Source organism: Peptococcaceae bacterium 1198_IL3148 (assembly GCA_036763105.1).
GTDB lineage: Bacteria > Bacillota > Desulfotomaculia > Desulfotomaculales > Desulfohalotomaculaceae > JBAIYS01.
The window spans coordinates 1-54,950 of the sequence record JBAIYS010000017.1 but is presented as its reverse complement, the minus strand read 5'-3'; the positions used below and the strand labels follow the sequence as shown (position 1 = coordinate 54,950).

61 protein-coding genes are annotated in these 54,950 nt (G+C 46.5%); 4 read left to right on the top strand and 57 right to left on the bottom strand.

Features of this window, described 5'->3' with window-relative positions; genetic code table 11:
- Window positions 1–731: 731 nt before the first annotated feature.
- From rpiB to V6C27_13635, 4 genes are all read right to left on the bottom strand, one after another.
- On the bottom strand, window positions 732–1,187 hold the full coding sequence (gene rpiB, locus V6C27_13650) for a ribose 5-phosphate isomerase B (protein MEG6617452.1): 456 nt from the start codon (window positions 1,185–1,187) through the stop codon (window positions 732–734).
- Window positions 1,188–1,252: 65 nt separating this feature from the next.
- A complete protein-coding gene (locus V6C27_13645; GenBank protein MEG6617451.1) occupies window positions 1,253–1,717 on the bottom strand; it encodes a low molecular weight protein arginine phosphatase in 465 nt (154 codons plus the stop codon).
- Between the two features lie 31 nt (window positions 1,718–1,748).
- Window positions 1,749–2,291: a manganese efflux pump MntP family protein gene (locus tag V6C27_13640; GenBank protein MEG6617450.1), complete on the bottom strand. Its 543-nt coding sequence runs from the start codon at window positions 2,289–2,291 to the stop codon at window positions 1,749–1,751.
- Window positions 2,292–2,325: 34 nt separating this feature from the next.
- On the bottom strand, window positions 2,326–3,384 hold the full coding sequence (locus V6C27_13635) for an L-threonylcarbamoyladenylate synthase (GenBank protein MEG6617449.1): 1,059 nt from the start codon (window positions 3,382–3,384) through the stop codon (window positions 2,326–2,328).
- 116 nt (window positions 3,385–3,500) lie between these two features.
- Here V6C27_13635 and V6C27_13630 point away from each other — a divergent pair, with 116 nt between their 5' ends.
- Window positions 3,501–4,199 (top strand): sulfite exporter TauE/SafE family protein, encoded by a 699-nt coding sequence (locus V6C27_13630; GenBank protein ID MEG6617448.1) that lies wholly within the window; start codon window positions 3,501–3,503, stop codon window positions 4,197–4,199.
- Window positions 4,200–4,403: 204 nt separating this feature from the next.
- On the opposite strand, the gene prmC is transcribed toward V6C27_13630, so the two are convergent.
- From prmC to V6C27_13465, 33 genes are all read right to left on the bottom strand, one after another.
- The gene (prmC, locus tag V6C27_13625; protein MEG6617447.1) at window positions 4,404–5,267 is read right to left on the bottom strand and encodes a peptide chain release factor N(5)-glutamine methyltransferase; all 864 of its coding nucleotides are present in this window, start codon (window positions 5,265–5,267) and stop codon (window positions 4,404–4,406) included.
- 21 nt (window positions 5,268–5,288) lie between these two features.
- On the bottom strand, window positions 5,289–6,359 hold the full coding sequence (gene prfA, locus V6C27_13620) for a peptide chain release factor 1 (GenBank protein MEG6617446.1): 1,071 nt from the start codon (window positions 6,357–6,359) through the stop codon (window positions 5,289–5,291).
- A 120-nt stretch (window positions 6,360–6,479) separates the two neighbouring features.
- Window positions 6,480–6,680 (bottom strand): 50S ribosomal protein L31, encoded by a 201-nt coding sequence (rpmE, locus tag V6C27_13615; protein ID MEG6617445.1) that lies wholly within the window; start codon window positions 6,678–6,680, stop codon window positions 6,480–6,482.
- Between the two features lie 113 nt (window positions 6,681–6,793).
- A complete protein-coding gene (locus V6C27_13610) occupies window positions 6,794–8,047 on the bottom strand; it encodes a radical SAM protein (protein MEG6617444.1) in 1,254 nt (417 codons plus the stop codon).
- 114 nt (window positions 8,048–8,161) lie between these two features.
- Window positions 8,162–9,094: a M23 family metallopeptidase gene (locus V6C27_13605; GenBank protein MEG6617443.1), complete on the bottom strand. Its 933-nt coding sequence runs from the start codon at window positions 9,092–9,094 to the stop codon at window positions 8,162–8,164.
- A 61-nt stretch (window positions 9,095–9,155) separates the two neighbouring features.
- A complete protein-coding gene (rho, locus tag V6C27_13600; GenBank protein MEG6617442.1) occupies window positions 9,156–10,472 on the bottom strand; it encodes a transcription termination factor Rho in 1,317 nt (438 codons plus the stop codon).
- A gap of 117 nt (window positions 10,473–10,589) precedes the next feature.
- On the bottom strand, window positions 10,590–11,240 hold the full coding sequence (fsa, locus tag V6C27_13595) for a fructose-6-phosphate aldolase (protein ID MEG6617441.1): 651 nt from the start codon (window positions 11,238–11,240) through the stop codon (window positions 10,590–10,592).
- Window positions 11,241–11,300: 60 nt separating this feature from the next.
- Complete coding sequence (locus V6C27_13590) at window positions 11,301–12,155, bottom strand: class II fructose-1,6-bisphosphate aldolase (protein ID MEG6617440.1); 855 nt, start codon at window positions 12,153–12,155, stop codon at window positions 11,301–11,303.
- 309 nt (window positions 12,156–12,464) lie between these two features.
- A complete protein-coding gene (locus tag V6C27_13585; protein ID MEG6617439.1) occupies window positions 12,465–13,160 on the bottom strand; it encodes a hypothetical protein in 696 nt (231 codons plus the stop codon).
- Between the two features lie 81 nt (window positions 13,161–13,241).
- A complete protein-coding gene (locus tag V6C27_13580; protein MEG6617438.1) occupies window positions 13,242–13,985 on the bottom strand; it encodes a Yip1 family protein in 744 nt (247 codons plus the stop codon).
- Between the two features lie 18 nt (window positions 13,986–14,003).
- Window positions 14,004–14,924 carry a signal peptide peptidase SppA gene (gene sppA / locus V6C27_13575; GenBank protein ID MEG6617437.1) on the bottom strand — a complete coding sequence of 307 codons (921 nt, stop codon included), beginning with the start codon at window positions 14,922–14,924 and terminating at the stop codon, window positions 14,004–14,006.
- Window positions 14,925–15,184: 260 nt separating this feature from the next.
- The gene (locus V6C27_13570; protein MEG6617436.1) at window positions 15,185–16,801 is read right to left on the bottom strand and encodes a CTP synthase; all 1,617 of its coding nucleotides are present in this window, start codon (window positions 16,799–16,801) and stop codon (window positions 15,185–15,187) included.
- Window positions 16,802–16,885: 84 nt separating this feature from the next.
- Complete coding sequence (locus V6C27_13565) at window positions 16,886–17,065, bottom strand: DUF1427 family protein (protein MEG6617435.1); 180 nt, start codon at window positions 17,063–17,065, stop codon at window positions 16,886–16,888.
- A gap of 13 nt (window positions 17,066–17,078) precedes the next feature.
- Window positions 17,079–18,764, bottom strand: coding sequence for an arginine--tRNA ligase (argS, locus tag V6C27_13560; GenBank protein ID MEG6617434.1), 1,686 nt, complete (start codon window positions 18,762–18,764; stop codon window positions 17,079–17,081).
- Between the two features lie 9 nt (window positions 18,765–18,773).
- Window positions 18,774–19,211, bottom strand: coding sequence for a DUF1934 domain-containing protein (locus V6C27_13555; protein MEG6617433.1), 438 nt, complete (start codon window positions 19,209–19,211; stop codon window positions 18,774–18,776).
- Window positions 19,212–19,426: 215 nt separating this feature from the next.
- On the bottom strand, window positions 19,427–19,636 hold the full coding sequence (locus V6C27_13550) for a hypothetical protein (GenBank protein ID MEG6617432.1): 210 nt from the start codon (window positions 19,634–19,636) through the stop codon (window positions 19,427–19,429).
- Window positions 19,637–19,715: 79 nt separating this feature from the next.
- Window positions 19,716–20,735 (bottom strand): dissimilatory-type sulfite reductase subunit beta, encoded by a 1,020-nt coding sequence (gene dsrB / locus V6C27_13545; protein ID MEG6617431.1) that lies wholly within the window; start codon window positions 20,733–20,735, stop codon window positions 19,716–19,718.
- A gap of 123 nt (window positions 20,736–20,858) precedes the next feature.
- Window positions 20,859–22,043, bottom strand: a complete 1,185-nt coding sequence (gene dsrA, locus V6C27_13540; protein ID MEG6617430.1) for a dissimilatory-type sulfite reductase subunit alpha — start codon at window positions 22,041–22,043, stop codon at window positions 20,859–20,861.
- Window positions 22,044–22,376: 333 nt separating this feature from the next.
- Window positions 22,377–22,952, bottom strand: coding sequence for an indolepyruvate oxidoreductase subunit beta (locus V6C27_13535; GenBank protein MEG6617429.1), 576 nt, complete (start codon window positions 22,950–22,952; stop codon window positions 22,377–22,379).
- Window positions 22,945–24,717 carry an indolepyruvate ferredoxin oxidoreductase subunit alpha gene (gene iorA, locus V6C27_13530; GenBank protein MEG6617428.1) on the bottom strand — a complete coding sequence of 591 codons (1,773 nt, stop codon included), beginning with the start codon at window positions 24,715–24,717 and terminating at the stop codon, window positions 22,945–22,947. The genes V6C27_13535 and iorA overlap by 8 nt, the downstream gene beginning before the upstream one ends.
- Window positions 24,718–24,772: 55 nt before the next feature.
- Window positions 24,773–26,071, bottom strand: coding sequence for a phenylacetate--CoA ligase (locus tag V6C27_13525; GenBank protein MEG6617427.1), 1,299 nt, complete (start codon window positions 26,069–26,071; stop codon window positions 24,773–24,775).
- Window positions 26,068–27,564 carry a sodium/solute symporter gene (locus V6C27_13520; GenBank protein ID MEG6617426.1) on the bottom strand — a complete coding sequence of 499 codons (1,497 nt, stop codon included), beginning with the start codon at window positions 27,562–27,564 and terminating at the stop codon, window positions 26,068–26,070. The genes V6C27_13525 and V6C27_13520 overlap by 4 nt, the downstream gene beginning before the upstream one ends.
- Window positions 27,565–27,742: 178 nt before the next feature.
- Window positions 27,743–28,912, bottom strand: a complete 1,170-nt coding sequence (locus V6C27_13515) for an aminotransferase class I/II-fold pyridoxal phosphate-dependent enzyme (GenBank protein ID MEG6617425.1) — start codon at window positions 28,910–28,912, stop codon at window positions 27,743–27,745.
- The gene (locus V6C27_13510) at window positions 28,909–29,397 is read right to left on the bottom strand and encodes an Lrp/AsnC family transcriptional regulator (protein MEG6617424.1); all 489 of its coding nucleotides are present in this window, start codon (window positions 29,395–29,397) and stop codon (window positions 28,909–28,911) included. The genes V6C27_13515 and V6C27_13510 overlap by 4 nt, the downstream gene beginning before the upstream one ends.
- A gap of 337 nt (window positions 29,398–29,734) precedes the next feature.
- The gene (locus V6C27_13505; protein ID MEG6617423.1) at window positions 29,735–29,944 is read right to left on the bottom strand and encodes a hypothetical protein; all 210 of its coding nucleotides are present in this window, start codon (window positions 29,942–29,944) and stop codon (window positions 29,735–29,737) included.
- A gap of 6 nt (window positions 29,945–29,950) precedes the next feature.
- Window positions 29,951–31,306, bottom strand: coding sequence for a germination protein YpeB (ypeB, locus tag V6C27_13500; GenBank protein MEG6617422.1), 1,356 nt, complete (start codon window positions 31,304–31,306; stop codon window positions 29,951–29,953).
- A 15-nt stretch (window positions 31,307–31,321) separates the two neighbouring features.
- Window positions 31,322–32,059 (bottom strand): spore cortex-lytic enzyme, encoded by a 738-nt coding sequence (gene sleB / locus V6C27_13495; GenBank protein MEG6617421.1) that lies wholly within the window; start codon window positions 32,057–32,059, stop codon window positions 31,322–31,324.
- 84 nt (window positions 32,060–32,143) lie between these two features.
- Window positions 32,144–32,311 carry a hypothetical protein gene (locus tag V6C27_13490; GenBank protein MEG6617420.1) on the bottom strand — a complete coding sequence of 56 codons (168 nt, stop codon included), beginning with the start codon at window positions 32,309–32,311 and terminating at the stop codon, window positions 32,144–32,146.
- 150 nt (window positions 32,312–32,461) lie between these two features.
- A complete protein-coding gene (locus V6C27_13485) occupies window positions 32,462–33,895 on the bottom strand; it encodes a cobyrinate a,c-diamide synthase (GenBank protein ID MEG6617419.1) in 1,434 nt (477 codons plus the stop codon).
- A gap of 106 nt (window positions 33,896–34,001) precedes the next feature.
- Window positions 34,002–34,319: a TusE/DsrC/DsvC family sulfur relay protein gene (locus tag V6C27_13480; GenBank protein MEG6617418.1), complete on the bottom strand. Its 318-nt coding sequence runs from the start codon at window positions 34,317–34,319 to the stop codon at window positions 34,002–34,004.
- Between the two features lie 139 nt (window positions 34,320–34,458).
- On the bottom strand, window positions 34,459–35,847 hold the full coding sequence (locus V6C27_13475) for a (Fe-S)-binding protein (protein MEG6617417.1): 1,389 nt from the start codon (window positions 35,845–35,847) through the stop codon (window positions 34,459–34,461).
- A gap of 3 nt (window positions 35,848–35,850) precedes the next feature.
- Window positions 35,851–36,663 (bottom strand): respiratory nitrate reductase subunit gamma, encoded by an 813-nt coding sequence (locus V6C27_13470; protein MEG6617416.1) that lies wholly within the window; start codon window positions 36,661–36,663, stop codon window positions 35,851–35,853.
- Window positions 36,664–36,769: 106 nt separating this feature from the next.
- Window positions 36,770–36,958, bottom strand: a complete 189-nt coding sequence (locus tag V6C27_13465; protein MEG6617415.1) for a 4Fe-4S binding protein — start codon at window positions 36,956–36,958, stop codon at window positions 36,770–36,772.
- 327 nt (window positions 36,959–37,285) lie between these two features.
- On the opposite strand from V6C27_13465, the gene V6C27_13460 reads away from it, so the two are divergent.
- Window positions 37,286–37,630 (top strand): YlbF family regulator, encoded by a 345-nt coding sequence (locus tag V6C27_13460; GenBank protein ID MEG6617414.1) that lies wholly within the window; start codon window positions 37,286–37,288, stop codon window positions 37,628–37,630.
- A 35-nt stretch (window positions 37,631–37,665) separates the two neighbouring features.
- On the opposite strand, the gene V6C27_13455 is transcribed toward V6C27_13460, so the two are convergent.
- Window positions 37,666–38,301 carry a redox-sensing transcriptional repressor Rex gene (locus V6C27_13455; protein ID MEG6617413.1) on the bottom strand — a complete coding sequence of 212 codons (636 nt, stop codon included), beginning with the start codon at window positions 38,299–38,301 and terminating at the stop codon, window positions 37,666–37,668.
- A gap of 171 nt (window positions 38,302–38,472) precedes the next feature.
- Window positions 38,473–38,670 carry a cold-shock protein gene (locus tag V6C27_13450; GenBank protein ID MEG6617412.1) on the bottom strand — a complete coding sequence of 66 codons (198 nt, stop codon included), beginning with the start codon at window positions 38,668–38,670 and terminating at the stop codon, window positions 38,473–38,475.
- 263 nt (window positions 38,671–38,933) lie between these two features.
- Between V6C27_13450 and V6C27_13445 the strand changes: the two genes are divergently transcribed.
- Complete coding sequence (locus tag V6C27_13445) at window positions 38,934–39,302, top strand: hypothetical protein (GenBank protein MEG6617411.1); 369 nt, start codon at window positions 38,934–38,936, stop codon at window positions 39,300–39,302.
- A gap of 39 nt (window positions 39,303–39,341) precedes the next feature.
- Here V6C27_13445 and V6C27_13440 read toward each other — a convergent pair whose 3' ends face one another.
- From V6C27_13440 to V6C27_13430, 3 genes are read right to left on the bottom strand one after another with little or no spacing between them, the layout of a single operon-like run.
- Window positions 39,342–41,258, bottom strand: coding sequence for a TRAP transporter permease (locus V6C27_13440; GenBank protein MEG6617410.1), 1,917 nt, complete (start codon window positions 41,256–41,258; stop codon window positions 39,342–39,344).
- A 50-nt stretch (window positions 41,259–41,308) separates the two neighbouring features.
- The gene (locus V6C27_13435) at window positions 41,309–41,824 is read right to left on the bottom strand and encodes a DUF1850 domain-containing protein (GenBank protein ID MEG6617409.1); all 516 of its coding nucleotides are present in this window, start codon (window positions 41,822–41,824) and stop codon (window positions 41,309–41,311) included.
- 11 nt (window positions 41,825–41,835) lie between these two features.
- Window positions 41,836–42,810 carry a TAXI family TRAP transporter solute-binding subunit gene (locus V6C27_13430; protein ID MEG6617408.1) on the bottom strand — a complete coding sequence of 325 codons (975 nt, stop codon included), beginning with the start codon at window positions 42,808–42,810 and terminating at the stop codon, window positions 41,836–41,838.
- Between the two features lie 447 nt (window positions 42,811–43,257).
- Between V6C27_13430 and V6C27_13425 the strand changes: the two genes are divergently transcribed.
- A complete protein-coding gene (locus V6C27_13425) occupies window positions 43,258–44,037 on the top strand; it encodes a pseudouridine synthase (GenBank protein MEG6617407.1) in 780 nt (259 codons plus the stop codon).
- A 212-nt stretch (window positions 44,038–44,249) separates the two neighbouring features.
- Here the strand turns inward: V6C27_13425 and V6C27_13420 are convergent, their stop codons facing one another.
- From V6C27_13420 to cutD, 15 genes are all read right to left on the bottom strand, one after another.
- Window positions 44,250–45,239, bottom strand: coding sequence for a diaminopimelate dehydrogenase (locus V6C27_13420; GenBank protein MEG6617406.1), 990 nt, complete (start codon window positions 45,237–45,239; stop codon window positions 44,250–44,252).
- 154 nt (window positions 45,240–45,393) lie between these two features.
- A complete protein-coding gene (gene eutM, locus V6C27_13415; GenBank protein MEG6617405.1) occupies window positions 45,394–45,681 on the bottom strand; it encodes an ethanolamine utilization microcompartment protein EutM in 288 nt (95 codons plus the stop codon).
- 20 nt (window positions 45,682–45,701) lie between these two features.
- Window positions 45,702–46,343 (bottom strand): phosphate propanoyltransferase, encoded by a 642-nt coding sequence (locus V6C27_13410; GenBank protein MEG6617404.1) that lies wholly within the window; start codon window positions 46,341–46,343, stop codon window positions 45,702–45,704.
- 1 nt (window position 46,344) lies between these two features.
- Window positions 46,345–47,838: an acetaldehyde dehydrogenase (acetylating) gene (locus tag V6C27_13405; GenBank protein ID MEG6617403.1), complete on the bottom strand. Its 1,494-nt coding sequence runs from the start codon at window positions 47,836–47,838 to the stop codon at window positions 46,345–46,347.
- Window positions 47,839–47,884: 46 nt separating this feature from the next.
- Window positions 47,885–48,502, bottom strand: coding sequence for a BMC domain-containing protein (locus tag V6C27_13400; protein MEG6617402.1), 618 nt, complete (start codon window positions 48,500–48,502; stop codon window positions 47,885–47,887).
- A 14-nt stretch (window positions 48,503–48,516) separates the two neighbouring features.
- The gene (locus tag V6C27_13395; protein MEG6617401.1) at window positions 48,517–49,173 is read right to left on the bottom strand and encodes a cupin domain-containing protein; all 657 of its coding nucleotides are present in this window, start codon (window positions 49,171–49,173) and stop codon (window positions 48,517–48,519) included.
- 42 nt (window positions 49,174–49,215) lie between these two features.
- Window positions 49,216–49,764: a BMC domain-containing protein gene (locus V6C27_13390; protein ID MEG6617400.1), complete on the bottom strand. Its 549-nt coding sequence runs from the start codon at window positions 49,762–49,764 to the stop codon at window positions 49,216–49,218.
- A 1-nt stretch (window position 49,765) separates the two neighbouring features.
- Window positions 49,766–51,094, bottom strand: coding sequence for a 4Fe-4S dicluster domain-containing protein (locus V6C27_13385; protein MEG6617399.1), 1,329 nt, complete (start codon window positions 51,092–51,094; stop codon window positions 49,766–49,768).
- 21 nt (window positions 51,095–51,115) lie between these two features.
- A complete protein-coding gene (locus V6C27_13380) occupies window positions 51,116–51,376 on the bottom strand; it encodes a EutN/CcmL family microcompartment protein (protein MEG6617398.1) in 261 nt (86 codons plus the stop codon).
- Window positions 51,376–51,684 carry a BMC domain-containing protein gene (locus V6C27_13375; protein MEG6617397.1) on the bottom strand — a complete coding sequence of 103 codons (309 nt, stop codon included), beginning with the start codon at window positions 51,682–51,684 and terminating at the stop codon, window positions 51,376–51,378. Before V6C27_13375 ends, V6C27_13380 begins: the two co-directional genes overlap by 1 nt.
- A gap of 18 nt (window positions 51,685–51,702) precedes the next feature.
- Entirely contained in the window at window positions 51,703–52,539 is an 837-nt protein-coding gene (eutJ, locus tag V6C27_13370) for an ethanolamine utilization protein EutJ (GenBank protein MEG6617396.1), read from the bottom strand.
- Window position 52,540: 1 nt separating this feature from the next.
- Window positions 52,541–53,203 (bottom strand): cobalamin adenosyltransferase, encoded by a 663-nt coding sequence (locus tag V6C27_13365; protein MEG6617395.1) that lies wholly within the window; start codon window positions 53,201–53,203, stop codon window positions 52,541–52,543.
- A gap of 89 nt (window positions 53,204–53,292) precedes the next feature.
- Entirely contained in the window at window positions 53,293–53,727 is a 435-nt protein-coding gene (locus V6C27_13360) for a EutP/PduV family microcompartment system protein (protein MEG6617394.1), read from the bottom strand.
- Window positions 53,724–54,077 carry a BMC domain-containing protein gene (locus V6C27_13355; protein ID MEG6617393.1) on the bottom strand — a complete coding sequence of 118 codons (354 nt, stop codon included), beginning with the start codon at window positions 54,075–54,077 and terminating at the stop codon, window positions 53,724–53,726. The genes V6C27_13360 and V6C27_13355 overlap by 4 nt, the downstream gene beginning before the upstream one ends.
- 26 nt (window positions 54,078–54,103) lie before the next feature.
- The coding region (gene cutD / locus V6C27_13350; GenBank protein ID MEG6617392.1) for a choline TMA-lyase-activating enzyme at window positions 54,104–54,950 on the bottom strand (847 nt) is incomplete at its 5' end.

The window sequence follows — 54,950 nt, the reverse complement described above, 5'->3', positions numbered from 1 at the left end:
TAACCACGAAATACATCCATCACTGCATGCAATGCCTTTTGTAGGGGCTCAATTCATTGAGCCCGCATAAATCGTAACCTTTGCCAATGGCAAAACATTTTGGTACCTTAAACAAACGCTACTTTGGGTGGCTTGATGAATCAAGCCCCTACAGCACGGGTGTTTCTTAAAGATATACCTTATTTACATAGCAAAAGAATATACATTAACCATGAAATACATCCATCACTGCATGCAATGCCTTTTGTAGGGGCTCAATTCATTGAGCCCGCATAAATTGTAACCTTTGCCAATGGCAAAACATTTTGATCCTTAAATAAACGCTACTTTGGTGGGCTTGATGAATCAAGCCCCTACAGCACGGGCGTTTCTTAAAGATATACCTTTTTAAATAGCAAAAGAATATACATTAACCACGAAATACATCCATCACTGCATGCAATGCCTTTTGTAGGGGCTCAATTCATTGAGCCCGCATAAATCGTAACCTTTGCCAATGGCAAAACATTTTGGTACCTTAAACAAACGCTACTTTGGGTGGCTTGATGAATCAAGCCCCTACAGCACGGGTGTTTCTTAAAGATATACCTTATTTACATAGCAAAAGAATATACATTAACCATGAAATACATCCATCACTGCATGCAATGCCTTTTGTAGGGGCTCAATTCATTGAGCCCGCATAAATTGTAACCTTTGCCAAAATGCTTTTTGCAATAGCCCCTTGCAATTTAACGGCAATACTTCTGCTCGATTTCTGTAATTTTCTCCACCCGACAGGCGTGTCTGCCCCCGGCGTAATCGGTTTCCAGGTAGGTTTTAACCATCTCCATGGCGGTTTCCTTGGATATTACTCTGGAACCAAAGGCCATAATGTTAGCATCGTTGTGTTGGCGACACATTTGGGCGGTGTATTTGTCGTGGCAGTTTGCCGCCCGAATGCCGGGCACTTTGTTGGCGGCAATGCTAATGCCAATGCCGGTGCCACAAATCAGTATACCCTTTTCCGCCTCACCGTTGGCCACCGCTTCGGCCACTGCCAACCCCAAATCTGGGTAATCCACCGAATCGTTGGAGTAGGTACCTTTATCCATCACTTCAATGGCAGGATATTCTTTGTTTAGATATTCAATTACCGCTGCCTTTAGTTCAAATCCTGCATGATCACTGCCAATAGCCAATTTCAATTTAGAAAAGACCCCCTCAGAACAATTTTGAATTTTGAATTAAAACCTACTTATTTCTACGCTATCTATTTTTTTCCTGCATTATTTATTATTTTATCCAATGCTTTGGTAATTAATTGTTCTAACCTGGCGGCACAGGCTTGATATACTGGTAGCGGTTGTCCGTAGGGGTCCGGTATATCTCCCTCCTCCTCGGCGTACTGACAAAGGGTATATACCTTTTTCTCCGTTTCCGGTGCCTTTTGTAATACCTGTTGGCGGTGGCCTGCCGTCATGGTAAGAATGAGGTCGGCGGTGGTAATTAACTCATCGGTCAACATCGAGGCCTGGTGATCGTTAATGTCGATATTTTTCTCCGCCAATGCTTGCACCGCCTGCGCAGTGGCCGGACTGCCGGGCCAAGCCATGGTGCCCGCCGAAATAATTTCTATTGTTTGCTCTAGGTTGCGTTTTTTAACTATGTCTTTGGCCAAACCAGCCGCCATACTGCTGCGGCAGGTATTGCCGGTACAGACAAACAAAATCTTCATGGGTAAAACCTCGCCCCCCCATCAATCGTCATTATAAAAACAGCTTAATGCCGATACCAATTAAAATGATTCCGCCAATGATTTGGGCCTTTTCGCCCAACTTACTGCCCACATAGCGGCCAAAATTGAGGCCAATATAGGTCATGGCACCGGCCACAACGCCCATTACCAGCGCCGCTTGAATTAGGTTAACATCTTGGGTGCCCAAGGTAAAGCCGACACTCAAAGCGTCCATGCTGACGCTGCCGGATAGCACCATTACCCCGCCGGCATTGGTCAGCAATTGCTTTTGATCATCCTCCCCTTTACCGGTGAGGCCGTTTTTGATCATGCGGGCGCCTAAGTAAAGGAGAATCAGCGCCCCCACAATGGCGGCGGCCCGGTCCACATATGAGCCCACCAGTTCTCCGATGTAATAACCAATAATTGGCATTAAAATGTGAAAAATGGTGATGCTTATGGTCAGCAACCAAATTTGGCGCCTTTTTACTCCTGACATCCCTAAACCAATACAGAGCGACATGGCATCTGTACCTAAAGCCACAGCCAGGAGGAATAACGTGATTAAGCTCAATTAAAGCTCCTCCAAACAATATTAGTTGTGTATTCTATAGGTGCTGGATGTTGCCACCAGCCGCTCTTCTTAATCTGTCCATTACTGCCCGGCCCAAACCGGTGTCCGGAATGCCTTCGGCCAAAATAACATCTACCCCCAACTGATCAAACTGGCGCAATGATGCGTACAGAGCCGCCGCCGCTGCCGCTGGGTCTCGACCTTTGCCGTAGGACAACACTGTGGCTCCGGGAAATTTATCGGCGTTTTCAGCACCGGTGAGAATGCCCACCTGTTTACCCTGGGCTCGGTATTGTTTGAACAGTTCCAGCAACCGCTGCAAGATCAAATCCTGCCGACCCTCCAGTAGCACTGTTGGGGCCTGCGGTGAATAGTGTTTATATTTAACCCCCGGCGAGCGCGGGGTGATATTTTGATTGGGTTGCTGATCCAAAGCCGGATCATAGCAAACAGCGCCGCATACCGCTTTGATTTGTTCGGCGGTGACGCCGCCGGGCCGCAAAATGGTGGGCACCTGGGTGGTGACGTCCAAAACCGTCGATTCCACTCCCAGGTTGGCCGGGCCGCCATCCAACACGCCGGCAATGCGCCCCGTTAAGTCATCCAGCACATGCTGGGCGGTGGTGGGGCTGGGACTGCCGGACAGGTTGGCGCTGGGGGCGGCAATGGGTACGCCGGCGGCCTCAATTAGCGCCAGCGCCACCGGGTGGTTGGGCATCCGCACACCAACAGTGTCTAAACCGGCGGTTACTTCATCCGGCAACACATTAGTTTTAGGCAACACCAGCGTCAATGGGCCGGGCCAAAAGGCTTGCATCAGTTTTTCTGCCTGGGGATTATTGACGTTGGCCACCTGGGCCACCGCGGTGGTGGTGGCTATGTGTACTATCAACGGGTTATCTGCCGGGCGGCCTTTGGCTTTAAATATCCCTTCTACCGCCGGGCCATTCAGGGCATTGGCCCCTAAGCCGTATACCGTTTCGGTGGGAAAGGCCACCAAGCCCCCCTGCCGCAGTACTTGGCCCGCTTCTTTAATTGCCGGGTTATCATGCTCTATGTTATTAATTTGCCAGTATTTAGTATGTTGATTCATTTGCTGCCACTCCTATCTACGGCAGTAGTATATCACAAAATCTCTATTAAAATATAAGTCATAAAATTATTCCCATGTAAATATGGATAAGCATACCATTCTGCGGGAGGTTGTTTATGAATTTTCTGATCATGCTGATATCAGCCTTTGGCATCGGTGCGTTACATGCGTTGGAGCCAGGACACGGTAAAAGCATTATGGGTGCCTATTTAATCCTATCCCGGGGCCGAGCCATTCATGCGGTGGTGCTGGGCCTAACCTCTGCCATCACCCATACCACTGTAATTGTGGTGATGTCTTTGGCTGCCCACGGTGTTATTGGCGCCGCCGCCAACCAAACGGGGTTGGCGGATAATCAAACGGTGGAACTATGGTTAAAGGCCGTTTCCGGCCTGCTGATTACGTTAATTGGTTTAAGGATGGCGTTGCGTCGGACTTCCGGTTGCAGTTGTGGCTGCAATGGCCGTCATGTTCACCACCGGCCAGCGGTGGGTAATACCGGGGAGTGGTTGTCGCTAATTGGCTTAGGGGTCACCAGCGGCATGTTGATTTGCCCCAGCGCTTTGGCCATCATGTTGATGAGCATCAGCACCAACGCCATCGCCAGTGGCATTGTTTTGGTGATCGCCTTTGGCATCGGCGGTGCCGTTTCTTTAATCGCAGTGGGGTTGATATTGTTAAAATTATCCAAAGGGGCCAGCAACATCATCAGCCACAGCGGTTGGTCCAGATTGGCCAACCTAAGCGGCGTCCTCATCACCGCCATTGGCTTCTTCACCTGCTACGGAGCAGTTAAGTCCCTATGGGGGGCGTGAGTTACGAATCTGCCTTTTGTAGGGGCTCAATTCATTGAGCCCGCATAAACCCAACCTTTGCCCATGGCAAAACCTTTTGGTACCTTAAACAAACGTTGCTTTAACGGGCTTGATGAATCAAGCCCCTACATCATTTACGTTTATTTAAAATTATTGGCGTGTCCATATTTCATCAATATGTTTTTGTAAAAACAACTTTACTGTTTATAGCAGAATCTTCTGCGCCACCACCAACCGTTCTCTATCTGCTAAATCATGATACAACTTCGAATCCCATTCCGGCCCGCTAAAGATGCTTAAAGCTGTGTCTCCTTGGCCGGGGCCAATCTCTATTAGTAGGTGGCCGCCGGGTTTAAGCAGTTGTAGGGCTTGGGGTTTTAGCATTCGGTATAGGTCTAAACCGTCGGGGCCGCCGTCCAGGGCTAGAATGGGCTCTTGCCGCACCTCTTGGGATAGGCCAGCAATGTCCTGGCTGGGCACATAGGGTAAATTGGCAGTGATGATGTCCACCGAGCTGGTTAGCAGCTTTTGCAAAGCCGGAGCCAGTAGGTTGCCCTGCACAAATTCTATTCGCCTGGCCACCTGATGCCGGGTGGCATTTTTTTGGGCCACCGCCAGGGCGGCAGCGGATATATCCACCGCCACCACCTTTAGTTGGAGTAAAAAGTGGGCTGTGCTGACGGCAATGGCGCCGCTGCCGGTGCCCACATCCACCAGTATCGGAGTGGGGTTTTTCGCCTGGTTTATTAACTGGATGGCGGTTTCCACCAGCAATTCGGTATCCGGCCTGGGGATCAGCACGTCAGGGGTGACGGCAAAATCCAGCCCCATGAATTCTTTGCTGCCCACCAGGTAGGCCACCGGTTGGCCCGCCACCCGCCGGTCCAACAAATGCCGGTAGTTTTGCACCTCAGCCTCCGTTAGCTGTTGATCGGCATGGGCATATAAATAGGCCCGCTGGCAGTTTAACAGATGGCAAAGCAATACTTCGGCATCTAAGCGCGGTTGTTCAATGTCATTTTTTTGCAACAAAGCCCCGGCTTGCGCCAGGGCTGTTTTGATGTCCATTAATCTATTTCACTCCGTTAGTTATTCTACATTTTTTAATTGTTCTGCTTGATCGGCCAGCGTTAGCGCCTCGATAAATTCGTCCAAGTTACCTTCCAGCACTTCGCCCAAACGGTGGGTGGTTAAGTTAATGCGATGGTCAGTTACCCGGTTTTGGGGGAAGTTGTAAGTGCGAATGCGCTCGCTGCGGTCACCGCTGCCCACCAGCGCTTTGCGGTTACCGGCAATTTCTTCATGCTGTTCTTGCTGAGCCTTTTCCAGCAATCTGGCCCGCAACACCTTCATCGCTTTATCTTTGTTTTTGTGCTGGGATTTTTCATCCTGGCAAGAAACCACCAAACCGGTGGGGATGTGGGTCAGTCGCACCGCCGACTGGGTGGTGTTTACACACTGTCCCCCGGGGCCACTGGCACAGAACAGGTCTACTCTGACGTCGTTGGGGTTAATTTCAATGTCAACCTCTTCGGCCTCGGGCATCACTGCCACGGTGGCAGCGGAGGTGTGGATACGGCCGCCACTTTCGGTGGCCGGCACCCGTTGTACCCGATGACCACCACTTTCAAATTTCAGGGCGCTGTAAGCCCCTTTACCCTCTAACAGAAAGACAATTTCCTTGATGCCATCCATGCCGGTATAGTTGGTGTTCATGATGTCTATCTTCCAGCCCCGCTTTTCGGCGTAACGGCTGTACATGCGGAATAATTCTGCCGCAAACAACGCTGCCTCTTCGCCACCGGTACCGGCCCGGATTTCCATAATTACGTTTTTATCGTCATTGGGGTCTTTGGGTAATAGCAAAATCTTTAACTGTTCTTGCAGTGTGGCCTCTTTTTCGGTCAGTTCTTCCAGTTCCATTTCGGCCATTTCTTTGAGTTCTGGATCAATGCTCTTGTCTTTAAGCATTTCTTTGGTGTCATCAATGCCTGTCAGCACTTTTTGGTACTCCCGATAGGCTGCCACCACGTCTTGCAAATCGGCGTGGCTTTTCATGTATTTCTGCCAACGTTGGTTGTCGGCAATTATCTCCGGATCTGAAATCAGCTTGCTCAATTCTTCGTATTTTTGTTCAATTTGTCTAAGCTTATCTAGCATTTGTTTGTTCACCTTCCTCCCAAACGGCATCTGTTAGCAAACCTGTAGTAACTGCCCTTTGGCATAGCTTGTTGTCTATATCAAAATAGCAGAGCATATCGCTCTGCTATCTGCTCAAAACTACTTTAAGCCGTATTTTTTACGGAACTTGTCTGCACGACCACCGGTATCAATCATCCGCTGTGAACCAGTGTAGAAAGGATGGCAGTTGGAACAAATGTCCACTTTCAGTTCCTTTTTGGTTGAACCAGTGGTAAAGGTATTGCCGCATACGCAAGTCACTTTAGCCTCAGCGTACTGAGGATGGATATCTTTTTTCACCAAACTCACCCCTATAGTTTATCAGTTTTACGCGTTAGTTTACACACTAGAGTATTATAGCATAGTTTACCTACAACTGCAAAGATTCTTTTGCAGATAAGCATATATTTGTCTTATCTCCTTATCGGTTTGCTGTAGTTGCCGATTTGCACGTTGGGCAACTCCTCTTTCAGCGTCTCGATAAATGCCGGGATGCCTAGAAATTCTTCGTTTGTTTTGGGCAGTTTGTTCATCAGGTAATCTGGGTCGATGTTTAGGTTTCTGATTTGCACCATGTCTACTCCAGTTTCTTTGATGAACGCTATTAACCTTTCCGTTTCACTGACCCGGTCGTTTAGGCCCGGCAGCGTCAGTAGGTTTAATGACACAAAGACATCTTTTGCTTTGGCATATTTTATACTGTCTTTGACGTTAGCTAGGCTATAGTTTTTCGGTTGATAGTAGGCGTTGTAAATTTGTTCACTGGCACTGATGGTGCTTACTCTGATGGAATCTAAGCCGGCATCGATAATTTTCTTCAGGCCCTCAGTGTAGCCGGCGTTAGAATTGATGTTAATGGTGCCTTTGGTTGTTTGGGCCCGCACCGCTTTAATGCCAGGGGCAATTATGTCCACCGCCAAAGACGGTTCCCCTTCGCAGCCTTGGCCAAAGCTGATAATGGCTTCCGGCGCCTGCTCCAAGTGGTAGGCTGCCACCTGCACCAGTTCCTCCAGCGTGGGCTGAAATTCTATCCGACCCTGGGGAGAGGGACAACATTCTGCCGGCTGTTTAGAGATACAGCCTAAACAGCCGGCATTGCAGGTGGGCGAGGTGGGCAAGCCCCCTTCCCAGCGGCGATAAAATATATTCTGGGCGGTAAAGCATTGGTATGACAGCGCGCAGTGGGCCAAGTGAGTTAACAGTCTGTTTTGGGGGTGCACTGCTTGTCTCTTTTCAACTAACTGGGGGAGGTCCGCTGTGTTGTAATGTTCCGGGTCCCATTTAGTGAGTTCATCGGTTTTTTGGGCCGCCACATACAGTTGCTCCCCTTTGGCCACCACCGCAGCGTAGCCCAACAGAGGCAATGGTTGATCTTGCTGGCGTTGGTAGGCTGGCAGCAACGTTCTGGTGTAGCCCTGGGGCAATGTGGCCCCCACCGCATAGGCCGGCCCTTGTTGGTAGGGATCTTGCCGCAACAGTTTAAATTCTCCCCCCTTGGTCATACCAATGGGATGACCGCCGGGCACCAACACTAGGCCGGCGCCCGCGGGCAACGGAATGACATCTTCGTCGATAATTTCTACAAAACGATCCCCAGCCCGCCCGACGGCGTGCAGTTGATAATCATAAAACTGTCCATGCTGGTCCGCAAACAACAACTTATACATTATATTTTACCTCCAAAACAAAACAGAGGATAAGACAAGGGGACGGGTCCCTTGTCTTCCGGAGAAGAAGACAGGGGACCTGTCCCCCTGTCTTGCGTTGCCTCTGTTGTTAGGTTAGATTGGTAGATTGGTGGCATTGATGCAAAACATTGGGTCGAAGGGCACTCCTTTATAGGTTACTTCCCAATGCAGGTGGGGGCCACTGGAACGTCCGGTGTTGCCCACCCGGGCTATGGGGTTCCCGGCCTGCACCCATTGGCCATTTTTCACCAACAGTGTGGAGCAGTGGGCATAGAGGGTGCGCATGTTGTCACCATGATCAATAATTACTGTGTTACCGTAGGTGCCATAGTAGCCGGAAAATACCACTTCACCACTACAGGGAGCGCTAATTAACGCCCCTTGGTTAGCGGCAATATCTAGCCCTTGGTGGGGACGACCTTCTTCTCCCCGAATACCAAATTCAGAGGATATCCGCCCCTGCACCGGCCAACTCATGGCCAACACCGGCAAATTAGTTTTGGTGCCGGCAGACATCGTTGGTACCGCCGCATTTTGTCCAGGAATGGTTAAGGTTTTTCCCACTTGCACCAAGTCTGGGTTGGTAATGTTGTTGGCCTTTAGCAACTGGGACATGGAAATTTGGTACTGCTTGCAGATGCCAATTAGCGTATCGCCACTTTTGACAGTGTGCTTAACGCTGGTACCGGGCAAGTCAATAACTTGTCCCATAAACAGTTGGCTTCCTTCATCCAAACCGTTCAGTGCCGCCAGTTGGGCCACCGAGATGCCAAATTTATTGGCCAACCCCCAAAGGGTATCGCCCGAAACCACTCGGTAATGCTCCACAGCGTTTGGTTTTACTGTGGTGGCCTTGGTTTCCACCACCGGTTCCGGTGCAATTTGGTAATCCACCCGGTCAACACCATAGGGCTGCCCCTGGTCAATCATTTCGGTTAATTGACCATAGGTGGGCGCTGCCAACACTATAATTGTCAGCAATATGGTAACAACATATATCAAATTTTTAATTAATTTGCTTGGCATTTCTTTCACCTCAAAATGGCAATAGTCATTACTATTTTTACCATTATGAGGTGATTTTATACTATTCTTGGTTGGTGGTGGTTACCCGGGTGGGGGGACGTTTGGGCACCAATGCTTTGGCCCGCCGCCGTTGTTCCATCACGGTGGTAACCATTTCTTTGTTGGTTTTGGTGTTTTTTAGCCGCTCCATTATACTTTCCAACGCTTCCCAAGAAGCGGCATTGCTGAAGGCCCGTCTAAAGCCCCATACCCATTCCAGTTCGTCCTTGGTGAGCAAAGCTTCTTCCCGTCGGGTGCCGGAACGCTGTACATCTATGGCCGGGAACAGTCTGCGCTCGGATAAACGCCGATCCAATACCAGTTCCATATTGCCAGTGCCTTTAAACTCTTCAAAAATCACTTCGTCCATGCGGCTGCCGGTCTCCACCAGTGCGGTGGCCAAAATGGTCAAGCTGCCGCCCTCTTCCACATTGCGGGCTGCACCAAAGAATCTTTTGGGCCGATGTAGTGATGCCGGGTCGACACCACCAGACAGCGTTCTGCCACTGGGCGGCACCACCAGGTTGTGGGCCCGGGCCAAGCGGGTGATACTGTCCATCAAAATCACCACATCCCGCTTGTGTTCAACCAACCGTTTAGCCCGCTCCAGCACCATATCGGCCACTTTAACATGGTTTTCCGGTGGCTCATCGAAGGTGGAACTGACCACTTCCCCTTTTACGGAGCGCTCAATATCTGTCACTTCTTCCGGCCGTTCGTCAATTAACAACACGATTAATTCCACTTCCGGGTGGTTTTGGGTAATGCTGTTGGCAATTTCCTTTAGCAAAAAGGTTTTACCAGCCTTAGGGGGAGCCACAATTAAGCCCCGCTGTCCTTTGCCTAAGGGAGATATTAAGTCGATAATTCGGGTGCCAATTTTATGGGGTTGGGTCTCTAGGGTAAATCTCTTTTCTGGGTAAAGAGGAGTTAAGCCATCAAAGTGTAGTCTTTCTGGTGAAGTTTCTGGGGGATCACCGTTAACCTTTTCCACTCGCAATAAGGCAAAATATCTTTCGTTGTCTTTGGGCCGCCGCACCTGGCCAGTCACCCGGTCTCCGGTGCGTAGATCGAATTTTCGAATTTGGGATGCCGAAACGTAGATATCGTCGTTACTGGGGTGGTATTTGAAGGGTCTTAAAAAACCGTAGCCATCGGGCATTCTTTCTAGCACCCCTTGGGCTTCAATGATGCCCTCTTGCTCTGTTTTAGCTTTGAGAATTTCAAAAACCAGTTCTTTTTTGCGGAATTTGTAATAAGAGGGAATTTCCAAGGCCTTGGCTATTTTATACAGCTCCACCATGGTCTTGTTTTCTAAATTATTAATATTTACATCCATAAATTTAAACCATCCTAACTTATCATTTGTCCATGTAAACCTATGTCTTGTTATGTGATATTTTTTATATCGAAGATGCAGGGGTTAGATTTTTCGGGCAATCTAACCCCCACTTGGTTACTTAGCCGGGGGTACCTTGGCCCAATCGGCTAAAAACTTGTCGATGCCAATACCGGTTAAGGGGTGATTGATCATTTGTTTTAGCACCTGGGGTGGGATGGTGGCGATGTCGGCGCCAATCTTGGCTGCTTGCAGCACATGCAGGGGATGACGGATGCTGGCGGCAATAACTTCGGTTTCAATGCTGTAGTTTTCAAATATCTTCATGATGTCAGCAATTAGTTCCATGCCATCGTGGCCGGTATCATCTACCCGCCCCACAAAGGGGCTGACGTAGGTGGCCCCGGCTAACGCCGCCAACAGCGCCTGGTTGGCAGAAAAAACCAGCGTAACATTGGTTTTAATTCCTTCTCGGTGGCAGGCTTTGGTTACCTTTAGTCCATTGGCTGTCATTGGTAGTTTAACCACGATATTGGTATGAATCTGTGCCAGTTCTCTGGCCTCGGCCAGCATCTGATCGGCCTCTAGGCTGACCGCTTCGGCACTGATGGGGCCATCCACAATATCGGTAATTTCTTTAACCACCTGGGTAAAATCCCGACCTTCCTTGGCAATTAATGAGGGGTTGGTGGTCACCCCCGAAATTACCCCCAACTGATAAGCTTCTCGAATTTCATCAATATTGGCAGTATCCAAAAACAGCTTCATGTGATTTAAAAGCCCCCTTTGTATAATGGGGCGCGATGACAGATCGCGCCCGGGTGTAGCTTACGCCTTGCCGTTGGAACCAAAAACTCTTATTTTTTCCCGAATCACTTCGATGGCCTTATCTCTACCGGGCCCAATTACCTTTCTGGGGTCAATTTCATTTGGTTTATCAGCCAACACCTGTCTAATGGTGTAGGTGATGGCCTCTCTAATGTTGGTATCAATGTTTACTTTTCTTACCCCCAGAGAAATGGCCTTTTTAATGGCCTCATCCGGTACCCCGGAGGAACCGTGCAACACGATGGGCACATCCACCATACTCTTGATTTTTTTCAACCGCTCAAAATCCAGCTTGGGTTCGCCCTTGTACTGACCATGGGCGGTGCCAATGGCCACCGCCAGGGCATCTACGCCGGTGCGATCAACAAATATCTTGGCTTCCTCTGGGCTGGTGAACATGGCATCCTTTTCATCCACAGTGATATCGTCCTCGGTACCACCTATTTTACCCAATTCTGCTTCCACTGAAACGCCCACCGCTCTGGCCACTTCTAAAACTTTGTTGGTTAGGGCAATGTTTTCTTCCAAGGGATGTTTAGAACCATCAATCATTACCGAGCTAAAGCCTGCTCTAATGCATTGCACACATTGTTCAAAACTGGTGCCGTGATCCAGGTGCAAAGCAACGGGTACAGTGGTTTGCTCGGCGGCCAACTTGGCCATGCCCACTATCCACTCCAGACCGGCATACTTAATTGCCCCTTGGCTGGCTTGAATAATTACCGGAGACTGTTCTGCTTCGGCAGCAGCGATAATTGCTTGTACAATCTCCATATTATTGCAGTTAAAAGCGCCCACAGCGTACTTGCCTTCTTCCGCCCTTTGCAGTAATTCGGCAACGGTAACCAGTGCCATTTTAAAATTCCCCCAGTCTTTTTTTAATTCAAATATTCATAGTTGTTGCAGGGATGTAGGGGCTCAATTCATTGAGCCCGCCAAAGCAACGTTTGTCCTTGAATTACATTTGTTACCATCCACAACTGCTTCTTCTGTGGGATTGATGAATCGAACCCCTACAAAAAGCGTTGCCTGTAATTAATGTTATGTAATGGTAATATTTTGATTATATTTAACTATACGCTAAACCTAATTAGTATATTCATCCCATGTGGGGCTGAACAGTTAAAATGCTCGGACCACTTGTCCGAGCATAGTATTTACGGTTTAGTGGTGTTTGTTGCGTTTGCGTCTACTTTTTTTGGGTTTGTGCTTGCCATTGCCATTGGCTAAGCTATCCAAAAAGTTGAAGCCATGTTGGGTTAATTCAATGAAATCGGTCCTTTGAATTACCTCTAAGTCATCTTCGGTTTCGGCATAAATAATATTTACGCTATTACATTCTTTGCACTGCAACTCCACTCGATCGGGGAAGATCTCCAATTCTATTTGGTCATTACCGCATTGACAGTATAAACCGCTTTTTTCGGCGATATCATGTAACCGATTAATAACTTGGTACATAATGTGGGAGTTGTTAAAGTAATCTTCTCCGGCAAATTGATCAATCAGTGTTTCCAAATCGTAGTCATAACTCATTATCGCTTCCCGAACCTTTTCTTCCGGCCCCAAATGACCCAGCTCAATACCGGTTTCTTGACAATATAAATTAATTACCTCCGGTGACCAAAGCCTAGCCCCGGAAATTATGCGCTGATGTTTAATCTCACAAATGACGCAAGGCAACTGCAACCGGTAACTGCCGTTTTTACTTTTGGAGATTTCCAATAGTGTTGATCCACAGCTACATTTTATCTCCAGCATCCGGCGACCTGAAAAGGAGAACAGCGATAACTTATTAAATTGTAGTTTGCCGCACTCAGGACATCTCATGGCCAACACGGTGCTGGTGGCTATCAGCATTATACACCCTCCCACATAATTTTTCTTCGGTGATTTATTCGCCACCTTTGTATAAAAACCCTGCAACGGTCAACAACAAGTTTATATTGTACCAAATTGTTCTAAATGTGGCAAAGCAGATGACATTAATCCCACCATGGCGATAATAATTATTACTGCCAGCACCACACCAATTATCCACGGTGTCACCACCACCAACACCGCCCTGCCGGTGGTAAATTGATGTACTTCCCTAAGTGCTATTACCAGCAGTACAATGCCCCAGATGGTAACGCCGAAGGTGCCAATGTTTGCTAAAACCTTAACAAAACCGCTGTTGGCAAATATTATTGCCAACCCCTGTAAAGGCAACAGCAACAGCGCCGGCAACCCCGCTAAACCATAGGCGGTAAAGGTGGTAATGGCTTTGCCGCCGCCGCCGTAAAACTCGGCAATTAAATGGAGCAGGCTGCTGTAGCCCAACCAAACCAGAACGTTAATTATAAAACCCAGCATGGCCATCAGCGGCGCCATACTCTGCATGGCGTTTAATAGCTGTTGATTGGCATAACCCATCACATTGCCAGCAAAAGGATCGGTGGTGATCATACCCATCAACGCTAATATCAGGTTCATTCCCAGCACTAAGGTCACCGTTAACACCACCGGGGGATTAATGGCCACCCGCCGGAAGGTGTTGGCCGGATCAAACAGCACTCCGTACACCAAATCGTAGACCGACAGGTTTGATTCTAGCTGGGTGGGCACAGGTGTTACACCTTCATCCTTTAATTGATCCTCCGTTACTTCTTCTACTAAGTGTTTTTCTTGGTTTTCGTTATCCAACAAAATTCATATGCCCCCTTACAGCTTTGGCATGGCCAGCTGTTCTGCTACAACTGCAGGTAGTAATTGGGGTCCGTATTGCAAACCCATTAACTTGACCCCCAACAATTGATCCCAAAAATTCTTTGGCCCAAAGTTAACCACTTGGGGTTCGCCCTTGATGCCCACCATTTTAGCGGTGGTTTCAATGGCCTGCTGCAAATCCCCCACCTGATCCACCAAACCCACCTTTAGCGCCTGGCGCCCGGAGTACACTCTACCATCAGCCAGAGCCCTTACCTTTTCCATCTCCATGTTGCGGCCGTTGGCCACCACCTCTAAAAACTGCTCATAGCTATCATCTATTAGGCCTTGAAAAATGGCGGCTTCTTCGGGGGTAATATCTCTGGCCTCAGAGCCCATATCCTTATGGGGGCCACTTTTAAACACCTTTTGTTCTACCCCCACTTTATCATAGAGTCCTTGCAAATCCACCGTTTGCATAATTACCCCAATGCTGCCAGTCATGGTGGTGGGGTTAGCCACTATGCGGTCGGTTTCGCAGGATATCCAGTAGGCCCCAGAGGCAGCGGTTTCAGCCATGTAGGCCACCACCTTTTTGCCGGATTGCCGCAGTCTTTTAATTTCATTGCCAATCTCCAGTGAACCGGCCGGGGTACCGCCGGGGCTGTTGATCCGCAGCACCACCCCTTTGATGTTGGGATCATCCTTAGCCTGGCGCAGTTGCTCAATCACCGTTTGGGAACCGGTCATCACGTCACCGGTAAAACTGCCGCCGCTGGTGCCGCTGACAATCATGCCGCTAATGTCAATCAGTGCAATGCTGTCTTCCGCCGCCCCCGTCGTTTTGGCTCCGTTATTTTGCCCCAGAGCTGCGGCAATTAAAGAAATAACTACCACCCCCAAGATGGCTATGGTTACAATTTTTCTTTTAGACAAAATTTTCTTCCCCCTAACCGTGTTTTGATTACAGTCATTATTTTATTGCTAATGCTTTTTGTAGAGCTTCGATTCATCGCTCCCACTTAGTGTAACATTTGTGCATGGTGAAACAGGTTGGTTTAAGGACAAAGGTTGCTTAGTGGGCTCAATGAATTGGGCCCCTACTTAGGATGTTAAAATCCCAGGATTTATATTCTGCGATAAAGATGAATAACAAAAGAGCTTTGGTTCATTTACCAAAGCTGCTTTGTGTTGTGTTATTTATTCTCTTTTGTTTTACTATATCTGATGGCCGCACCAATAAAATCGCGGAACAGTGGTTGTGGCCTATATGGTCTTGATTTAAATTCCGGATGGAACTGGGTAGCCAGGAACCAAGGATGTTCTGGAATTTCAATGATTTCTACCAGTTCTCTGCCGGGCAGCGTGCCGGAGAACACCATGCCCTTTTGCTCCAGATCTTGACGATATTTGTTGTTAAATTCATAACGGTGGCGATGACGTTCAGAAATCATTTCGGTACCGTAGGCTTGGTAGGCCAATGTACCTGGTTTTAGCACACTGTCGTATCTACCCAAACGCATGGTGCCACCCATGTTATCTATGTCCTTCTGCTCCGGTAGCAGGTCAATCACTGGGTAAGGGGTGTTTTTATCAAACTCTGAGCTGTTGGCTTCTTTCCAACCTAAAACGTTGCGGGCAAACTCAATTACTGCCAATTGCATGCCTAAGCAAATGCCCAGCATGGGAATGCGGTTTTCCCGGGCATATTGGATGGCTTTAATCTTTCCTTCAATTCCCCGATCACCAAAGCCGCCGGGAATTAAAATGCCGTCCACATCGGCCAACAGATCCTTTACATCCATATGCTCCAGGTCTTCACTGTTGATCCAACGAATATCAATGGACGTGCCGTGGTGCAAACCGGCATGGCGCAGCGCTTCGGCCACACTTAAATAAGCATCGGGCAAAGATACATATTTACCCACCAACGCAATTTTAGTGGCCCACTTGAGGTTGTTCATGCGGTCCACCATATCCTGCCATTCACTCATGTCGGCGTCGTTGCATTTAATTTTCATCCGTTCCACCACAATGTCGTCAAAGCCCTCTGCTTCCAACAATAGCGGTACTTCGTAAATGGAATGGGCATCAACACATTGCACCACCGCATCTTTATCGATGTCACAAAATAGCGCCAGTTTCTCTTCCATTTCTTTGGAAAGGGGTCTTTCGGTGCGGGTAACAATGATATCCGGTTGAATGCCAATACCCCGCAGTTCTTTGACACTGTGTTGGGTGGGCTTGGTTTTTAATTCGTTGGCCGCACCAATGTAAGGCACTAGGGTAACGTGAATATACATCACGTTGTCTCGGCCCAGGTCGCCCTTTAGCTGTCTAATGGCTTCTAAAAATGGTTGTGATTCAATATCCCCAACGGTGCCACCAATTTCTGAAATCACCACATCGGCGCCAAATTCTTCACCTGATTTAAGGATCCGTTCCTTAATTTCGTTGGTTACATGAGGAATCACTTGCACTGTGGCCCCTAGGTAATCGCCACGGCGTTCTTTATTAATAACCGACCAGTAAATTTTACCGGTGGTGACATTGCTGCTTTGACTTAAATTTTCATCAATAAACCTCTCGTAATGCCCTAAATCTAAGTCTGTTTCTGCCCCATCCTCAGTAACAAAAACTTCACCATGCTGGTATGGACTCATTGTGCCAGGGTCTATATTAATGTAGGGATCTAATTTTTGTATGGCAACCTTTAGGCCCCGGTTTTTTAGCAACCGACCCAAGGATGCAGCGGTGATACCTTTACCAAGGGAAGATACAACACCTCCGGTAACAAAGATATACTTGGTCATGACTTCCTCCTATATTATGAATAATTTTTACATTGATTGACATCCTTTAACATTCTATCTGCTCACATTGGGGGTGTCAAGATGTTACCTACCCCAGCCCAAACGCATTGCAATTAGGTATCCCAGGAATATGCCAACAATCCCCAACACCCCGGCAAGGGTGGGTGGGGCAGGGATGGGCAATTTTAATTTGGCAAAGAGCAATCCCACCACCGCTCCGGTAAATAACGCGTAAATGGCTTCTTTAATATCACTTGGTAACATATTTATTTCCTCACTACATTCTTTCTGGTGCAGACACACCAATCAGCCGCAACGCATTTCTTAGCACAATGCGGGTACAATTTACCAGCACTATTCTGGCATCGGACACCCGTTGATCCTCCACAATCACTCGGTTGCTGTTGTAGAAACTGTGGAACAATCCCGCCAAGTCATGCAAATATCTGGCAATGCGATGGGGCGCCAGCATTTCCGCTGCCATGGCCACCTCAACGGGGAAATCCGCCAGTTTTCTAATCAAATTCAGTTCTGGCTCTCCGTCAAGCACCGTCAAATCCACTTCCGATGACTTGGGCACTTTGCCGCCCCGCTCGTCCAACTGCCGCAAAATGCTGCAAATGCGGGCATGGGCGTATTGGATATAGAAAACCGGGTTATCGTTAGTTTGGGATTTAGCCAAATCCAAATCGAATTCCAGGTGACTGTCGGGACTGCGCATAATAAAGAAATAACGGGCTGCATCTTTGCCCACTTCTTCCACCAATTCACTAAGGGTGACAAACTGTCCGGTGCGCTTGGACATCCGCACCACTTCTCCCCCCCGAAGCAACCGCACCAATTGCATCAACATAATTTCCAGCTGGTCCCGATTGTATCCCAAGGCTTCCATCGACCCCTTCATCCGGTTGACATGGCCGTGGTGATCGGCACCCCAAATGTTAATTACCCGGTCAAACCCCCGCTGGAATTTATTTTTATGATAGGCAATATCCGCGGCAAAGTAGGTGGGAATGCCATTGGCCCGCACCACCACTTCATCCTTCTCGTCGCCGAATTCGGTGGCTTTAAACCACAGCGCATCTTCCTTCTCATAAATATACCCTTTGCGCTGCAGTTCCTCGATAGTTTCTTTAATGGCGCCGGACTGATGCAATGATTTTTCGGAAAACCAAACATCATATACCACGCCAAAGTCCAGCAGACCGCTTTTAATGTTGGTAATTTTCTCATCTAAAGCAAATTCAATTAATTTTTCCCGGCGAATGGCCGGTTCTGCCGTTAGGTAGGTGTCGTTGTGTTGGTTAATGAAGTTTTTAACGGTTTCGATAATGTCTTCGCCGTGATAGCCCTCTTCCGGCATTGGTACATCTTGTCCCAACTGTTGCAGGTACCGGGCCTCCAATGATTTGCCAAAGTTAATAATCTGATTGCCGGCATCGTTGATGTAGTATTCCCGCTGTACTTGGTATCCGGCAAATTCTAAAATGGATGCAATGCTGTCACCCAGCGCTGCTCCCCGGGCATTGCCCATGTGCAACAGGCCCGTTGGGTTGGCACTGACAAATTCCACTTGTACTTTTAGGCCTTCTCCCAGCTCTACGCTGCCGTAATGGGCATCTTGATTTTCAACCTCCGGTAGCGCGTTATATATCCATGCTGCATCCAGATAAAAATTAATAAAGCCAGGACCGGCTATTTCTACGTTCTTTACCGACGTCCCAGCCACTTCAAGATTCTGCAAAATTATTTCTGCCAATTTACGGGGTGCACTTTTGGCCGGCTTGGCTAACATCATGGCTATATTGGTGGCAAAATCGCCGTGGCCCTTCTCCCGGGGCACTTCCACCACAAATTCCGGTACAGTTAGCTCCGGCAGCGCACCGGCAGCCACCGCCTTTTCCACTGCTTGTTTTAAGGCATCAGACAACTGTTGCCGTACTCTTTCTACGATACCGCTCATAACAGAGAGTTAAGCCTCCTTGACGGTGATTAATAACTCATTAACACCGATTTTATCTTTTCCTACAATTAATTCATATTCTAGATTAATACTTCCACCATTCTCTGTCAAGTCTGCAGCAACTTTACTGGGCAGCACTTTTGTTGTCATGGTGCCGTAGGGAGTAACATAGGTGCCGCTGTTGACCACCCCGGCTTCAAAGGTATGTTTTAATTGGCTGTTTCCCATTCTACTGAGGGTAATTTTTTCTGGCTCCACCTTTAAAGAGGTGGTGCTTCCTGCCATGCCGGTCAGTACACTTTCATCATAAATCAGGTAGATGGCTTGGTTTTTGCTGTATAAACTGCCGATGGTTTGAAAATTAATGCTGTCCCGCTCGCCCAATTCGTTGGTCTGAATGGTGTTGACGGTAATCAATACCTTTTTACCTTTGCCTTCTTTGCTCATGTTAAACCCCTTGTGTTTATTGTAATACTTTTATTATAACCGAATAACTACATACATTATTGCATGCAAATTATCTATTAATCTTGCCAGTGGCGCCCTTGCCTACCGGTTGTCTTCCCGCTGGTTAGGTGACAGGGTTTCTTTCAACCCATCGGCTCGGCAAACATGCCGGGCAAACTAAAAGGAGCAGGTGACAATTCACCTGCTCCTAATTATTAACCTTGTTTTGGGGTGTGGTCTTTACCGGCTAAGGTAATGTATGAAGTACCGATGTATAGGTATTCAACTTTACCCTCTTTAGCCAGATCGGAACACGCCTTATCAACCTCACGCTTTTTCGCGCCGATTTTTTCTGCAATTTCCTTAGACTTAGCTTTGCTAACAGTCTCCAGGTATGCAAGGATCTTTTCTTTTAACTCTTCCATGGAAACATTCACCACCTAAATATTTACCACATAATGCGGTAGTTTTATTATATTTTAACTACCATCGGTGACTATTATTCTACCACTTGAATTGTGCAGTAGAACGGAAGGTGGTTACAGCCAGGTTGAAGTCATCGATGTGCTTGTCAGTGAATGGCAGTTCGGCCATTTGGAAGAATTTCTCCCAGCCGATACGCTCAATCCACTCACCCATTCTTTCGCCTTGTTTCGCGTTAGCAGCCCACAGCTCAACAAGCTTCTTAACAGCGTCAACCACTTCTGGCCAACGTGGAGGATTGTTAGGCAGATATGGGATTGCCAAACGTGAGAACATCGGGGTTGAACGAGCGTTTGATACTTTACCACCAACCCAGATGGACACAGCGTCGTTCTCTGGGTCAACAATGTGAATAGATGGGCACATAGTGTAGCAGTTACCACAGTACATGCAACGCTCTTCTTTAATTTCAACTGACTTCAGTTTTGGGTTTGGACGAATAGCTGCGGTTGGGCAGCTGGCGATAACTGTTGGAATTTCACAGGCGCTCTTAATGGTGTCATGGTTAACAACCGGAGCCTTTCTGTGAATACCCAGAATAGCGATGTCTGAGCAGTGTACAGCACCGCACATGTTCAAACAGCAAGCCAGAGAAATTCTCATTTTTGCTGGTAACTTCATGGTTTCGAAGTATTCGAACAGTTCATCCATAACTGCTTTTACGATACCTGAAGCATCGGTAGCAGGGGTATGACAGTGTACCCAACCTTGGGTGTGTACGATGTTGGTAATGGAGTTACCAGTACCACCAACGGGCAGACCCTTAGCTTTTAATTCAGCAATCAATGGCTCAATGTTAGCTTCCTCAGTTAACAGAAACTCAACATTGTGACGGCTTGTAAATCTCAGGTAGCCACCGCAGTATTTGTCAGCGAGATCGCACAGATCACGAATGAAGTAAATGCTGACCAATCTTGGTGAACCTACACGCACGGTGTACAGCTTGTCACCGGATTCAGCAACGTGTACAAGTACACCTGGCTTTAAAATTTCGTGATACTCCCATTTACCGTAGTTTTCTTTGATAACGGGTGGGAGCATTTGCTCGTAATGCGGAGGTCCGATATCAGTTTTAGGAGCCAATTCGCTTCACCTCTCCCCGTACATATTATTTTAATAATTATAAACTAATTAACCAGTTATTAATTCAATGCCCTTTGGCTATTACTTAACTTCTTCAGGCCACCAGAAGAAGTATGGGTTAGCACGAGGCTTGAATACCATTTGTGGAATTGGTTCTAGTTCAACAGCACGCAGGAAGTTACGCATACCGAGGCGGCAAATTGTTTCACCCACACGCTCACGAACCTTACCGTGTTCATCCCACCATTCCCAAATCTTATCCAGCAGATCCTTAACTTCTTCGTAATCGTTCTCTTTATCCATTTTCATGAATGGAACAATTACCCAACCTAAGAATGCGGATTGTAGAATGGTTGCTTTACCACCGATCAGGATGGTAGCACCTTTGTCTTCACCGGGGCGAAGAGCTTTAGGCATTTTGTTGATGCAGTGCATGCAACGTACACACTCTTTGTTGTCGATGGTTAATTCGTTACCGTCAAAGCTCATGCAGCCTGTTGGGCAACGATCGATAACTATGTCTTGAATGTCCAAGCCGTTAGCAACGTACTCACGAACAGCTTCTTGCTTAATGCGGATATCGTCTCTCCAAGTACCCATGATTGAGAAGTCGGAACGAGCGATAGAAGCTACGCAGTCGTTAGCACAACCTGAAACTTTAATTTTGAACTTGTATGGCCACATTGGACGGTGTAATTCGTCCTGGAATGTGTTAGTCAAGTTGTGGCAAATATCCATGGAGTCGATACATGCAAATTCACAACGTGACATACCACAGCAGCAACTAGGGGTACGCAGGTCGGAACCTGAACCACCAAGGTCAAAACCTATTTCGCTATACTCGTTAAAGGCAGTTTGCAAGTATTTGGTTTCGGTACCTAACAGTACCAAGTCACCAGTTGAACCGTGTAAGTTGGTCAAACCTGAGCCATACTTATCCCAAATGTCACATACTTTACGTAGAGCTTCAGTGGTGTAGTACCAACCTGATGGCTGGTTCAAACGAATGGTGTGAAACTCTGCTACGTTAGGGAATTGCTCTGGCATGTCTGTGTAACGACCAATAACTCCACCGCCATAACCCATAACACCAACGATACCGCCGTGTTTCCAGTGCCCTTTTTTCTCCTCGTAGGATACTTCAAGTTGGCCTAGAAGGTCTTGTGCGGAGGGCTTTTCGGGGGCCATTCTCTTAATTTCAGTTACGAAACTGGGCCAGGGACCAGTCTCCAGTTGATCCAAGAGAGGGGTCTTGGATTCTGCCATTAAGCTCACCTCCAGTTTTTTTCAATGGGGAATATATCCCACAAAATTGTTATACTGCTACAGTCTGTCAACCAATTACGCGAAAACATAACGAGTTAATAAAAATAATCAACTCGCTTGTCTAAATTTATCTGTATAGGTTGTCAGACAAAGCCAACGATGTTACTAAATACACAAAATTGTTGGCAACTTGGCCACCAATGTGTACCACATGTACAAAGTTTAACATCAATAAGTCAGTCTGTCAACTGGCAAACTAACCTTAGGCATGTGAATTGTTGCCCTTTGTTAGAAAATTATGATAAATTTTATGCACTAACATAATTTTTATGCTTATAATGTATAGCCTTCGTTAAATGCAGCCCGGTTAACTTCGATAAATTTCTCCGGCACCACCGCTGTCAATGCTTGTTCCCAACTCTGCCGGTCTATGGGCAAATGCTTGGCCAGCACTGCCAACAGTACCACGTTGGCGGTACGGGCATTGCCGCATTTCACTGCTATGTCCAGTGCATTAACCACCTCTGTTTTCTGGACTTTACCTTTAATATAGTCCAGCACATTGTCGGGATAGGTGGCGGCACCAATAAGCACCGGCACTGGGTTAATGGCTTGGTCGTTGATGATCATTGTGCCATCGGGTTTGAGGTAGTCCAACCACCGCAGTGCTTCTAATTTTTCAAAGGACAAAATAACGTCGGCACCACCTAGCGGAATTAGGGGAGAATGCACTTGGGGAGCCAACCTCACTTGGGTAACCACACTGCCACCCCGCTGGGCCATCCCTTTGATTTCGGATACTTTGATGTCATAGCCAATGTCCTGGGCTACCCGGGCCAGCACTTTGGTGGCCAGTATTGTTCCTTGACCGCCCACGCCCACTAACATTACATCGATCGGTTTAAGCATTGTTTTGCCCCCCTTTAACAATTGCTTGCTGTTTACAAATGGTGCTACATAAACCACAACCGTTGCACTGAATGCCATCGATGGTTGCCTTTTTATCATTAAATGAAAGGGCGGGGCAACCAATTTGCATACACATTTTGCAGCCGATACACTGGTCTTTTATTACTGTCATTGGTTGCTGGGATTCTTTATTCAGCAATGCGCAGGGGCGGCGGGCAACAATCACCGACGGTTCTGCCGCTGCTATTTCTTCTTTGATGATCTTTTCAAAGACCCCGATATTTATTGGATCCACCACTTGCACTCTTTTTACTCCCAAGGCCTTTACCAACGCTTCGATATCTACCTCCGGGGCCGGTTGTCCCATCAGGGTTTTGCCGGTGGCCGGGTTTTGCTGGTGTCCGGTCATGGCGGTGATGCGGTTATCTAAAATGATCAAGGTGGTGCTGCCACCATTATAAACCACGTCCATCAAACCGGTTACTCCGGAATGGAGGAAGGTGGAATCGCCGATTACCGCCACCGTCTTTCCTTTAAACTCAGGGTTGGCCAATTCCATGCCGTAGGACATGCCGACACTGGCCCCCATACAGAGACAGGTGTCAATGGCGGACAGCGGCGGTGCCGAACCCAAGGTATAACAACCGATGTCGCCGGTAACGGTGAGCTTAAGTTTTCTTAAAACATGGAAGCTGGCCCGGTGGGGACAACCGGCACACAATACCGGCGGTCTGCCCGGCGCCTGGGGTGCCTGCTCATCAATCAATGGATTGGCTGATTGAACATATTGGGGGGCCACCGATACTCCCTGTTTTTTAAAGGCTTGGGCCACATCATAGGCTGACAGTTCACCGATATTGGCAATGATTTCTTTACCAATGACGTCAAGGCCCATGGCTTTCACTTGCATTTCAATGAAGGGATCCAGTTCTTCCACCACATAAAGCTTGTCAACCTGGGCGGCAAAGTGGCGGATCATTTTTTCGGGCAATGGGTTGGTAAACCCTAGTTTAAGTAGCGAAGCATTGGGTAACACTTCCTGCACATATTGGTAACTGATACCACTGGTGATGACACCCACCTGTTTATCGCCCCAACTAATGAAGTTTAAACCGCAGGTTTCGCTGTACTCCTTTAGCTGAGCCAACCGTTGTTCCAGTTGTACCCGGCGCACTTTAGCATTGCCCGGCGACATCACATGTTTTTGCGGGTTTTTATTGTATGGCTTCAGTTCCACCGGCTGCCGGTCTTTAATTTCCACCATGGATTGGGAATGACTGACCCTGGTGGTGGTGCGCAGCATTACCGGCGTGTCAAAGCGCTCGCTAATTTCCAGTGCTTGGGCCACCATGTCTTTAGCCTCTTGGCTGTCTGCCGGCTCAAGACATGGTATTTTAGCCGCCAACGCATAGTAGCGGTTGTCCTGCTCGTTTTGGGAACTGTGCATCCCTGGATCATCTGCGGATAAAAGTATTAAACCACCGTTAACCCCGGTATAGGCCAAGGTGAACAGTGGGTCGGCGGCTACGTTTACACCCACGTGTTTCATGGTCACTATGGCCCGGGCCCCACCAATGGAGGCACCGGCACCCACCTCCAGCGCCACCTTTTCGTTTGGTGACCACTGGGCATGAATTCCGGGGTATTTAATGAAGTTTTCAAGAATTTCGGTGCTGGGTGTGCCGGGATAACCCACCCCAACGGTTACGCCTGCCTCATAAGCTCCTCTGGCTATGGCAACATTTCCTGACATCAACTGTTTCAAAGATTACACCTCCAAATCTATTTTATCATGGATTTTTGTCTTTGGGGGTAATACATTACTGGTTTCTTTTATCAACCACCCGTTTGGCCTTGCCCACAAATCTTTCCAATGAACCCGGTTCCACCAATCTCACCTTAGCACCTAGGGACAGCACGCTGGACAAGCGGCTTTTAACGGTTCTCTCCAGCATTTCTAAATCTCTAAAGTTGCCAGTAAATGCCTCGGCGGTGGGTTCCACCTGTACCTCCAGGGCATCTAAATAACCTTTTTTGGTGATAATTATTTGGTAATGGGATGAAATGCCATTAATGTCCAACAACACACTTTCAATTTGCGATGGAAATACATTGACCCCAGAGATAATTAACATGTCATCGCTGCGGCCAGTGACTTTTCTCATCCGCACGGTGGTGCGCCCACATGGACAGGGTTCGGGGTTCAATACCGTAATGTCCCGGGTGCGATAACGAATAATTGGTAACGCCTCTTTGGTTAGTGAAGTGATTACCAACTCACCCTCCTGACCATACTCCACCGGTTCACCGGTTTCTGGGTTGATCAATTCCACCAAAAAGTGGTCTTCGGATATGTGCATGCCGCAGGTGTGCAGGCATTCACCGGCCACCCCAGGGCCAATGATTTCGCTCAAACCGTAATTGTCGGTGGCTTTAAAGTTCCATGTTTTTTCTATTTCAGAGCGCAGGCTTTCGGTCCAGGCCTCTGATCCCAGCAAACCCACCTTTAGGCCCAGCTGGGCCGGATCTTCTCCCATATTTTTTGCCACTTCTGCAATGTGCATGGCGTAGGTTGGTGTACTGATGATGGTGGTGGTGCCAAAGTCCTTCATCAGCATAATTTGTCTCTCGGTGTTGCCGGTGGAGGTGGGTACCACCATGGCCCCCACCCGTTCTAACCCATAATGGAGCCCCAGCGCCCCGGTAAACAGGCCGTAACCAAAACAAACCTGGGCCACGTCTTCGTCGGTGACCCCGGCCTGGGTGACAATGCGAGCCACCAGTTCGGACCAGGTATTAATATCATTGCGGGTGTAGCCCACCACCGTTGGTTTGCCGGTGGTGCCAGAGGAGGCATGAATGCGCACAATTTTCTTTTTGGGCACCGCAAACATTTTAAAGGGGTAGTTATCCCGCAAATCGGTTTTCACCGTAAAGGGGAACCGCTCGATATCCTTTAATGTTTTGCAGTCCTCGGGTTTTACACCCAGTTCATCAAACTTTTGTCGGTAAAAGGGCACGTTTTGGTAAACGTTTTTTAATGTCTGTTGCAACCGGGCCAACTGCAGTTGCTGCAGTTGGCTCCGATCCATGGTTTCATGTTGCTGATCCCAAATCACATTGCATCTACTTCCTTCCATACTACTTCAGGATTTGTCGTCTCACCAAAGACATGGTCCAAATGTTGTACCGGCAGCGGCTTGGTAACGGTACTAACTAACGGCACCACAATGAGTGGCACTAGCATGGCAGCGGAACCCACGGTGGGTATGGCTTGGGGATAAATTGTGGAAAAGACAATGGAAATGGTCAATCCACAGAGGGAACCGGCCCAGGCCCCCACCGGGGTGGTGCCCCGCCAAAACAATCCATACAGGTAAGGGGCCAAAAAGGCTCCGGCCACCGTTCCCCAGGATAACGCCATTAAACTTAGTATAATGGTGGGCTTAGCCAGGGCCAATAGCAGTGAAATAATTACGAACACTGCACATAGCAGCCGCAACACCAACACCCGCTGCTTTTCAGCCAGGTTGGGCTTGATTGTCGGCAATAAATCCAACGCCACTGCGGAGCCGGATACCAGCACCAGCGACGCCAAGGTGGACATTGACGCCGAAAGCACCAAAATCAATATCACCGCTGCCGCCGCTTCCGGCAATACGTTATTAATTAATTGTGGCATCAACAAATCTGTTGACGGATTGCCCGTGGCGGCATCAATGGGTAACTCAGCAAAAAATAATCTGGTTAAGCCGCCGCTAAAGTAGGCGCCAAAGGAGATTATTAAAGCAAAGACACTGGCCACAATCATGGCCGGTTTAATGGATTGTTCGTCTTTTATGGCATAGAACTTCTGCACCATTTGGGGCAATCCCCAAGCGCCCAGACTGGTCAATATCACCAAGGACGCCACTGATATCCACCCCGGACTGACAATGGCTGTGAGGCCGGGATCGATGGCAGTCAGTTTTTGCACTGCCGGCAGTATCCCTCCCACTTCTGGGGCTTTAATTACATACCACAACAGCATTGCCACCCCAAAGAGCATGATGCTGCCTTGAATAAAGTCCGTTAATGCCACCGCTCGGTAGCCACCTAATATTAAATAGATGCCCGTTAGCAAAGCCATGGCCACCACAGCATAGAGGTAGGGAATGCCAAATATTTTTTCAAACAGGTATGACAATCCCATGTAAACCGATGCCGAGTAGGGAACCATAAAAATAAAAATGACCAGTGCCGCGTATATCTTCATGCCGGGACTTTGGTACCGGGCACTCAGAAATTGGGGCATGGTCATGGTATTCAAACGGATAGTCATTCTCCTGGTGCGTTTAGCCAGCAACCACCAGCTTAACATACTTCCCACCAGGGTATTTCCCACTACAATCCACAATCCAGAAAGTCCAAAATTCCATCCTATGTTACCTGCGTACCCGATAAAAATCACTGCCGAAAAGTAGGTAGTGCCAAAAGCAAAGGCAGATAACCACGGGCCAACATTACGTCCGCCTAAAAAGAAGTCATTGACGGTTTTGGCCGAACGCATATTGGTTACACCACAGTAAATCAAAAAAGAAACAAAAATAAGCAGTAATACACCTTTAATCATACTAACCATCCTCCCATACTATTTTCAATTTTTAAGGTGCAAAAAGTTCAGCTACTCTTTAAATCACTCCTTCCGTACTGCCATCCTTCCATGCTGCAAAGCAACCATTCTACAATAGATAGACATATGTCTACTTCTATATTGATATGCAAACTCCTCTTTTTATGTGCCTACTTTTTTACCCCATTTTTGGCCTAACAAAACCTTCAATTCTTTTTAATGCCTCGGTCAAATCGGTCAGCGAGGTGGCGTATGAACAGCGAATAAACCCTTCGCCGGCTTGGCCAAAGGCATTGCCTGGGATCACTGCCACTTTGGTTTCCTTTAATAATTGCTGGGCAAATTCTTCTGATGTCATGCCGGTGGAGCGAATATCCGGGAAGGCGTAAAAGGCCCCACTGGGCTCAAAACAGGGCAAGCCCATTTTATTGAAGGCATTGACAACCATTTTTCTGCGACGATCATACTGTTCTACCATTTTAGCCATGGCCTGTTTGCCATTTTGCAACGCTTCCACCGCCGCCATTTGGGCGGTAATGGGGGCACACATCATGGTGTACTGATGAATTTTATTCATCGCCCCAATAAAATCAGCGTTAGAAGCGGCGTAACCAATGCGCCAGCCGGTCATGGCATAGGCCTTGGAGAATCCGTTGATTAGGATGGTCCGATCCCTCATGCCCGGCAGCGAGGCAAAGCAGGTATGCTCCCCTTTGTATGTCAATTTATCGTATATTTCGTCGGATATTACAATTAGGTCGTGCCGTTCAACCACCTGGGCGATTTGCAACAGATGTTGTTTGCCAATGGTGGCGCCGGTGGGATTATTGGGGTTACAGATCAGCAACGCCTTAGTTTTAGGTGTGATGGCCTGTTCCACCATCTGGGCGGTCATTTGAAAATTGTCCTCCACCCTGGTGGCCAGCGGCACCGCTTTACCCCCGGCCAATGAGACACAGGCCCCGTAGGCCACAAAACAAGGGTCGGGAATTAGCACTTCGTCTCCGGGCTGCAACAGTGCCCGCATAGCCAAATCTAAGGCCTCGCTGGCCCCCACTGTCACCAGCACTTCATCTTTGGCATGGTAATGCAGGTTATAGTCGCTACTTAGCTGCTGGCTAATGGCCTCCCGCAAACTTGGCAAGCCTTGGTTAGCGGTATAGTTGGTGTAACCCCGCTCCAATGAGTAAACGCAAGCTTCTCGAATGTGCCAAGGGGTGACAAAGTCCGGTTCGCCAACCCCCAGCGAAATGACATCGTCCATTTCCGCCGCCAAGTTAAAAAAACGTCTAATGCCCGATGGGGGCATTTCTCTGACATTGCTGTTTAAATAGTTTTGCCAACTCATGGGGTTACCACCAACCTGCGGTTAACCTCTTTGTCTTCCAAAATACAGCCGTTTTGTTTGTAGGTCTTCAGAACAAAGTGGGTGGCTGTGCTGAGTACATGTTCCATGGTGGCCAATCTGCTGTGGACAAATTGGGACACTTCTTTCATCGTTCTGCCCTCCATAAACACCAGCAAGTCATATTGTCCGGACATCAGGTGCACATCGGTGACCTCAGGAAAGCGAAAGATTCGTTCGGCCACGGCATCAAAGCCCACTTCCCTTTGGGGGGTGATTTTAACTTCTATGACGGCGGTTACTTTATCGTTATCAACTTTGTCCCAGTTGATCATGGCTTGGTACTTGGTGATGATGCCCTGTTGCTCCAGTTCTTTAATCCGTTGTTCCACTTGGGAAGTTTCCATGTTCAGCAGCGTGGCTATTTCTGCCGTGCTGATTTTAGCGTTTTGCTCCAGCAGTTCTAATATGGCTTTATCATTTTGCATTTTTGTAAAGACCTCCTTTGGAAAAGGCAATTGTGAATTTTGAATTTTGCGGTGCCTGATTCCAGCCGTTTTGTATAATGTTGCCTTATCAAACATTTGCCTAGGCGCCACCCTGCCTCCGACAACCTCCTTCGCTAACTTCGGTTCGCTGCTCAACTATATGTCGTTCGCTTACTGCAGCAGGTGCCGGGTTTTTCTATTAACCTTTTGTCTAAAAGCAAGGGCAAATGACACCTAAGTTGCTTTGGTTGCCTTTTAAAAAACAAAAAAGCCTCGCCCCTGGACAGGGACGAAGCTTATGGTCGTGGTACCACCCTATTTCAATCGCAATGCGCGCTTATTGCGATTCTCTTAACCTATAACGGGGGTTATCACCGGCAAAGCTTACTTGGTTCGGCTTGCAGCTCCTGGGTGGCTTGAATAATTCTCGTTCCACCGGGCTCGCACCGTACCCCGGTTCGCTGCGGTGAGCAATTATCCTTTTTCCCATTCGTCGCTGATGTAATATTGTAATGGCTAGTATAGCAAAGTATTTTTTTGCTGTCAATGGTTTTTACATTGTCAATTGACCGTTGGGGGTGTCCACCAGCATCATTACTTTTTCTTTCTTACCGGTTTCAGCATTGATGTAAACCAAATATGTATCTTGGTTTATTGTGCCGGTGAATTCCCAGCATAGCTGTTCGCTATAATCCACCAAGGGAATGATGGCCAGGCGACTATTTTTTACTTCCAGATGGTTATTTAGGTTTTGCTTGGCCTGTTGACTGCTAATTTTAGGTTGCGGAATATTCCGGTCTTTTTTAGCCATCCAGTATTGGCTAGCTTCATAGCCCAGAATGCGCCCGTCGTCCAACGCCACGGTGCATTTCACTTGGTCGGGATAGATCATGACATCACCTTGTACCGCAGCAAACTGTATAGTGACCAGGTTGCCATTTTTGCTGTGGTAAGTGGGTCGCATGTTTTTGATACCTTTGTCGTCCAAAAACTGCTTAGCCCTGTCGGTGGCCTGGTCGATGGATAGACTATCATCCTTTACTTGTTTGTTGCCCAAGTACCAAATCACTTTGCCGCCTTCGGCGCTGACGTCACAGGTATATCTGGGCAGGTTTTCATTATTATCGTTGTTGGGGATTACTTCCACAGTATAGGCATTGATCCGTCCTTTATTTTTGCCTATCACCCTGGCACTGTAATTGTTGTCGCCTTTGTCCACAAAGTCCAACGCAATTTTGCGGGCTTCGTCCGCGGATATTTTTTCACCGGTTAATCCTTCGGCCTTGCGCTTGGCCAGATGGTCGGAAAAGGGGCCGTCGTAAATTAATGTGGGGTAGGACTGCATATTGCGGTTAACGGAGTCAAAACTTTTATCGGCCCCCTCTGCGTTGGCCAACTGATTTTGGGCCCCAGTCTTTAATTCGCCCAACGTCAGTTTGCCATCGGTTAAGTCCTCACCAATATTTTGCAAGTCACTGTTGAGCTGAGCTGCCTGTCGGTATAACCGGTTTAGAGTACTCCAATTTTGCTCGCTCAGCTCCTCTTTATCCACTATCTCCTTAGAAATGGTATAGGCGTAGTCACCGGCTTGGGCTAAAAACTTGGAAGTGCGCTCGGTAACCGCCGAGGAAACTGGCAGTTGGGCAATGTCACCCTGGGCAGAATCTGCCCGCAACCAAATTTCTGAAAAAATGGCCACGTCTTCACCCTTGCCCGATGCTGTTAAACTCTTGCCCAAAGCCGTTTGCAAATTTTGCACATTGGTACTTAGATTAAAAAAGGCCATCTGATATTTGTTGTTCAAAAAGGTTTCTAAGTCCTGTCGGGCTTGATATTGACGATAACCCCAAAACCCAACCGCTGCCAATAACGCCACGCTAAGCAGAGCAAAAGCTCCCCATCTCCTCATTTGTTTAATACCCCCTTATATTCCGAAAACGTGATTGCCAATTTGACCGGTGATGGTTCGGGACCAAATCCATTTTGATACTGGTTTATATGGGTTCCAGAAGAACAGCGCACCTCCGGTGGGGTCATAGCCGTTCAGGGCGTCCTGGGCTGCCCGCAGCGCTTCGTCATTAACTTCCCGGTTGTATTGACCGTTGCTTACCGATTCGAAGGCCAGCGGTTGGTAAACAACCCCCGCTAAGGTGTTGGGAAATTCAGGGCTATCCACTCGGTTTAATAATACTGCCGCCACCGCCACTTTACCGGTATATGGTTCATCGGCAGCCTCACCCATCACCACTTTGGACAGCAACCACACATCACCTCGGTTAACGTCACCCCGGGAGGCGGTGGTCTGGTTTGTGTTTTTGGTGTTTTGGGTCTGTTGGGCGGTACCATAAGTAGGCGTATAGCCTAGGGCCGCCCAAGTGCTTTTACCGGTAACCCCGTCCACCGTCAGGCCATTTTTAGCTTGAAATTTTTTAACAGCTTCAAAAGTGCTGGCCCCATAGTAGCCGTCCACCGGGCCATCGTAATAACCCCAATTTTTTAGCTTTGTTTGTACTTTAATAACATCGTCACCGCTACTGCCCCAGTAAAGGGTTTTATTTTGAGCATCGGCGTCATTGCCCACCAGCGATACCGCAGCCAATAGCACTAAAACCAGTGTTACACTTATCACCGTTTTCCATCGAGACTTAATCAGTGCCAGCATATAATCACCTCAACGCTTATTTTGTGTTAGTATATTTTCCCTACATACCCCACTTTTATGTTAGAAAACCTTGGCATTTGCCGTTTAGGCAAATGACTTAGGTTTTCTTATACTTTCATCCTCTGTATTTATACTTATGAAAGTGCTAAAAAACCTTTGTTCGTTCTCAGCCGGTGTCTTTTGCTTGGTTGATTTTTGTTTACCTGTTGTGATAAAGGTTACGGTAAACCCAGCACCTGCTGCACCGCTCACTTTGGGGATAGTTTCGCTAGCTGCAGCAGGTGCTGGGTTTTAAATTAACCTTTTATCTAAAAGCAAAGGCAAAAGACACCTGGGTTTCGTTACTAACAATAGATAAAGGGGCTGTTGCACAGTTTTGCAACAGCCCCTTATTGGTAAATTTTAAATTGCAGCGGCAATTTGCTTTTTATGCTTGGCAGCGATTTTTACAAAGTTGTCCGCCCAATGGGGCACCGCCAAGGCATGTAGATGGTTGTAAGCAGCAAAGACATTTTTATACAACAGGCCATCATGCTGCCCGTCTATGCCCCAGCCCTTTTTAACCACATAGGCAAAATCCACTTTATCCTTTTCTAAATTAATCACTTTGGAATGGTGAAACTCATGTCCGGTTATTTTTAATCCCTGGGGAAACCAAGGGGTCTCCCGCTGCACTTCCACCTTCATGTAACCATGGCCCATGGGCCTTTTGATCATTTCCACATCGAAGGGCAAAGCGCCCACCATGTGGTGTACTTTGTCACCCCAGCTAATGGAGCGTCCTAAGTACATTAAGCCACCACATTCAGCATACACCGGCAACCCCTGCTCAATGCGTTCCCTGATATCGTTACGCAAAGAGTAGTTATCTTCCAGATCCCCCGCCATCACCTCTGGAAAACCGCCACCTATAAACAGCCCATCCACCGGCGGCAGTTGACAATCATTGATGGCATCGATGGCCACCAACTCTGCTCCGGCATTGGCAATGGCTTCTAAGTTCTCGGGATAGTAAAAACTAAAACCCTTGTCCATCACCACACCAATCTTGGTGGTGCCAGAAAGGTAATCCACCTCGTGAGGTCTTTTTATTTTAGTGAGCGGCGGTGCCACCGCGGCATTACTTTCAATTGCCGGGGCGGTGGCCGCCACCTCTAATATTTCATCCAAGTCCAAATACTTTTCCGCCGCCTCGGCCATGCGATCCACCGCTTGATGCAGTGAAACATCTTCCTCGGCAGGAATCAGTCCCAAGTGCCGATCGGGTATGGTGTATTGGTCACCCTTGGGCATCATGCCCAGCACCGGAATGTCACAGTACTTCTCGATGGATGCCCTCAGCACATTCTGATGGCGACTGCGGGCCACATTGTTTAAAATTACACCGGCCACGTTAATATCGGGATCAAAGTATCTGTAGCCATTGACCATCGCGGCCACACTCCGGGTCATTCTGGTACAGTTGACCACCAATATCACCGGGGCTTTAACGGTTTTGGCAACCTCTGCCGCGCTGCCACTGCCTTCCACATCAACGCCGTCAAAGAGGCCCATCGCCCCTTCAATGATGCTGATATCTGCCCCTTGACTGTGGGTGGCAAAGGACGCCTTAATGGTTTCTTTATCCATCATGTAACTGTCTAAGTTGCGACAGGTTCTTCCGGCCACCTTGGTTAACCAACTGGGATCAATAAAGTCAGGACCTTTTTTAAAGGGCTGTACCTTTAACCCCCTGGCAGTGAGGGCAGCCAGTAATCCAACTGTGATGGTGGTCTTTCCGGAACGACCTTGTGGAGCGGCAATGATTAATCTTGGTACATTCTCTAGTTTGTTCATTCAGCCTTCCCTGCCTTTCTCAAAATATTGGCTAACCACGATAGCCTACAAGAATTTAGAAAAGATCGCCCTCACCGGATGGTGAGGGCGACACTTTGTTTTTTAATTATACACAACCAGTTGGTTTTGGCAGGCCAGCACATTTACAAGCACCTTTAGCTGGGCCTGATGGGAATAATTGATAGATTTGCTTCAAGCTGAAGCCGGTTTCTTTGCAAAGTTTACGAATCATTGGAGCGATACCGAATTGGAAGAAGTAGTCACGGAGATAGTTGATAACTTTCCAGTGATCTTCGGTTAATTCTTCGATACCTTCTTCTTTTGCAAAGTAGTGGGCTGCTTCTTCAGTCCACACATCAGTGTTTAGAAGGAAACCGTCCTCGTCGATTTCAATCTGTTGACCGCCGATTTCTACAAATGGCATTAGGGAGACACCTCCATAAGTTTTTTATTTCCCTGTGGTGCGATAATAAATTTATTTTTATAATATCTCACCACATGTTAGCATTATAAAACATGCTTTAAATATTTTAATATATTTTTGGAAAATATGCTAGTCCCTTTTAAGCGTTTATTGGTGGATATAACGCCGTTCCGACCAAATCAATTAAACCTTTTACTTCTACCCCCAGTTTATGCTCTTCTACCATTGGATATAACTGTGCTTTACAGATTGAGCAGGGAGCAACTAAATAGCCATTGCCATTTTCGCCCACACCGGTGGCGCGTACCTGTTCAGCCTTTTTAGCTGAAAACTTGATGCGCAGTTCATACATTTCTGGCTCATCATAAAGAATAGCTGAACCACCGCCGCAACAGAAGTTACGCTCACGGTTGGGAGTCATTTCTCTAAAATCATTGACACATGGTCTCAATACTTCACGCAGTTTTTCACTGAGGTTACATGCCCGACCAAAGTTACATGGGTCATGCAGTGTAGTCGGATGATCATTAGCCTCAGGGTGAAGTTTTAATTGACCGGTCCGAATGTAGTACGAAGTCTCATCGTGTAGGTGGACAATCGGCACTGGAATTGGACGGTCAGCCATGCTGGGGACATACATTTTACCGGTACGCCAGCCGTGACCACATTCACCCCAGACAATCTTCTTAACACCTAACTTAACCGCTTCATTCAACAAACGCATGGTGTTATGTCGCATGGTATAGCGTTGGTCAAACAACAAACCAAAGTTACCAGCCTCTGCAATTTCACTACTCATGGTCCAATTAACACCTAAGTAGTGGAAAAACTTAGCTGCCCCCATCATGGTGTTGGGGTTTAGCAAAAAGTCAGCAGAAGATGGAATGTATAATACATCAGCCGGTTTGTCTACCGGGATTTTAATATCTACCCCGGTTTCTTCCTGCATTTCTTCTTCTAAGAATTCGCAGGTGTCCACCAGACCCGGTTTTGGCAAGCCAGTGTGGTTACCGGTTTTATACATGGCAGCACCAACGGATGCTTGCAGTTTTGGCACCATACCTAACCAGTGCAGCAATTGACGACCAGCAAAGGTTACTTCACAGGTATCAATACCAAAGGGGCACACCAGCGCACAACGGCGGCACTCATTGCACTGATAGAAGTATGAGTACATTTTATTAATGGTATCTAATGATAACGGCTCGGCACCAACCATTTTGCCAAACAATCTACCTTCTACGGTATAGGCAGCTTTCCATGCTTTACGGAATAGGTCTGCCCGGTTGGTGGGGATATTATTTGGGTCACGGGTACCCAAATAGGTGTGGCAGTTTTCTGCACAAAGACCACATTTAGTACAGGATTCCATTGCCAACATTAAAGGACGAAACTTTTCTACCAAAAATTTTAAATGTTTCAGCGCCTCTTGAACCTTGCGATCATCTGGCACAGGGTCGATAAACAGGGCGCGCATATCCTTTTCGTTTGCCATATTTGGAGCTGTATAATTGTTTCCAATAATCATGCGCTAAACCCCCTCTGAAGTAGTTTTACCACCAGAAACAACGCTAGTGGCGCCACTGGACACACTTACATTTGCACCGGGCATTCCAGGAGCTGGCTCAACATATGGCCGGTTGATAATCCAACGCTCTGCAAACATACCCACTGAGTGCAACAGTTTACTGAATGGGAAAATAATCATTAATAGTTGAACAAATAACAGGTGCAAAATGAAGATAATGTTAAAGTTACTTGTATCAACTGCTTGGAAAGTGGCCAGTTGTACTAAATAAGTTTGTGCTGTTAGATAGTCAATACCATAAGCATCTGGCAACAAACGCATTACGTTACCTAATGTAACGATACACAGCAATAGAATTAAGTGTAGGTAGTCCGCTGGGTTAGAAACCAATTTTACTTCATTGATGGCTAAGCGTCTGTACAATAAATAAAGCAACGCAATCCAAATGACGATACCCATACTGGTACCAAGTATTTCTGACAGATGTGTACTTAGTTCTGGTGAAGTACCAATGTACTTAAACTGTTCTCCTAAAAATGCAAAACCGACAATATGTCCACCGATAATGTTTAAGAGTGCAAAGTGCATAATCCATGCACCGGCCCATAAACTCTTATCACTTTTCCACATGCTTCTAAACAATGCCACTTCAGCAGCATAATTGACCGCTGCCCCGCCTAATGTAGGGGGCGCTGGCGTTAAAACAATATTGTGAACAATTCTAGCGCTGGCCCATCTACCGAGGCGATACAGTAAACCTACTACAAAAATTGTTACAGCTAGATAGGGCAACACTTGGACAACGAAGAATGTCACAGGTACACCTCCTTGGGGTGATCCTAAATTAGGTTATTTTTAAGTTGGTGCAGGTGGTGCTATGTGGTAATAACATCACCTGCAAGGTAATGTTAGTAAATTAAAATTACAGTTCTGAAACGGTTGGGGCAGCATTCGGACAGGTTACAACACAGGTTTCACAGCCCATGCAGTCGGTTTCGCTACCGGTTACCACTGCTTTGCCGTCAACCATCTCCAAAATAGCTGCTGGGCATGCATCTACGCATTCACCACAACCTTCGCACTTGTCAGCATCGATAGATACCATGTACATTCCCCATGACCTCCTTTAACTTTTTCTTTATTGAAAACTACCCTTCTCTCAAGGGAGTAGTCTCCATTTTAATCAATTAGTTAGCTAGTCTATTATATCACAAAATTCCTAATAACTTTTATTCGTGATATATTAAATTATTCCTTCCCTACCAATTACTTTTTTCAGAAAATAGATGCTATTACCCTTTACCTACAAATAATAACACTAACTTTCGCCCTTAGTAAAGGGGGAGTATTTTACAATTTGCATATTAAAACAGATCGCTTGCCATTTTTTTGTGGGATATTATAATAAAGTAGGAAATTATATTAGGAGGTGTCCATTTTGTCTGATGATAAAAATAAAGATATGCTGGCGTTGGCTGAGAAAATAGGACAAGCCTTGGCCGAAACTAAGGAATTTTTGCAAAAGCAAGAGGCTGAACAGCAGCTAAGAAGCAACCGGGAAGCCCGCAAGTTGGTTAAGGATTTTCAAACCCTTAAAAATTCTTTTGAGCGGATGGAAAAACTGGGCCACATGTTAACGGAGAAAAACAAAGTACAGTTAAAAGAAGTGGAAGATAAAGCAATGGCCAACCCCATTGTTAAAAACTGGTTTGACCGCAGTCAACAATTTTATGACTTGGTGATAGCCGTTAATAAAAAAATGCAAGCAGGAATAACAGAATAATAAAGGGGCGGTGGCAAAACTTTGCCACCGCCCCTTTATTGTTTAGCACCATCCAGTAAACAAGCCAGCATCTGCATTTCCATGGTTAAAATATCATTAACCACGTGCACATTTTCTGGCACCTCTATTTTCAGCGGTGTGAAGTTTAATATCGCTTGAACACCATTTTGTACCATGACGTCTGCGCTCATCTGGGCCTTGGCTATGGGGCCTGTAAGCACGGCCAGCTTTATTTCGCGGTCTTTAATAAACTTACCCAGGGCGGTAATTGGTTGTACCATTAACTGCTCCACCATGGTGCCCTTGGCCACTGGCTCTGGGGAGAAAACTGCCACTATGCGAAAATTTCTACCGTACAGACTGTTATATTCCACCAGGGCGCTGGCCATTTTACCAGAGCCCACCAGAATAAATTCCCAATGCTGATCGATATTTAATATTCTACCAATGGCACGGTATAGTAAGTCCACGTTGTAACCAACGCCACGTTTGCCCAGTTCGCCAAAATTAGCTAAGTCCTTTCTGATCATTGCCGCTTCTATACCAACTTCATTGCTCAGTTCCTTTGAAGAAACGGTAGTTTTACCCTGCTCCTTTAATCGTGCCAGCCCTTGGCGATATAATGGTAATCTTTTGGCTATCGCTTTAGATAGGTTTTGGGAATATTTCATTATAAATATTCACCCCAATGTATTCAGAAAAATATCATAATTCAATCAATTATACACCTAATATATCACACCCTTTGCAAAAGGTCTATTCCCTTTAATATTTTTGGCAAACTAAAAAGGGTATTCTCTCAATAAGAAAATACCCTTTGGTATGCTTACGTCGGTTATATATTACAGAGGAATAACGTTAGAAGCTTGAGGTCCACGGTTACCTTCCACAACCTCAAATTCTACCCTTTGTCCTTCCTCTAATGTTTTGAAGCCTTCTGTTTGAATGGCAGAGAAGTGAACAAAAACGTCGCCACCCTCATCGCTCTCAATAAATCCATAACCTTTTTCAGCACTAAACCATTTTACTTTTCCTAACATCTTACTAGGTCCTCCTAAACATAAAATAAATTTACCAAAAAGCTGAAGTATTACCCTAATCTTTAGCCCTAGTTTAGAAGGACCAATAGATTTACCGGTCATTCAACTTTTTAATACTCGATGTAAGTATAGCATTTTTTTATTTAGAACACAACTTTTATTAGCCATGTCAATAGGAGTATTTTGCCACCGTTTCTATAGTATGATTACCGATTTAAATAAGAAAAATAATTGTGTACTACCTAAAAAGGAGGGTTTAAAATATGCAAACCGACAAAGGTGCCCAAAGGGAAAACGCCCGCAGAATTGAAAACCTAATTAACCTGGTTGACAACCACACCAGAACAGAACGGCATTTAGAGCAGTACTCCGATGCTGAATTCTCAAATGATAAAAACATTGCCCATGCCAACAAAATTCAAAAAGAGCGTGAACAGCAAATAGAGCATTTAAAAAATGTTATTGCCTACGGAGAGCATAACAGCACTGACGACTTGCAAAACCTACAACAAAATTATCAGTACACCCAAAACTACCTAGATAATAACGCAGACCATATGGACAAAGAAACCTTAGAAAGAACTAAAGAAAAGCAAGCCCACCGCAAAGAACAAATGAACTGGCTAGCATAAAATTAGGGCGCAATTTGCGCCCTAATTACTGCTTTAAAATTAACTTGCCATAGTGGGTTGATTCTTTTCCTTTTTAACCTTGATTACTTGAATAATGAAGGCTCCAATCAGCAGTGCGAAACCAATTATATCAGTATTAAGTTCGGGGTGGACCATGAGTAAACCACCAACAAAGAACATAATTCTTTCTAGCCAACCAGCATGGGTGTTAAGGTAACCGGATACGGCTGCCGCAATTCCGATCATACCAATGATAGAGGTTGTCACAATCCATAGAACCTGGGGTATTGTGGTGTCTATCATTAATAGTGCCGGCGACATAACAAAGATATACGGCACCAAAAAGGCTGCTATGGCCAGTTTAAATGCATTGACACCGGTTTTCATCGGGTCAGCCTTAGCAATACCAGCACCGGCAAAGGCTGCCAAACAAACCGGCGGGGTAATGTCAGCAATGATGCCAAAGTAGAAGGTAAACATGTGGGCTGCCAAAACAGGTACGCCAAGTTCAACGATAGCAGGTGCGGCAATGGTCGAAGTAATTACATAGTTAGCCGTTGTTGGCACACCCATACCCAGAACCAGCGATGTTAACATGGTAAAGAACAGTGTAGGCAATAATTGCCCTTGGGCCAAATTAATCAGTGTGGTGCCAAGGGTTAAGCCAAGACCAGTTTTTGTAACTACACCAATAATTATCCCGGCGGTGGCACAGGCCACTAAAACCCCCAAGGCGGACCGAGCACCATTCTCTAGACCTTCAATCACATCTTTTAAAGACATTCTTGTATCTTTACGCAACATAGCACACACAATAGAAAGCCCAATGGCCCATAATGCCGCCCGCATTGGCGTAAAGCCAGATACCAATAAATAAATAATCGCTACTAGTGGTATCGCCAAGTGTCCCCGTTCAACCAATATTTTACCTACTTTGGGCAACTGATCCCGGGACATGCCTTCTAAGCCATTTTTCTTGGCCTCCAAGTGCACACCAATCCAGACCCCAGTAAAATACAGTAATGCTGGAATAGCTGCTGCTTTAACAATATTTATATAAGGAGTACCGATAAATTCAGCCATTAAAAAGGCTGCCGCCCCCATAATTGGTGGCATTAGTTGACCCCCGGTGGATGCTGTGGCCTCCACCGCTCCAGCAAACTCTGGCTTGTAACCCAGTTTTTTCATCATGGGAATGGTAAAGCTACCGGTGCCGGCAACGTTACCCACCGAACTACCAGAAACTGTACCCATACAACCACTGGACAATACTGCCACCTTAGCGGGACCACCCCGGGCCCAACCAGCCACAGCGTTAGCCACATCAATAAAGAATTTTCCCAGGCCAGTTTTTTCCAGGTAGGCGCCAAACAAAATAAACAAGAAAATAAAGGTGGAGGAAACCCCCAGAGGAATACCAAAAATACCCTCTGTGGTAAAGTACAGGTGTCCCACCAGTTGTTTAGTGTTAACCCCTTGGTGAGCCATAGAACCCGGAACCATAGGACCGGCATAGGCATATGCTATAAAGGCACTGGCCACAATGACAATGGGCCATCCCACCACGCGGCGAGCTGCTTCCATTACCAGTAAAATACCAATAGCACCCACCACCATGTCTGTGCTGGTCAACATTCCAGCCCTCATGACCAGTTCTTGGTAGTTAATAATAATATAAAGAGGCATGGCTGTCGCTACTATTGCTAAGATACCATCCAGCCAATGTAGTTTGCCCCGGGACCAACTTTTTCTAGCTGGGTACAGCAGGTATACCAGTGCCATACCAAAGGAAAGGTGGGCAGCACGCTGCAGTTGAGCATCCAGCACACCGAAGGTGGCGGTGTAAAGCTGAAATAATGAAAAGGATATGGCTATTAAAGCCACAAATAATTTCCAACCGCCCGTGTATTTTCTATAATCAGATTCCCGGTCATACTTGGCCATAAACTCTTGCATATTTAGTTCGTCGTCTTTTTTAATGTTTTGATTAGTCAACATTTACCTCCTCACTGCAATATATTTTGCCGTATTAATTTTACTGGAGTATATTGTGTCATCTGCACCCTTACCAATGCACCTGTTTTAAAATAGTCTTGGTAATAATACTGCTTTCCTCGGTAAACCAGTGCCTGTTTAGTTATGGGATTGAAAGCTTGGTTAATTGTATTAAACTTTCTATTTAACCCTTTAAGTACAAATAAACCATCTTTGTTTTCCAGCTCACCCTCTTCGGGCAAAAAGGGCAAGCCTACGCCCAATGACTTATAAGTGGTTGAGGTCAGTAATAACGTATTATCCGGCGCAAGAATAAAATATTCTTGCACCGGTGTTTTTAATACTGAATGGGTAAATTCTAAGTAAAATGTCTTATCCCACACCATGGGGATTGCCAATACAGGTTCATCTTCATTTTGTTCGCCTACCAACAGCGTTGGAATTGGCACCAAAAACATAGCCAGTATTGCTGCTAACATTATTATTGCTAATCCTAACTTAATCCGTTGCCGGTATAATGCTGGCATATTGATCACAACTATTCGTTAAAGTATTTTTCTGCCCCTGGATGCATTGGGATGGAGATGCCCTCTTTAGCTGATTCCTTAGAGATATACTGACCCACGCTATGGGCTGCTTTCACTTTATCGATGTTGTCGAAAATTGCCTTGGTGATGTCGTAGGCATCTTGCTCAGCCATATCTGCCTTAACCACCAACATTGCCATAATACTTACGGCATTCACATCTTCAGTTTGACCGGGATAGGTTCCGGCTGGAATGGTCATTGGTGTATAGTAAGAATAGTTCTCTTGTAACTTTGCTACCTTATCTTCATCCAGTGATAGCATCACAATATCGTGTTGGGCTGCAATGTCTTGGATAGCTGATGTTGGAAAACCAGCGGATAGGAAAGCGGCATCAATATTACCGTCCTTTAAGCCATTTGCTGCCTCAGAGAATGATAAGAATTGCTCATCAATGTCATCAAAGCTCATGCCATAGGCACCTAAAACTTGCTCTGAGTTGGATACCACACTACTACCGGCAGCACCAACAGCTACCTTTTTACCTTTTAAGTCTTCAATACTGTTAATACCGGTACTTTTAAGGGTAACAATTTGCACAGTTTCTGGATAGATGGTGGCAATGGCCTGTAGGTCCGCCACTTTATTGTCTGCAAACATTTCTGTTCCGTTAACAGCGTAGTAAGCAATATCGTTCTGTACAAAGGCCATTTGCACACTGCCGTCATTTAACATGTTGACGTTAGCCACAGAGGCGCCTGTGGATTGGGCAGTGGCGCTAACACCGGAAATGTTTTCATTTAAAACCCCAGCAATTGCTCCGCCCAATGGGTAGTAAACACCAGCGGTACCACCAGTGGCAATATTTATAAACTTTTTGTCCGCTGCTGCGTTTTCTGAATCTGAAGATCCACAACCTGTAATTAGCACTGCCAACATGGCCACCGCCATCAGCAGTAACATTCCACGCTTTTTAAACCTAAACATGACTTTTCCCCCTTAATTAATATTTATAAGTTATTTTTGTATTAGTAAGTGTTTCAACAACCTCCCTTTTTTTAATATTTTCTTTATTCAAGCTTTACTAATTAACCAGTTAGACACAAGGTGTTGATATGTTGACACAATTTATATATATTTTATAAAAGTGTTCAAAATTCCTGCAAAAATCTTATTAAATTTTCGTAACATTTAATGTAAACAAAACAATATCCGGTGCCATAAACACACTGAAAATAAAAAGACCAATAGCGCGACACTATGTACATAGAATCGCGGTATCGGCCCCTTTGCCAGTAAGCAATTATTTAAATATGTTAATAATTATACCACAACTGTAATATAACTGTCATTATATTTTACCTATTGTATACAGTTACCTTTACCTAAATACAGCACCTCTATTGCTGGACTATAATTTACCGTTGCTATATAATGCAACAAGTGGTAGATGAAAGTGACGAAAGGTTGAGATTAATGTCTAATAACAGTGGACAACGGTTAGATAAAACTTTAGCCCATATGGGTTTAGGCACCCGCAAAGAGATTAAAAAGCTAATCAAGGAAAAGAAGGTCACCGTCAATGGCAAAATTGCCAGCGACCCCGGAATGCACATTTTACCCCATCAGGATTTGTTGATGGTAAATGGCAAGCAAATTATTTACCGCCAATATATTTATATAATGTTAAACAAACCCCAAGGGGTTTTATCTGCCACCGAAGATGAATTGGCCCAAGTGGTTGTGGATCTGCTGCCTGCCGAATACCACTGTTTTCGTCCCTTCCCGGTGGGCAGGTTAGATAAAGATACCGAAGGCCTGCTGCTATTAACCAACGACGGCCAACTGGCCCATCAACTGCTATCACCCAAAAAGCAGGTGCCCAAAACCTATTATGCGGTGATAGATGGCTTAGTTACCGCTGCCGATGTCAAAGCCTTTGCTCAGGGCGTAACTTTAGACGATGGTTACCGCACGTTGCCCGCTGAGTTAAAAATTATTTCCTCAGGGCCCAAATCAGAAATTGAGCTTACTATATATGAAGGAAAATTTCATCAGGTAAAGCGGATGTTTCAATCGGTGAACAAAAAAGTTACATATTTAAAGCGCATATCCATGGGTTCATTGGTGTTGGACCAGACACTGGCCCTGGGTGCTTATCGGGAGCTAACCCCAGAAGAAATCCGCCGGCTGCAGGCAGCGAACGACATATAGTAGCGCTGAGTTCACCATAACCTTTGAATGTTATCGGGGCAGGCGTGGAAACCTGCGCATCATTTCGTCGCATTCGGTCACCCCCAAGGATGCTGCTGCTTTTGCCACCGTGCTAGTATCTTCAAAGGTTAATATCTCCACTGGCCTTTGCTACTGATTAAAAAAATCTATTACATTAGCTACTGACATATATAACCTCCATACCCCTTGTGCTAGAGTAAGTAACGCCGTAAGTCTTGGGGCGTTTTGCTTGATAAATAGCCCAAGGGAATATCAAATACTGTTTTGGCCCCAATTTGCCCTTCACGATTAAGGCGATATACCGCCCGGGCGAAAGCAACCAGCACACTGCCTGTAAACTGAGGATTGCTGGCCAATTTTAAAGAGAATTCCATTATGTGTTGGTTTTCTCCATTATCTCCGGTCTGGCCACTGCGGATCACAAAACCTCCGTGGGGCATTTTAGAGTGTTGCTGCTGCAGTTCTTCTTCGGTGATAAAAGTTACCTTGGTGTCATAATCCGCAAAGTAGTTGGGCATGTTTTTAATTTGTTCCTCAATTTGCCCCTTATCGGCCCCCTCTTCGGCCACCACATAGCAATCCCGAATGTGTTTTTGCCGGGCAGTTAATTGCGGGGTGTCGCCGTTTCTAATTGCTTCTATAACTTCGGTCACCGGAATGGTGTACTGTACTGCACCCTTAACCCCCGGTATTCTTCTAATGGCATCGGAATGACCTTGGCTAACCCCTGGCCCCCAGAAGGTATAGTCTTGGCCCGCTGGCATCACTGCCCCGGCCAACAGCCGGTTCATTGAAAACAATCCCGGATCCCAACCAATGGAAATGGCACTGGTTTTACCACTTTCTTGGGCCGCTTGGTGTACAGCGTCAAAGTATTCTGGGATTTTAGCATGGGTATCAAAGCTATCCACCGTGTTAAACATTTTAGCAAAGTACGGACCCTGTTGGGGCAAGTCGGTGGCGGAACCACCACAGAGGATCATCACATCAATATCATTAATATAGTCTTTAACGGTGTCGGTGTTTACTACCTTAACATTTTCCGCAATTTCAATGGCGGTCACCGGCCTTCTGGTGAAAATGGCCACCAATTCCATATCTGGGTTCTGTTTAATAGCTGATTTAACTCCCTTACCAAGGTTACCGTAGCCCACTATGCCCACTCTAATTTTGTTGTCCATTTTAACCTCCGTTATGTATTTAAAATAGTTCATTTCCATAAATTACTGCTATTATAACATGACCATTTAAGGTTGCACAAAAATAGAGATTAAAAAAGAGGCTACTCAATATTATTGAGTAGCCCCTTTTTGGTATAGCTTGTCTAATTAGTTATTACGCTTCTTTAACTGTAGGCAGGATCAATTCTACGTCGGTGTGTGGACGTGGAATTACATGAACAGAGATCAGTTCGCCAACTCGCTGCGCAGCAGCAGCGCCTGCATCAGTTGCCGCCTTAACAGCACCAACATCGCCTCTTACCATAACAGTTACTAAACCACCACCAACATGTTCTTTACCGATAAGTGAAACGTTAGCAGCTTTAACCATAGCATCTGCTGCTTCAATTGCTCCTACTAAACCTTTGGTTTCAATTAATCCTAAAGCTTCTGATTTACTCATTTTTGTTTCCTCCTAGTGTTTTATTTTACTATCTTTATTTTTGAATTTGCTGAGATATTAAAAGCATTTGCTTCTTCTGTATCGATATGACATTCCAGAGCCGAAGTGTTGTTGGCTCTGATGACGACATTCGAGTAAGTTCCTCCCCGAAGTCCGTCTATTTGGATATTTACCAGTTCTCCATCGGTTACACCTAAGCGTTTGGCATCTTCCAGTGTCATGTGGATGTGCCGTTGCGCAATAATAACGCCTTTGGATAGCAAGATGCTTCCTTTGGGGCCAATGATGGTGATTCCTGGAGTTCCTTGCAGATCCCCGGACATTTTCACCGGCGCGATGATACCAAGTTTGAAACAATCTGCCTTAAGTATTTCTACTTGAGTTTCGCTTCTCACCGGTCCTAGGATGCGAACTTTTTCAATGGCACCTTTAGGGCCGCATATGGTCAGCGTTTCTTTACAGGCATATTGCATCGGTTGAGACAGATCTTTAATTTTTGTTAGTTGGTATCCCGGGCCAAACAGCGTGTCCAAATCTGTTTGGGAAAGATGAATATGACGGTTAGATATGCCCACGGGTATGGAATTGTCGTCCTTTTTTAAATTCCCCCCTTCTTGGAGTGCTTCCAGCAGAAGTGCTGCTAAAGCGTCGTATTTTCCCACTTTAGTTTTCACCTCTTTGTTTCAGTAGCGCAATGACTTCATTGACAACATTCATAATTTCATCATCACTGATGGCATTGTTACTACCGCTTTGTGCCCCACAGGCTGAATAAGAGGGAGCTGTATTTTCAGTGCAGTCTTTGATTCCATAGGCCACACGCTTTTTATTAATCAAGTGCAGCGGCGTTACGTTATCGGATGTTGCACTGCCACCCCAGGTGCCGCAACCCAGTGTAAAGGCCGGTGCCAGTCCGGTGCTAACCCCAACACCACCTTGGGTGGATGGTGTGTTAACCAAAATTCTAAACACTGGTTTTTCAGCAAATTTCATGGCCATTTCATGGTTTTGGGTATGAATGGAAAGGCTGTGGCCAACCCCGCCATTATTCAATAATTTAATGGACAGCTCACAGGCTTCCTGCCAATCCTTTACTGTGTAAAAAGCCAGCACGGTGGTGAGCTTTTCATAGGACAGCGGATACCCTTCACCAACACCCTGTTGTTCACCCAACAATACTTTTGTGCCAGCGGGAATAGAGATGCCGGCAGCGCTGGCAATATATTCCGCAGAACGCCCAACCATTTTTGCATTCATGGCATAGCCACGCACAAACAGGTTTTTAGCCACTTGCTCTGTTTCTGCTGGTGTCATAAAGTAGCCACCTTGGCGTCTGAACTCTTCCATAACCTGATCCCGCATGCATTCTTCAACAATAACTGATTGTTCCGATGCACAGATGGTGCCATTGTCAAAGGTTTTACTGGTGATAATGTTTTTGACGGCCTTTGAAATATCGGCAGTTCTCTCTATAAAGCAAGGTACGTTGCCGGGACCCACGCCCAAAGCTGGTTTTCCTGCGCTGTACGCTGCCTTTACCATGGCGGTACCGCCGGTGGCGATAATCATGTCCACATCATCACAATGCATCAGTTCATTGGTGGCCTTCATCGAAACTTTTGAAATGCAGCCAATGATATTGGCCGGGGCTCCGGCAGCCACTGCCGCATCATTCATCAGTCTGGCTGCTGCCAGCGTACATTTCAGCGCTGAAGGGTGTGGTGAAAATACAATGCCGTTGCGAGATTTAATGGCGATAATGGATTTGTATATTACGGTAGATGTGGGGTTGGTTGAGGGAATAATTCCCATCAAAACTCCCACCGGTTCGGCAATTTCCACCACTTTGTTAACTTGATCATCTTTGATCACGCCAATGGTTTGCATTGGTTTAATAAATTTATATAGTTCTGTGGACGCAAACTGATTTTTAAAGGTTTTATCTTCTACTTTACCAAATCCAGTTTCTTCCACCGCCAATTTTGCCAGTGAAACAGCATTTTCCTCCGCTGCCTTCACCATGTTGCAAATGATTTTATCAATCTGTTCGGCATTAAATTTTGCCAGTTGAGCTTGGGCAACTTTAGCCTGGCGGGCAAGATTTCTGGCCGCTTGCACCGTTTGTAAATCATAATCATAGGTTTCAAAGGTTTCCACTTACTATTCCTCCCTACACTGTCATTGGTTATTTGGGCAGGGATAATTACTTTTGCTGCCAATGTTTGTAATACCCCTTTAGTTTCTGGATCAGTAATTCTTTGTTTGCTTTGGATATGGCTCTTCCTGCTATGCCAAGATCTTTATATTCTCTTGCCAGCTTCCGAAGTTTTGCCACCGAAAGCGATTTCAGCATTGCCACCGCTTTTTCAAGGCCGAATTGCTGTACCAAAGCATCTAACTCTGGTTTGTGGACGCTCACCAGCGTTGTTGGCGCTGGCTTAGTGCTCTCCTCCACGATCTTGGCCGGTTCTGTCACTTCTGTAGCATCTGTAACCCCTTGGTTTGCCAATGGTTCATTTATGTTGGCTTTTTCCTCAACGGTATTTGCCCGGGCCGCTACAATGTTTTCCATCTCATAATGCGGCCTAGCAATTACATGCTGAGAAATCAATGACCAGCGATTAATTTTTTCCACTGCTGCTACGCCTGCTTCCACGGCAGCTTTCACAGCAGCCACATCACCAGTTACCATAATTGTTACCAGGCCACCACCAACAAAGGTTCTTTCCACAAGTTCCACTTGGGCCGCTTTGAGCATGACGTCTGCACATTCAATAGCAGGGAGGAGCCCCCGTGTCTCAATTAGACCAAGAGCCTGCATCGCTTACCCTCCTATCAATTCGTTGGGTGGGTTGCGTAGAAAAGTCTAGCATACCCGTCAGCACTCCAGGTTACCTTGGAACCTTTGGGTACCAATAGTACATCCCCTTGGCAGGCGTGATAAGTCTGACCATTAATGGTGATGGACAAGCTGCCTTCGAGAATAATATCAATCTCCCCATGGCACATTTCCCACTCAAAGCTGGATTTCTCAATGGTTAAAAAGCCAGCGCTCATTTGGGAATCATTTTGACTAACCACTTCACGATAGGCTACGTTGGTACTGGGATTCCCTGTATCAAAGGCCTGGTATTTCACTGACCTGCCGCGCACAATTTTAAATCCACTTTTGGGATCAAAGTCTGTAACAAAGGGCGGTTCGGGAGATGGCCCGGAAGCGCTTGCCAGCAGTCTGCTGGACAATACTGCCTTTACAACTTGATAGATCACGTCAGGATCAATCCCATTTATCCGGCAATCTTTCTGTTGCAGACCAGCGTCTTTGCAAGTGTGATTTGCCGCAACAGATGCATCTGTTGTAAAGTCGACCCCCAGCTCTCTGGCCAGATCCTTGGCCGACGGTGTGACAATGGTATTGGTGTCTACGCAAATTATGTTTTGTCCCCTATCTGCTGCTGCTTTGACCTCATTTGCACAAACAAGTTTTTTCAAAATAGCACCTCCCTTGGTAAAGTGTTGTCTGTAATTGTAGTGTTAGAATAGTGATGTCCACAGTCTGTCCGACGGAGAAGCAATTACCTCGACATCTACTAACAAACCTTTTTCCAGAGCAATGGCTTTTCCGGCATCGATACCTGCTTGCACCGCGGCCACATCTCCGGTAAAGGTGAAATATGCTTTGCCCCCCAGGCCACTACCTAAACGCAACTCCAGAGCCTGTATGTCCGCAGCTTTCAGTGCTGCATCGGCTGCAATAATCATTGATGCCAGCGAGAATGATTCCATAATTCCCAGCGCTCCGGTTTCATCCGGCATGGTGGTGGAGGTAATGGCCGGGAAAACACCCGGATGGACATTGGGCAGGATAAAGCTATCCACCAGATACTCTCCTGCTGTTTCCTCGCCTACGCCAATGGAGCTTTCCACCGCAGCAACATCCCCTGAAACAATGGCGATATATTTTCCCGGACAGACAGAAGATGCAGTGACAACCTCAACGGCAGCGGTTTTAAGCATCAGGTCTGCCGCAAAAATTCCTCTGGCAATACTTGTAAGCTCAATCATACCTATCGCGTTATACATACTAACCCACCTTTATCACAATAGAATTATCCGTTTTCTCTACAACAGTACCGTCGAGGCTGGCGTGAACGGCAGCGCCGAGACTATTGTCTGGAATTTTTCCAATCAGTTGCCCAGCTCTAACCTGCTCACCTACCGCCACAACCGGTATCGCCGGCGCACCAATGTGCTGCCGCAGCGAAATACTAATGTATTCGGGTTTAAATTCCACCTGGGTCATGGGTGCCGGTTTTTCAAAAGCCGTTAAACCAATTTTGGCAATTAAACGTTTGCTAGGCAGCAGGCGATATTCTCTGGCCGAACGTGGTTGGAATTCGGTCTCTGTGGGCTGATATCTAACCCCCTGTTCTGCCAACCTTTGCTTATAAAGTTTATTGACCGTTCGCGGCGGCAGACCGGCCGGACAGGAGAACAATTCGCAAACGTTACATTCGCAACACAGTTGCGCAATTTGTAACTCCTTTACGTCCTCAAGATTGTAGCGCAAAGCCCGCATCACTTTGTGTGGTTGAATATTGTGCCCCAACAGATAGCGGGGACATATATCGGTACACATCCGACATTGTTCACAGGCGCTTCTGCCAATTATCCTTGCTTGGTCAAAACTGACAGATTTTTTACCAATGAGAAAATGGTCTTTTTTGAGCACCACATACCCTTTGCTCTTTTTAGTGACATACCCATCCACACTGTTCATTACCGGACCCATCATCGGTCCACCGTCTATCACCGCATAATCATCCACATTTTCCAACCCGCACTGTTTAATCACATCCCGGATGGGTGTGCCCACAGGTACTTTCACTGTCACCGGCTGAGGAACATCCCCGGCAACGGTGATGTAGGTCTCTGTAACGGGATTTCCTGCCAGCGCGTTGGCGATATTTAAGGCCGTTTCTGAATTGATAACCACACAGCCCACCTTTAGGGGAATGGATGCTTCCGGAACAATTCTGTTAGTCAGTTGATAAACCAAAACCTGTTCATCACCAACGGGGTAGACATCTGGCAATTCCTTCACTTCCATGTAATTTGCCAACCCCAAAGCGGCAATTCTTTCACGCATGATGGCGATGACTTCTTTATGTTTGCCCTTAATGCCAATGATGGCCTGGCGGGCTTCAATATACCTTCCGGCAGCTTCCAACCCCCTAATGATTTCATCAGGGTACAGCTCCATCAATTGCTGGTCCACCCTTAAAAGCGGTTCACATTCCGCTCCGTTAAGCAATATATACTCGGCTTTAGAAGTTAATTTGGCGTGAGTTGGGAAGCCAGCTCCCCCAGCTCCAATAATCCCTGCATCTTTGATTATGCTCTGCAGATCCAAATTGTTTCACCCCCAGATTTGTTAAAACACGCAGTCTTCGTCAATGATTCCCACAATAACGGCATCAATGGGTGTATCGTCCCGATCGAGCATTTTGCGAGCGGAGCTGCCAGTACAGACCAGCACCCGTTCGCCAATGCCAGCACCAATGGTGTCGGCAGCTATTATCAGCCGGCCGGCATCAATACCGCCGAGAACTTCCACCAACATAAATTTCAGTCCCCTGAGAGAATCGGCTTTTCTTGTTGACCAGATATTATCAATTACCTTGGCTGCTATCATCAGGTCTCACCCTTTTCTGCTGCTTTCATCTTACTTTTTATTTCATTTATAGCCGCTTCCACCGATGCGGTATCTCCAAAGATGGCGATCATAATCAGATTTTGCGGGCAATGGCCTTTAATATCTTCCACCACCACCCCAGCCGCCTTTTCTGCAATGTCAGCAGCAAAAACCATGTCAATTAGCCGCCCCTGAACTAAACCGACGGCATCATAATTCTCGATGGCGATGGTAGAGGCAGATCCCTTGCGGCGAAAGAGCATGTCCAATGCCCCCTTGGCGGGGGACTTGATAATCCTATAGTCCATGTGCAATTTCACCCCTACCTAAAGGATTTGTTGGGTACAGTTAAGGGCAATACCCAAAGGCGTTACAAACATCGGATTCTGTGGCTTTAATGTGGGTAGTTTAGTTTGTTTAGCGATGATTTCTTCAATCCCTTGTAAGCAACAGGTGCCACCCACCAGATAGATTTCTTTTACTTGGTGTTCACTGATGTGACGACTGATAATGGATGAAACCTTTTCAATCACCGGTCGCAACACCGGCATCAATTCCCTGTGGTTTTTGGAGTCTCGCTTATATCGATCGGCATCTTCAAAACTCATTTTATAGGCACCGGAAACAACCAGCGAAAAGTGAGTGCCACCGGTGGGTTCGTCGGCTACATAAACCACTTTGCCGTCTTTAATGATAGCAATCCCAGTGGTGCCGCCACCAATATCCACAATGGCACCGTCCTTTATCTTCAGAGCGGCATTGGCCGCTGTGGGCTCATCCAACAGGTTGGTAATTTCAAAACCTGCCCCTTCAACCACATGTCTAATGGCACCGGAGTCCAGGGTAAAGGTGCCTGGCGGAAGGGCCGCCGCAGCGTAAATCAGCTCGGTACCAAGTTTCTCTTCCAGCTCTTGTTTTAACTCCTTCACAATGCGCATGGCACCGATATAGTCCACCACCATGCCATCTTTGACCACATTGGCAAAACGGTAGGCTCCGGCAACAGGTTGATAATTCTCATCCAACACCGCCAGCACAACATAGGCTGTTCCCAGGTCAACACCGGTGTAATAAACGGAGGATTTATTCAATATTGGTTTTTTAATTACTTTTTCAAAATTACAAATAAGTTGATCGCAGTATTGAAATGCTGAATTTGCCATGTTACTTTTGCCCCCCTAGACACTTCCACATCATCATGCAGAGGATATTAATGATCAAATTGACTTTATCAATCAATTCTTGCCGGGAACAAGCTTGCTGTTCCTCCTGCCAGTAGACTTCCAAAATGGCCGGTTCCACCTCACGGAGGGAAGCGCGCAAATAATTAAGTAGCGTAATCTCTTTACCATTTTTCAAGCCGACGTGAAACTCGTTAATATCATCGTACTCTTCCAGGTGATGGGTTCGTCTTTTTATTTCCTCTTCAGACCATCCCCAAAACTCAATGTCCTCTGGGGGATGCTGTTTGCGCTCCGCTTGGCCCACGTTTCGGAAACACTTTCCCAGTGCCATCACTTGCTGTGACAACACAACATCTCCTCCGCGTAAAATTTCTGCAGCAACTAGGAGAAATAAAGATTCAATGCGGTCCATTGTTCTGCGCAATCTCAGGGTGCAGTGGTTTCTCTGCCCCTGTACTTGATGCGCTTGGTTGGTATTTGTTTTTTGGCCATCACCAATTGGGGCCTGTACCAACGTCACTCGTCTGTCCATAAGAAATTGACGGGCCCCCGGTGTAATCCTGGCATCTGGCTCCAGCACATAAGAAGTAAAGGGTTCTCTTTTGTATAGATCTCGCAATTCCATTTCGGTGATGAATTTCATGACCTCACCCCACCTTCCTGAACGTCAATTTATTGCTGAAGCATCAAGAATGCATTTATATATGAAGAATCTAGATTTTTAACCGATTCTTAATTTCTAATTAAATAGTCCTTTAACGCTTTGACGCCGGTATTATCTTTTAAAGATATCCAAAAATAAGGTTCTAAAATCCCTATCTTTTTTAACTGCTGTCTTGTCAAATGAGCATTGTGCGGCGCCAAATCAATCTTAGTAACCACTCCAATGACCGGACAGGTAAAGGATTTAGCAAAACCCGGTGGATATACTTCAGCGACTCGCCATTGATCAACCAGCATCAACACATGGGATGCGGTTTGTGCCGTTGCAATTAGATATTTATAGGCATAAGCGTTTTCAATATAAGCACCCGGTGTGTCGATGGTGTTTTTGCCGTAAATAACCTCTTGGGTCTTTTTTAACGGGCCTTTGCCATCGTTTAAAACCTTGGCCAGTGTAGATTTGCCGCATTGAGTTGGTCCGACAATCATAATTCGCTTCTTCATGTGCGGGTAATCTTGGCCGGCGTGAAGCCCAACAGTTTTTCTAGCGTGTCATTAATGGCCACCATAGCCTCTTCCACACTGGCCACATCACCGGCTATCACCAGCGAACCGGTAAATCGATCAAGAAAACCAATTTCTACGCCGGATGTCTTGGTGGCAATATCCGCTGCAATAATTGCCGTCTCACAGGGGGTGAGGGTGGATATGCCAATGGCCCCTCTTTCTTCAATGCCCAACCGTTCATATATCTCTTGCACCGGCGAAGCAATGATGTGTGCCAGAGTAACCTGCTTGCCAGGCACCGACTCCTGAATAATCCGTTTTCTGTCAAACTCATCGGCTACACTCATAAAACCCCTCCGTCCGGTAGATACATTTAATGTCTGATCACTGTCACCTGGATGTCATAACCCTTGATAAACTCTTCAATTTTAGCCAACTCTTCTGCTTTAAAACTTAAATCTTCGGCAATGGGATATTTCATGTCCAATTGCTTGTATTTGTTGATGCCCAATTTGTGATAGGGAAGCAAGTCAATGCCCTGAAAGTTCTTATAAATTTTAAAGGGCTGCAAAAATTCTAAAGTTCTACCAATGGCATCTTCACTATCATTCAATCCTCGAATCAAAGGCATCCGCACTTTGACATTATACCCCCGGCGGATCAGCTCCGTTAGATTATCCAAAATACGTTCATTGTGCACCCCGGTAAGTTCATAATGTCGCTCGGAATCAATGTGCTTAATGTCAAACAGAAATAAATCGGTAAACTCAGCGATTCTCAACAGTGCTTCCTGTTTTACATAGCCTGAGGTTTCAATGGCGGTGTGAATGCCCAGCCGTTTACATTCCGTCAACAGGTTGGTGGCAAATTCCGGCTGGGCTGTCACTTCCCCTCCCCCCAGCGTAATGCCTCCGCCTGAGCTCATGTAGAAAGGCATATCCTGCTGGATGATATCCATCACTTGGGAAATGGTTTTTTCTGAACCCACCACCGACAGTGCCTGCTTGGGGCAAACGCTTTCACACTTTCGACATCCGATACAGTCAATGTCTCTGTTTACCCTATGGCGCCTGCCAGCTTCATCCTGAAAAAAATGGATGTGGGCGGGACAAATAGGAATACAGTTGCCACAGTTAACACACAAATCTTCTTTGAACATCACCTGATATTTCCTTTCCAGACCCTCCGGATTGGAACACCACTTGCATCTCAAGGGGCAA

Excerpts from the sequence above, each read along its gene's own strand:
- V6C27_13445 (MEG6617411.1), top strand. The coding sequence starts at position 38,934 with ATGCAAACCGACAAAGGTGCCCAAAGGGAAAACGCCCGCAGAATTGAA.
- fsa (MEG6617441.1), bottom strand. The coding sequence starts at position 11,240 with ATGAAGCTGTTTTTGGATACTGCCAATATTGATGAAATTCGAGAAGCT.
- V6C27_13635 (MEG6617449.1), bottom strand. The coding sequence starts at position 3,384 with ATGAATCAACATACTAAATACTGGCAAATTAATAACATAGAGCATGAT.
- V6C27_13630 (MEG6617448.1), top strand. The coding sequence starts at position 3,501 with ATGAATTTTCTGATCATGCTGATATCAGCCTTTGGCATCGGTGCGTTA.
- V6C27_13440 (MEG6617410.1), bottom strand. The coding sequence starts at position 41,258 with ATGCAAGAGTTTATGGCCAAGTATGACCGGGAATCTGATTATAGAAAA.
- V6C27_13510 (MEG6617424.1), bottom strand. The coding sequence starts at position 29,397 with ATGCAAAATGATAAAGCCATATTAGAACTGCTGGAGCAAAACGCTAAA.
- V6C27_13450 (MEG6617412.1), bottom strand. The coding sequence starts at position 38,670 with ATGTTAGGAAAAGTAAAATGGTTTAGTGCTGAAAAAGGTTATGGATTT.
- V6C27_13430 (MEG6617408.1), bottom strand. The coding sequence starts at position 42,810 with ATGTTTAGGTTTAAAAAGCGTGGAATGTTACTGCTGATGGCGGTGGCC.
- eutM (MEG6617405.1), bottom strand. The coding sequence starts at position 45,681 with ATGAGTAAATCAGAAGCTTTAGGATTAATTGAAACCAAAGGTTTAGTA.
- V6C27_13565 (MEG6617435.1), bottom strand. The coding sequence starts at position 17,065 with ATGTTACCAAGTGATATTAAAGAAGCCATTTACGCGTTATTTACCGGA.
- dsrA (MEG6617430.1), bottom strand. The coding sequence starts at position 22,043 with ATGGCAGAATCCAAGACCCCTCTCTTGGATCAACTGGAGACTGGTCCC.
- V6C27_13455 (MEG6617413.1), bottom strand. The coding sequence starts at position 38,301 with ATGAAATATTCCCAAAACCTATCTAAAGCGATAGCCAAAAGATTACCA.
- sleB (MEG6617421.1), bottom strand. The coding sequence starts at position 32,059 with ATGCTGGCACTGATTAAGTCTCGATGGAAAACGGTGATAAGTGTAACA.
- argS (MEG6617434.1), bottom strand. The coding sequence starts at position 18,764 with ATGAGCGGTATCGTAGAAAGAGTACGGCAACAGTTGTCTGATGCCTTA.
- V6C27_13570 (MEG6617436.1), bottom strand. The coding sequence starts at position 16,801 with ATGACCAAGTATATCTTTGTTACCGGAGGTGTTGTATCTTCCCTTGGT.
- V6C27_13400 (MEG6617402.1), bottom strand. The coding sequence starts at position 48,502 with ATGCAGGCTCTTGGTCTAATTGAGACACGGGGGCTCCTCCCTGCTATT.
- dsrB (MEG6617431.1), bottom strand. The coding sequence starts at position 20,735 with ATGCTCCCACCCGTTATCAAAGAAAACTACGGTAAATGGGAGTATCAC.
- V6C27_13515 (MEG6617425.1), bottom strand. The coding sequence starts at position 28,912 with ATGAGTTGGCAAAACTATTTAAACAGCAATGTCAGAGAAATGCCCCCA.
- prfA (MEG6617446.1), bottom strand. The coding sequence starts at position 6,359 with ATGCTAGATAAGCTTAGACAAATTGAACAAAAATACGAAGAATTGAGC.
- V6C27_13550 (MEG6617432.1), bottom strand. The coding sequence starts at position 19,636 with ATGGAAGAGTTAAAAGAAAAGATCCTTGCATACCTGGAGACTGTTAGC.
- V6C27_13360 (MEG6617394.1), bottom strand. The coding sequence starts at position 53,727 with ATGAAGAAGCGAATTATGATTGTCGGACCAACTCAATGCGGCAAATCT.
- V6C27_13605 (MEG6617443.1), bottom strand. The coding sequence starts at position 9,094 with ATGCCAAGCAAATTAATTAAAAATTTGATATATGTTGTTACCATATTG.
- V6C27_13590 (MEG6617440.1), bottom strand. The coding sequence starts at position 12,155 with ATGGCACTGGTTACCGTTGCCGAATTACTGCAAAGGGCGGAAGAAGGC.
- V6C27_13390 (MEG6617400.1), bottom strand. The coding sequence starts at position 49,764 with ATGTATAACGCGATAGGTATGATTGAGCTTACAAGTATTGCCAGAGGA.
- V6C27_13375 (MEG6617397.1), bottom strand. The coding sequence starts at position 51,684 with ATGGACTATAGGATTATCAAGTCCCCCGCCAAGGGGGCATTGGACATG.
- rho (MEG6617442.1), bottom strand. The coding sequence starts at position 10,472 with ATGGATGTAAATATTAATAATTTAGAAAACAAGACCATGGTGGAGCTG.
- V6C27_13355 (MEG6617393.1), bottom strand. The coding sequence starts at position 54,077 with ATGAGTGTAGCCGATGAGTTTGACAGAAAACGGATTATTCAGGAGTCG.
- V6C27_13535 (MEG6617429.1), bottom strand. The coding sequence starts at position 22,952 with ATGCTTAAACCGATCGATGTAATGTTAGTGGGCGTGGGCGGTCAAGGA.
- V6C27_13475 (MEG6617417.1), bottom strand. The coding sequence starts at position 35,847 with ATGATTATTGGAAACAATTATACAGCTCCAAATATGGCAAACGAAAAG.
- V6C27_13480 (MEG6617418.1), bottom strand. The coding sequence starts at position 34,319 with ATGCCATTTGTAGAAATCGGCGGTCAACAGATTGAAATCGACGAGGAC.
- V6C27_13420 (MEG6617406.1), bottom strand. The coding sequence starts at position 45,239 with ATGGACAACAAAATTAGAGTGGGCATAGTGGGCTACGGTAACCTTGGT.
- V6C27_13425 (MEG6617407.1), top strand. The coding sequence starts at position 43,258 with ATGCAACAAGTGGTAGATGAAAGTGACGAAAGGTTGAGATTAATGTCT.
- V6C27_13485 (MEG6617419.1), bottom strand. The coding sequence starts at position 33,895 with ATGAACAAACTAGAGAATGTACCAAGATTAATCATTGCCGCTCCACAA.
- V6C27_13585 (MEG6617439.1), bottom strand. The coding sequence starts at position 13,160 with ATGCTGATAGCCACCAGCACCGTGTTGGCCATGAGATGTCCTGAGTGC.
- V6C27_13555 (MEG6617433.1), bottom strand. The coding sequence starts at position 19,211 with ATGAGCAAAGAAGGCAAAGGTAAAAAGGTATTGATTACCGTCAACACC.
- V6C27_13465 (MEG6617415.1), bottom strand. The coding sequence starts at position 36,958 with ATGTACATGGTATCTATCGATGCTGACAAGTGCGAAGGTTGTGGTGAA.
- V6C27_13610 (MEG6617444.1), bottom strand. The coding sequence starts at position 8,047 with ATGTATAAGTTGTTGTTTGCGGACCAGCATGGACAGTTTTATGATTAT.
- V6C27_13380 (MEG6617398.1), bottom strand. The coding sequence starts at position 51,376 with ATGATAGCAGCCAAGGTAATTGATAATATCTGGTCAACAAGAAAAGCC.
- V6C27_13435 (MEG6617409.1), bottom strand. The coding sequence starts at position 41,824 with ATGCCAGCATTATACCGGCAACGGATTAAGTTAGGATTAGCAATAATA.
- V6C27_13645 (MEG6617451.1), bottom strand. The coding sequence starts at position 1,717 with ATGAAGATTTTGTTTGTCTGTACCGGCAATACCTGCCGCAGCAGTATG.
- V6C27_13520 (MEG6617426.1), bottom strand. The coding sequence starts at position 27,564 with ATGATTAAAGGTGTATTACTGCTTATTTTTGTTTCTTTTTTGATTTAC.
- ypeB (MEG6617422.1), bottom strand. The coding sequence starts at position 31,306 with ATGAGGAGATGGGGAGCTTTTGCTCTGCTTAGCGTGGCGTTATTGGCA.
- eutJ (MEG6617396.1), bottom strand. The coding sequence starts at position 52,539 with ATGGCAAATTCAGCATTTCAATACTGCGATCAACTTATTTGTAATTTT.
- prmC (MEG6617447.1), bottom strand. The coding sequence starts at position 5,267 with ATGGACATCAAAACAGCCCTGGCGCAAGCCGGGGCTTTGTTGCAAAAA.
- V6C27_13365 (MEG6617395.1), bottom strand. The coding sequence starts at position 53,203 with ATGAAATTCATCACCGAAATGGAATTGCGAGATCTATACAAAAGAGAA.